Genomic DNA, 56,119 nt, shown 5'->3' with positions numbered 1-56,119 from the left:
AAGGGCCGCTATGCCGATACGACCCGCGGCAATTTCCTGCGTACCATGGACATTTCGTGCTTCTCGTTCACCGACGTATGCAAGCGCGCCAGCGCCATCATGCCGAACGGCGGCAGCCTGATCACGCTGACCTATCTGGGCGCCGAACGGGTCATGCCCAACTACAATGTCATGGGCGTGGCCAAGGCGGCACTCGAAGCGAGCGTGCGCTACCTGGCGGTCGACCTGGGCGGCCAGGGCATTCGGGTCAACGGCATTTCCTACGGCCCGGTGAAGACGCTGGCCGCCTCGGGCATCAGCGATTTCCGCTATATCCTGAAGTGGAACCAGTATAATTCGCCCCTGAAGCGCAACGTCTCGAGCGATGACGTCGGCGGCAGTGGGCTGTATTTCGTCAGCGACCTGTCGAGCGGCGTGTCGGGCGAGATCCATCACGTCGATTGCGGCTACCACGTCGTCGGCATGAAGGCGGTCGACGCCCCGGACATCGCCGTCGTCTGAGGCCGGTCGAACAGAGGTTAGGGAAACATGGCCGGCAATAGCTTCGGCGCGCTGTTCCGCTTCACCACCTGGGGCGAGAGCCACGGGCCCGCGATCGGCTGCGTCGTCGACGGCGTGCCGCCACGCTTGGCCCTCAGCGAGGCCGACATCCAGCACTGGCTCGACCGGCGCAAGCCCGGCCAGTCGCGCTTCACCACCCAGCGGCAGGAGCCGGACCAGGTCCGCATCCTGTCCGGCGTGTTCGAGGGCCTGACCACCGGCACGCCCGTGGCGCTGGAAATCCAGAACGAGGATCAGCGGTCCAAGGACTATGGCGAGATCAAGGACAAGTTCCGTCCCGGCCATGCCGACTATACCTATTGGTCGAAATACGGCATCCGCGACTATCGCGGCGGCGGCCGGTCGTCGGCGCGGGAGACCGCGTCCCGGGTCGCGGCCGGCGGTGTCGCCCGGGCCGTGCTGGGTTCCGGCATCCAGGTCCGCGGCGCGCTGGTCCAGGTCGGTCCGCACAAGATCGACCGCAGCCGGTGGGATTGGGCCGAGATCGAGCGCAACCCGTTCTGGTGCCCCGACCCGGTGGCGGCGGCCGAATGGGAGATCTATCTGGACGGCGTGCGCAAGGCCGGTTCGTCGATCGGCGCGGTGATCGAGATCGTGGCCTCGGGCGTGCCGGTCGGGCTCGGCAACCCGATCTATCGCAAGCTCGACGCCGACCTCTCGGCCGCCATGATGTCGATCAATGCGGTGAAGGCGGTCGAAATCGGCGACGGGTTCGCCGCGGCCGCCCTATCGGGCGAGGAGAATGCGGACGAGATGCGCATGGGCAACGACGGTGTGCGTTTCCTGTCGAACCATGCCGGCGGCATCCTGGGCGGCATCTCGACCGGTCAGGACGTGGTCGTGCGCTTTGCGGTCAAGCCGACCAGTTCGATCCTGCAGCCGCGCCGAACCGTGACGATTGCGGGCGAGGAGACGGAGATCGTGACCAAGGGCCGCCACGACCCCTGCGTCGGCATCCGTGCCGTGCCGGTCGGTGAGGCGATGGCGGCGCTGGTGCTGGCCGACCATCTGCTGCAGCATCGGGCGCAATGCGGCTAGCGGCGCTTCGATCGTCGGATCGTCAGGTGACTTGGTGCCCGACGTTCCCGCACCACTGAACCTGCTGGGACGGCGGATCGTTGAAGCCGGCCTGCAGGGTGCGGGCGTTGCGCCGACGAAGGATCGAGCCGTCCTGGTCGATCGGGGCCAGCCGGGCGACGGGCCGGCCGGCCTTGACCATGATGATCTCTTCGCCCGACGCGGCATGGTCGATCAGATCGGCCAGATGCAGCGTGGCGTCTGCCAGCCCGACGATGACGGTCATGACGCAAATCCCCCGATATGTAGTGAGTCGCATGGTAAACGCCGGATGCGACGTTCCGATCCTCTTGCGGCGCCCTATCGTGCGAATCGGACCGATGCCGCCCCGGCCGGCGTTCGTGCTAGGCTCGCCGCCCCTTCAATGGCGACCTCGAGGAGCATGATGCCGCAACCCGACCATATCTCGGCCCTGGGCACCAGCGATCCCGCCGGCCTGGACGAGGATCTGCGCGCGATCTACGCGAAATGCGTCGAGAAGCTCGGCTTCGTGCCGAATGTCTTTCATGCCTACAGCCTGCGCCCGGCCAAGCTGCGCAATTTCATCACCATGTACAACGAGCTGATGCTGGCGCCGTCGGGCCTGAGCAAGCTCGAGCGCGAGATGGTCGCCGTCACGGTCTCGTCGGCCAACCGCTGCTATTATTGCCTGGTCGCCCATGGCCAGGCGGTGCGCCGGCTGTCGGGCGACCCTCAGCTGGGCGAGATGATCGCGCTCAACTACCGGGTCGCCAAGCTCGACGGCCGCCAGCGCGCCATGCTCGATTTCGCTTGGAAATTGACCATGACACCCAATCTCGTCGACGACGGCGACCGCGATGCGTTGCGCCGCGAGGGTTTCGGCGAAGAGGACATCTTCGATCTGGCCGAGACGGCCGCCTTCTTCAACCTGTCCAACCGCATGGCGTCCGCGACCGACATGATGCCCAACCCCGAGTATCACCGGCTCGATCGCTGAGCCCGTTCCGCTCAGCCGGCCTTCCGATCAGGATCTCTCATCCATGCGTTTCTTCCTGTGGTTCTTCGCCGTGATCGGCCTACTCGCCGTCGCGATCGTCTCGCTGGGCTTCTATGCGGCATTCCATTACGCCGGCAAGAAGCCGCAGATCGCCGACACGACGATCCTGCGCTTCGATTTCCAGCGACCGCAGACCGAGAAAGCTTCCATCGGCCTTGCCGATCAGTTCCTGGGCGACCATGCGATCAGCTTCGCCGACACGGTCGACGCGATCCGACGGGCAGCAGACGACAACCGGGTGCGCGGACTGGTCGCGCGGACGGGCGAGGTGCCGCTGGGGCTGGCCCAGGTGCAGGAACTGCGCGACGCCATCGCCGCATTCCGCGCCAAGGGCAAGTTCGCCTATGCCTTCGCCGAAAGTTTCGGTGACCTGAGCGGCGGTACGCGCGCTTATTATCTATCGACCGCGTTCGACGAGATCTGGCTACAGCCGGTCGGCGCCATAGGATTGACCGGCGTCGCGGCCGAACTGCCGTTCTTCAAGGGCACGCTCGACAAGCTGGGCGTGACCGCGTCGTTCGACCGGCGCGCCGAATATAAGTCGGCCATGACCCAGCTGACCGAGACCAAACTGCCCGATACGGATCGCGAGGCCTTCACCGGGCTGATCAAATCCGTGTTCGACCAGACCGCCGACGGCATCGCGCAGGATCGCAAGTTGAAGCCCGACGAGGTTCGCACCCTGATCGACAATGGCCCCTACCTGACCGATGACGCGCTGGCGAAACATCTGGTCGACCATATCGGCTATGCCGACGAGGCGCTGGATGCCGCGATGAAGAAGTCGGGCGCCGGCACCCGGGTCATGACCGGCCCGCAATATCTGGCCGCCGCCAAGGTCGGCGCGCCGACCGGCCAGGTCATCGCCGTGCTGCGCGCGGTCGGCGAGATCCATAGCGGCCGCAGCGCCAGCGGCCCGACCGGCGATGCCGACGGCGTGGCCTCCGACGATCTGGTGCGGGCGATCAACCAGGCGAGCCGGGATTCCTCGGTCAAGGCCATCGTGCTTCGCATCGACAGCCCCGGTGGCTCGGCGCTCGCGTCGGAGACGATCTGGCGCGCTTTGAAAAAGGCCCATGACGGCGGCAAGCCGCTGATGGTCAGCATGGGCGATACCGCCGCGTCCGGCGGCTATTTCATCGCCGCTCCGGCAGACAAGATCGTGGCGGAGCCCGGCACCTTGACCGGTTCGATCGGCGTGTTCGGCGGCAAGATCGTCACCAGCGGGCTGTGGGACAAGATCGGCGTGAGCTGGGACGAAGTGCAGCAAGGTCAGAACGCCGGGATCGAAAGCACGCTTCACGACTACACGCAGGCGCAGCACGAAAGGTTCGAGCGCTCGCTGGACCAGGTCTATCACGCGTTCATCGCCCATGTCGCCGACGGCCGGAAGCTGGACCCTGCCAAGGTCGAGGCCATCGCCAAGGGCAGGGTGTGGACCGGCGCCCAGGCCAAGGAGAATGGCTTGGTCGACGAATTGGGCGGCCTCGACGTCGCGGTCAGGCTGGCCAAGGATGCGGCCGGCATCGGTCCCGGCCAGCCGATCGTGCTGCGGCCCTACCCCCAGCCGCGCTCGCCGCTGCAGCGGCTCATGACCGGCCTGTCGGGCGATGACGAGGATGGCGGCGGCGGTAGCCAGATCGGCACGACGCTCGGCCGGCTCGCGGCGCTCGGCCCCCTGCTCGAACGGCTCGACCTGCTGACCCATGCCGCCGGCGAAACCAACGGCACGCGGGCCACCATGCAGCCGGTCGAATTGAGCCACTGAGCCCGCCGCCGCGGGATGACGGTAAATGGCCTATTCGCCCAGCAGGAACGCGCGGGTTTCGGCGTGAAGCGCGGTGCGGCCCGTCTCCAGGTGCATGAGATGGGTCGCCCGGCCGATCTTGACGTCCCGCTTCACAGGTGACGCGACGAGCCGGTCGAACAGCCAGCGCGCATCCGCGTCGGTGCTCGAGCTGTCCCATTCGCCGCGGATGATCGCGACCGGCAGTGCCAGGGCGGCCGGGTCGTAGGCGAGCCGCCCGGACCAGGCGTCGATCACGTCGGCGCTGGGCCCGCCTGGCACATGCACCGCCGCCGGCCGCCGGTCGGCACTGCCGGGGTCGCTGGCCAGATAGCGCGGCCCCCAGTCGGCGAAATGGTGACCCGACAGCACGGCGGGTTCGCCGGCCGGCACGTCCTTGGTGAAGCGGGTCCATTGATCATCGAGCGTGACCGGAAACCAGGCGGGCTCCGGCGCGTCCGACGCTTCGCCCTCGCGCCGGACGATCGGCCCGAACAGCACCAGTCGATCGACCAGTTCGGGGCATTCCTGCGCGCAGCGTCCGGCCGCGATCGTGCCCCAGGAATGGGCGACGATCGACAGCCGGGCGATGGCATGATGCGCCGCGACGAACCGCGCGGCGGCCTCGATCTGGCGTGCGGCGGGACCGGCACGGCCGAGCGGCGCATGGGCCTCGGCCGGAGCGGCCATCTCCGGATAGCGGTCGGAATGGCCAAACCCCAGGAAATCGAACCCCCAGACGTCGAACCCGGCGTCCGCGAGGTCGTCACGCCACGATCGCCCGTCGAAGCGGTGGGCGATCGACAGCGCCGAGGGAAAGCTCGCGCCATGGACATAGAGCACCGCCCGGCCGTTCGGGCGACCGGTCGGTGGCAGGTGGCGCAGGAACAACGACAGGCCGGATACCGGCGAGGCGATCCGGTGGTGGCGCTCGCGCGGGTCGAGCAAGGGAAAGGGCAGGGTCATCGACGGCTCCGGCAGGTGCTTGGCCGCTCAGAATGATGCCCCCCACTCCCCTCGTCCCGGTCGAACGCTTCGTCTAAGATCGAAGCATCTTCCCGTTCGAGGCCGTTTCCCGATGATCCCGTTCGAACCGATCCTGGCCCGCGCGATCGAGCGGCGCGGCGAAAGTGCCCTGCGCGACGCCCTGCCGATGGTCAGGACGTCCGCGGAACTCGCCGCCCTGCCCGACGGCCGGTACCTGTCGCTGCTGTGCCTCAGGATCTTCCGGGCCGGCATCAAGCATTCGGTCGTCGATCAGAAATGGCCGGCATTCGAGGCGGTGTTTCACGGTTTCGTGCCGGACGCCGTGGCCGCCATGACCGAAGAGGATCTGGAGCCGCTGATGGGCGATACGCGGCTGATCCGCCATTGGGGCAAGCTCAAATCCGTACCGCCCAATGCTTCGGCCCTGCGCATGATTTCGGCGGAGGCCGGCGGCTTCGGCCGCTGGCTGGCCTCCTGGCCGGCCGGCCGGACCCTGGAACTGTGGGAGGCGCTCGCCCAGCGCTTCAGCCAATTCGGCGGCGATTCGGCGCCGCGCTTCCTGCGCATGGTCGGCCGCGACACGTTCATCTTCAGCCCGTCGGTCGAGGCCGCCCTGCAGACCTGGGGCGTGACCGAGGGTGGCAAGGGCAAGGCGGTGCGCGCCCGCGCCGCGGCGCAGTTCGACGACTGGGCCATCGAGACCGGCCGCCCGTTCGCCCACCTGTCGATGATCCTCGCCTATTCGGTGCCTGAGTAGCCCACCACCCCAGGATGAACCTGTTCATCCTGGGGTGAGCAATGTCACAGGTATGGCCGATCCTTCCTGCCATCATCGCGATCGATGCGCGGGCATCGGGCAGGAAGGGGTGATCCGGATGGTGAACACGACAGTCGATCTGTTCCGCAGCGTCCGCCAGGAGGATTTCTCGGGCGGCGTGATCGTCGACAATCATGCCGTCACCGGGGTGCTCTACCCGTCGCTCGAGGCAAAGACCTTCGAGAGCAAGGTCAGGGGAGCGACCGTGACGAAGACCCGTCCGGCCGACGTCTTGCCCTACATGCACGACGGAAAGCCGGTCGTCGATCCGGGCGGCGGCACCTCGCTGTTCGACAAGAACGGCGTGTTCGGCCACAAGTACTGGTTCTATTTCACGATTCCAAAGGGCACGATCGTTCCGGATTCGCTGACGGTGCGCCACACCGGCCATAACAGCACCTATGGCGCCGAGCACTACCAGATCGAGGCGGCGGGCGCGAAACTGTCGGTCGAGGCCTACAAGGGCGCGCTCGACAATTTCGCCCGCAATGCCGTGGTAAAGCTGTGTGAGGCCGCTCGTTGAGCGACATGTCCCGGGGAGAATGACGATGGCCGAACTGAGCGCGCGAACCCTGGTCATGGCCGTCCAAGGCGTGGACGCCGAAATCTGCCGGATCAAGGACCAGGTCGACGGCGACGTGACCGACTTGGAGCCGGACGACCAGGAGATGCTGCTGGCCTACAGCCAGGCAGCGACCGAGCTGAAGGCCGCCTATCTGGCGCGCCGCGACGCCGAGCCCGGATTGCTGCCCTACGAGCAGCTGGTCGCGGCGGACTGACCCCCCGCCGATCACCGCGCGAACGCGTGGATGACGAAGGCATATTCCTCGGCGATTTCGGTCAGACGGTCGAAGCGCCCGGATTTGCCGCCATGGCCGGCGCCCATGTTGGTCTTGGACACCAGCACGTTACCGTCGGTCTTCAGCGTCCGCAGCTTCGCCGCCCATTTCGCCGGTTCCCAATAGGTCACGCGCGGGTCGTTCAGGCCCGCCGTGATCATCATCGGCGGATAGGCCTGGGCCACCGCCTGGTCGTAGGGCGAATAGGACCGGATATAGTCGAACGCCGCCTTGTCCTCGATCGGGTTGCCCCATTCCGGCCACTCCGGCGGGGTCAACGGCAGGGTCGCGTCCTGCATGGTGTTGAGCGCATCGACGAACGGTACATGGGCCACGACCGCGCGCCACAGTTCCGGGGCCTCGTTGACGATGACGCCCATCAGCTGGCCGCCGGCCGAACCGCCGGAGGTCGAGATGCCGCCCTCGGTCGCATAACCTTCACGCACGAGGAAGCGCGCGGCGTCGATGAAGTCGTTGAAGGTGTTGCGGCGCCGGTCGAGCTTGCCGGCCTCGTACCAGCCGTAGCCCAGCTCGTCGCCGCCGCGGATATGGGCGATGGCATAGGCGAAGCCGCGATCCAGCAGCGAGATGCGCGCCAAACTGAAGCTGGGCGACATGCCGAGCCCATAGGCGCCGTAGCCATAGAGATGCAGCGGCTTGGCCGCGCCCGGGGCCCAGCCCTTGCGATAGACCACCGAGATCGGCACCAGCACCCCGTCGCGCGCCGGCGCCATCAACCGCTCGGTCGCATAATCCGCCGGATCATAGCCCGACGGGATCTCCTGCACCTTCAGCACCGTCAGGCGCCGATCGGCGACCGCATAGTCATAGGTCGTGGCCGGCGTCGCCATCGAGGAATAGCCGAGCCGGATGGAGCGCGGATCGATCGCCGGCGTGGCGCCTAATCCGGCCTCGTAAGCCGCCTCGGGAAAGGCGACGGCCTGTTCCGTGCCGTCCGAATGACGCAGGATGACCTGGTCCAGGCCGGCATGGCGTTCCTCCAGCACCAGGAACCGGGCGAACGCGGTCAGTCCGCGGATATAGCGCCGGTCGCCGCCGGCGACCAGTTCAACCCAATGGTCCGGCCCCGGCGCGTCCAACGTCGCGCGCACCACCCGGAAATTCTTGTGGGTGTCGTTGACCCGCAGGTAGAGCGCGCCGCCGCCATGGTCCGCATGATACTCGCGGCCGGTCTGACGCGCGGCGATCAGCGTCTGCGCCGCGAACGGGTCGGCCGCCGGCACGAAGCGCACCTCGCTCGTCACATGGTCGCCGGTGATCAGAAAGATCACTTCGCGGCTCTGGGACTTTCCGACGCCGACGCGGAAGCCCTCGTCCGGCTCCTCGTAGAGCACGCGGTCGTCCGCGACCGCACTGCCCAACACGTGGGCGCGGATCTGGTACGGACGCCAGGCCTGGTTGACCACGCTATAGAGCAGCACGCGGCCGTCGGCGGACCAGATCGGCTGGCCGATCGTTTCCGGAATCTCGACCGGCAGCAGCGCGCCGGTCGAGAGGTCCTTGATCCGCAGGGTGAAGCGCTCGGCTCCGCTGTCGTCAGCGCTGTACGCCAGCAGCCCGCCATCCGGGCTGACCGAGAATCCCGCCAGCCGGAAAAACCCTTTGCCCTCGGCCAGCGCCGGCTCGTCGAGCAGCAGCTGTTCCGCGCCGCCCGCGACCGGCCGGCGGTACCATTTGCGATATTGCCCCCCGGTCTCGAAGCGCCATTGATAGAGGAAGCCGCCCTCTTCGACCGGCACCGAGGATTCGTCCTCCTTGATGCGGCCCTTCATCTCGGCGAACAGGGTCTCGACCAGCGGCTCCAAGGGCCGCATGACCGCCCGGAAATAATCGTTCTCCGCTTCGAGATGGGCCAGGATCTCCAGGTCGTCGACGGTCGGGTACTTCGGATCGCGCAGCCAGTGATACGGATCCTCGATCGTCACGCCGTGCCGCTCGTAGCGATGGGGTTTGCGGGCCGCGACGGGCGCGGCGGGACGATCGGTCATGGCAGGCGCGACTCTCAGACTGTGGGAGGCGGCACTCTAGCGAGGATCGAACGGAAACGGAAAGCCCGCGGCTTGAACGGCAGGGTCATCGCCGCGACACCGACCAGGACCAGCGCCAGGCCGCCGGCCGTGCGCCAGCTGGGCACCTCGCCCAGGAACAGGACGCCGATGCCGACCGAGACCGCCGCGCGCAGATAGGCGACGCTGGCGGTACCGACCGAGCCCAGCGAACCCAGCAGCCGGAAATAAACCACGAAAGCGCCCGCAGTCGAGCAGGTGCCGAGTGCCAGCAAGGCCAGGATCGAGGCCGCCGACGGCATCGGTAGTTCCCACGGCCGCTCGATCACCAGGGCGAGCGGCACCATGACGAGTGCCGAGACCGCGGTCGAGCCGGCCGCCGGCACGATCGCGGGCAGGCCTGCGAAATTCCGCCCGAACAGCACGGCCACGGCATAGCAGATCGTGGCCGCGACCACTGCGGCCTGGGCCAGCACATCGCCCGAGAGGCCGGCCCTGAGCGCCGTCGGCCCGACGATCGCGATGATGCCGGCCAGGCCCAGCAAGGTGCCGCCAAGCTGGCGCAGCGTCGCCGGCTCCTGGCGGGTCCACAGGCGGGCGAACAGGAACACAAAGATCGGCGTCGTCGAGTTCAGTACCCCGGCCAGCCCGCTGTCGATACGCTGCTCGCCCCAGGCGATCAGGCTGAACGGCAGGATGCCGTTCATCGCCGCCTGGATGGCAAACCGCCGCCACAGGACCGGATCGCGCGGCAAGGCCGACCCCTGCCGCGCCAACAGCAGCTGCAACAGCACCGTCGCGATCGTGACGCGCACCGCAACGAGGGTCAGCGGCGGAATAGTCTCGACTGCGACACGGATGAGCGCGTAGGAAGCGCCCCACAGCAGCGACAGAAGCAGCAGCAGGGCAAGATCGGTGCGGCGGGCGGCAGACATGGCAGCGACTCCGTCAGATGAATTCGGACGGACCTTGCCATCGCTCTCGTCCGAATGCTCGTCTCGACGCTTCGTTCAGCAACGAACTAATCTCGATCATTGCCGGCAACGAGACGCAGATGGATGCGCCCGCAGAATAGTAAAAACCATATCATCAGACATTATCTTTTTATATTTTAATCAGGAGACGCCAACGTAAAGTAGACCGTATGATCTTTCCTTGAGATGAAGATATGAAGTTTTTCCAAATTATTTCGACCTATCATTAAATCAGCCAGGCCATATTGTCTCGCATCTGCTCTGGAAATATTTCCGTTACCTTCCAATTCTTGAATTTCAAGCGAACGAACATTCAAATGGCGTAGAGTGACGCCATCCAGTGCCAGTCGATCCAAAATATAATTTCTCTTTGAAGTCTTTTCTGCACCTACGGCCCAGGCCTTGGCCGCCGTAATGTTCGTATAGGGATATGCAAGCATAAGACCTGCAGTTACGGTGGAGCCATTTACTTCAACTTCGACTGCAGGAGCACCGTCTGCAAGAACGTGGTATGGCATTTCGAACCACTGCTTGGCCCAATAGACGACTTGGCCCGGACAATGATCGGACTGGAACAACGCGAGACGATGTCTGCTGAGATCAATTTCCAGATCGAGATTTCCGAAAACCTCCGGTCCTACACGAAGCTGAACGCCCTGCGGCAGCGGTGGAGGATCATCCGTCAGAACTTCCGCATCGAAATCGCGGATCGACTGGTTGTCGACCTGCAGAGTGTTCAAGCTCACAGCTCCTCTGGAAAACGGGGGTGAACTAGACCCTGGCGCAACGCCAAGCAGCGCTGCCAAATCGGGTGTGATCTCGGCAACCCGCTGGCCGTTGCCAAAAGCCGCTTTGATCGGATGATGATCGACCATCGCATCGAAAATGAGGAATCGCCCCCACTCCCTGATCGGGATCTCCGCCGTCTTTTTCAGGACGCACTCGGCCGCGAAACCTGTCATCGGCGCGAGCAACGTTGAAATGACCAGCGCCGCCCGAAGAGCGTTCCCAACAGCAGAAAAATTCATTCAAGCAATCTTTCAATCAGAAGCTTTAGAACTCTTGGCATAAAGGGCGCCTCAAATCCACGCCCCCTTCGCAGCTTCGTTCATGACCTCGACGAGTACGCGATCCTGCGATCGCGCGCCTTGACGCTTCGTTCGGCAACGAAGCGTCGCCGCTTGTATCGGTTAGCCGCATTGCCCATTCTCTCATCATGATCGCCGCATCCAATCTCGCCGAAATCGCCGCCCTGGTCGGCGACCCCGCCCGGGCCAACATGCTGGCCGCCCTGATGGACGGCCGCGCGCTGACCGCCTCGGAGCTGGCCTTTATGGCCCGCGTCACGCCGCAGACGGCGAGCGCGCATCTGGCCAAGCTTTCCGAATCCCACCTGCTGGCCGTCGCCAAGCAGGGCCGTCACCGCTATTTCAAACTGGCCTCGCCGCTGGTCGGCCGGATGCTCGAGGGTATCATGGCCGTCGCCGCGATCGATGCGCCGCTGCGCCATCGGCCGCCGTCGGTCAAGGATGCGGCGCTGCGCCAGGCCCGCACCTGCTACGACCACCTGGCCGGCCGGCTAGGCGTGGCCGTCGCCGACGCGCTGACCGCCCGCGGCCATGTCGTGCTGAGCGAGGATGGCGGCACGGTGACCGAAAGCGGCACCGGCTTTTTCCAGACCATCGGCATCGACCTGCAGACCGGGTTCAAGCGGCAGCGCTGCTTCTGCCGGCCCTGCCTGGACTGGAGCGAACGGCGACCGCATCTGGCCGGCGCGCTCGGTGCCGCGATCGCGACCACGGCGTTCGAACAGGGCTGGATCGAACGCCTGCGCGACACGCGCGCGGTCGGCATCACGGCGGTCGGACGCGAGCGCATGGGCAGCCTGTTCGGCCCCGAGCTCGACGTCGCATTTTCTTCGGGTGAAAATTAGACAGGCCCTATCAGGCGGGGCACACTCGCCGCTCGTGAACCTCCGATTCCCCGGGAGAACGAGATGGTCGATCAGGCGCTCTACCCCGCCATTCGCGCGGCGATCAAGCAGAACGAACTGGGCAATGCCTCGCCCTACTGCCTGTCCTATGCCCGCCGCGGCCAGAGCGGCGCCAGCTTCGGCGCCTTCCAGGGCGACACCAACGTCAACGACCTGGCACGCTCCACCTTGACCGACGTGCTGAATGCGGCGGGCACCGCCGACGATGCCGTTGCCGCCCTCCTTGCCGCCGTCAGTCGGCCGCTGCCGAACGGCAACCCGCTGTCGCCCTCGAACACGGCACTGGTCAACGACGCGCTCGCCTCGGCCTTCGGACAGCCGATCGTCGACCGGATGGACGATCGGCTGATGCAGACCGTGCTGGCCGGCATCGACAGCTGTATCGCGGCCAGCGGCCAGCGTCCGATCGATCCGGCGGCGCAACTGTACCTGGCGCTGTGGATCAACATGACGGGTGCCCCCACGACCGTGTGCAAATGGCTGGGTGGCAGCGAGATCGCCGGCCTGGCCCCACCCGCCGGCACGACGGTCGCGCCCCAGGATGTGGAAAACTACCTGCAGGCAAGTGCCTATTTCCGCGAAAATCCGCGGAACTTCACTCACCTGCAGGCCTCGGTCCAGGCCGGCGTCGCGTTGCTGCCGGCCGCCGCTGCGGCTTAGCTGCGCGGCAGGCGGCCTTCGATCGGGTAGGCCGGATCGCTGTAGCCGGGGGTCGAGGGGTGGCCGGTCACGACCAGCCGATCGATCAGCGCCTCGTCCTCGGCGGTGAAGCGATAGGTGAGCGCGCCGACGTAATCGTCCCATTGCTCCATGGTACGCGGGCCGGCGATCGCAGCGGTGATCAGCCGGTTGTTCAGCACCCAGTTGATCGCGAATTGGCCGGCGGTGATGCCCTGCTTTTCGGCATGGGCACGGATTTCCTGAGCCAGCACCAGGGATTCGCGGCGCCATTCGGTCTGCAGGATACGCTTGTCCTGGCGCGCCACCCGGCTGTCGTTGGGCGGCGGGGCGTCGGGTGAATATTTGCCGGTCAGCACGCCGCGCGCGAGCGGGCTGTAGGGCACCACGCCCAGACCGTAGAAGCCGCAGGCCGGCAGATGCTCGACCTCGGGCACCCGGTTCATCGCGTTGTAATAGGGTTGGCTGACCACCGGCCGATCGATGCCGGCCTGGTCGGCGAGCCGACAGATCTCCGCGACCCGCCAGGACCGGTAGTTCGAGACGCCGAAATAGCGGATCTTGCCGTCGCGGACGAGATCGGCGATGGCCCGCACGGTCTCTTCGAGCGGCGTCGAGTGATCTTCCTTATGGAGGTAATAGACGTCGATATAGTCGGTGCCGAGCCGCTTCAGGCTGGCCTCGGCCGCCTGCATCACCCATTTGCGGCCGAGGCCCCGCTCGTTCGGCCCCGTGCCCATGGCGTTCGACAGCTTCGTCGCCAGCACCCAGCGGTCGCGCTGGTCGTGGATCGCCCGGCCGACGATCTGTTCCGAGGCGCCCTCGACATAGACGTCGGCGGTATCGATGAAGTTGAAGCCGGCATCCGCGGCCTTGGCGATGATCGCGGCCGCCTCGGCTTCCGGCGTCGGCCCGCCGAACATCATGGTGCCGAGGCAGAGCGGCGAGACTTTGAGCCCGCTGCGCCCGAGATTGCGATAGTCCATGGAAGGCTCCTTTTCAAATTGCGAGCTCGCACCCTTTCGTCATGCACGGGCTTGACCCGGGCATCCACGGAGTGCCGCCTCGCGTAAGCTGGGCACTTGGGATCACGGCTCGAACACGTGGATGGCCGGGTCGAGCCCGGCCATGACGAAAGGAGAAGCTGCTTCTAGTGGTTATCCCTCGGCACCCCGAAGGTCTCCGCGATGCGCTGGTATTTGACCGCCGTTTCCAGCACGCCGCCGGTGTCGAGCTGGCCGACATGGGCGCGGTAGATTTCCTGCCAGGGTGTCTGGTTGACCAGTTCCGGCAGCTTCAGGTCCCGGCGCCGCTGGGCGAGTTCGCCATCGGTGATCATGATGTTGGCGCTACGCTTCTTCAGGTCGATGCGGACGCGGTCGCCGGTCTGCAGCAGCGCCAGGCCGCCGCCGACACCGGCCTCGGGCGAGGCGTTCAGGATCGACGGACTGCCGGACGTGCCGCTCTGGCGGCCGTCGCCGATGCAGGGCAGCTCGTTGACGCCCTGCTTCACCAGCGCGTCGGGCGGCAGCATGTTCACCACCTCGGCCGAGCCCGGATAGCCCACGGGACCGCAATAGCGGATCACCAGGATGCAATGGGCGTCGATGGCGAGCGCGGGGTCGTTGATCCGATGGTGATAGTCCTCCGGCCCGTCGAACACGATCGCCCTGCCCTCGAACGCGTCCTCGTCGCCCGGCGTCACCAGATAGCGCTGGCGGAATTCCTCGGAAATGACCGAGGTCTTCATGATCGCGCTGTTGAACAGGTTGCCCTTGAGCTGGACGAAGCCGGCCTTTTCCTTGAGCGGATTGTCCCAGGCGCGGATGACTTCCGGATCGGTCGATTTGGCGTCGCCCGTGATCTCGCCGATGGTCTTGCCGGTCACGGTCACCGCCTGCTCGCGCAGATGGCCATGGCGCTTCAACTCGCCCAGCACCGCCGGCAGGCCGCCGGCACGATAATAGCTCTCGCCCAGGTACTTGCCGGCCGGCTGCATGTTGACCAGCAACGGGATCTCGTAGCCGATGCGGTCCCAGTCGTCATTGTCGAGCGCCACGCCCATGTGGCGGGCGATGGCGTTGACATGGGGCGGGCAGTTGGTCGAGGCACCGATCGCGGACGCCACGACGATCGCGTTCTCGAACGCCGCGCGGGTCATGATGTCGGACGGCTTCAGGTTCTCGCGCACCAGGGCCACCGCGCGCTTGCCGGTCTCGTAGGCGATCTGCTGGCGCTCGCGGTAGGGCCCGGGGATTGCGGCGCAGCCGGGCAGCGACATGCCCAGCGCCTCGGCCATGGCGTTCATCGAGCTGGCCGTGCCCATGGTGTTGCAATGGCCGACGCTCGGGGCCGAGGCCGCGACCATGTCGATGAATTTCGCATAATCGAGCAGGCCCAGGGCATGGCGCCGGCGCGCTTCCCAGACCACCGTGCCGGAACCGGCGAGTTCGCCCTCGAAATGGCCGTCGAGCATCGGCCCTCCGGACAGCACGATCGCCGGCAGGTCGACGGTCGCCGCCCCCATCAGCATGGCCGGCGTCGTCTTGTCGCAGCCCGTCGTCAGCACGACGCCGTCGAGCGGATAGCCGTACAGCACCTCGACCAGGCCCAGATAGGCCAGGTTGCGGTCGAGCGCCGCGGTCGGCCGCTTGCCGGTCTCCTGGATCGGATGGACCGGGAATTCCATCGGCAGGCCGCCGGCGTCGCGGATACCGTCGCGAACCCGTTGCGCGAGCTCGATGTGGTGGCGGTTGCAGGGCGACAGGTCGCTGCCGGTCTGGGCGATGCCGATCACCGGCTTGCCCGACTGCAGCTCCTGCCGCGTCAGGCCGAAATTCAGGTAGCGCTCCAGATAGAGCGCGGTCATCCCCGGATTGTCCGGATTGTCCCACCAAAGCTGGCTGCGCAGCTTGCGGCCTTGATTGTCAGCCATTCTCTAGAACTCCCTCGTCACGTCGCCGGCCCGGTCCAAACGGGACTCGTCCGGTGATTTCGAACCCATCACGCCCGGCAGCCATGACGGCCGCCAGTCTTGCACGCGGCGCCGATCGCACCAAGTTTGGGAGATGCCAGCCCCCCGATCACCGTCATTCGCTTGACCGCGACCGGCGTATGGCCGCAGAACCACGATTCCTTTATCTCACCGCAGAGCGGCGTAGCCCCCACCCCATGGCAATTCCGTATTCGTCCGAGGATCTCGGCCGCGCTTTCGACGCCCGCACGCTCGCCCGAGGCCGCACGCTGTTGCTGGCCGGCGGCGTGGCGCTCCACATCGACGGCGACACGATCCAGGGTGTCGTCAAGGAAGGCGACCGGCAGTATCGCGGCAGCATCAGCCCTGCCGTGGTCAGCAGCCGCGTCATCTTCCCCGGCCAATGCACCTGCGGCCAGCAGCATTGCCTGCATCTGGCGGCCTCGGCCCTGGGCGTGCTCGACAAATACCCGGAATGGCGCCGCCAGCAGCAGCAGAGCTTCCTCGCCAACCTGCTGTCGGCCCCGCCCAAGGAACGCACCCGCCTGGTGTTCCTGCTGGAGCCCGGCAGCGGCGACAGCTGCTGCTTCGTCTCGCCGGTGCTGGAGCACGACCGGACCGGCCAGGTCGAGCCGGTCAGCCCGCGCCGCATCGGCGAGGAGATCGAGCGGTCGCCGGCCGAGCGTGCCCTGGCACGATTGATCGGCGGCGACGAGACGCGCGTGTCCCTCGCCATGTCGGAGCCCCAGGTGGCGGCCCGGCTGCTCGACCAGCTGGTCAGTTCCGGCCTCGCGCGCTGGAAGCCGTCCAACAAGCGGCTGATCAAGGGTCCGCAGCGCGTGTTCGACGCGGCCCAGCTGCCCGAGCTGCCGCCGAAATCCGCCGTGCTGCGGGCGGGCACCAGCCTGTGGTACGTCGACGCCCACAGCGGCCATCTGGGCATGGCCGTGCCGCGCGCGCCCAGCGCGAGCGCCACGAAGCGCCCCGCGGCCGGCCGGCGCGGCACGATCGGCCTTCGCGTCACGGCCCCGGCCCGCGTCGTCCCCCCGCGCGCGACGCCCGCCGACCTGGTCATCCTCGACCGGCCGATGGTGCCGGTGCTGCGCCTGGCCCGCATCGAAGGGCCGGACGAAATGGGCCGGATTCAGCAGGTCGACGCCCTGACCCTGGTCTTCGGCTATGACAGCGGTATTGCCGAGCCCGACGACGAGCGCCAGTTCGTCCGCATCGAGGACGGCACCGGCGAGCCCACCTTCCTGCGCCGCGACCGGGCGGCCGAGACCAAGGCCGAGGCCCAGCTGCGCGAGGAAGGCTTCATGCAGATCCGGGTCCAGACCAAGGGCCAGGCCAAGGGTAAGCGCATCTACCTGTTCCGCGGCAAAGACGCCGGCGAGCGCTGGCAGCGCTTCGTTTCCGACCGCGTGCCGGCGTTGGAAGCATTGGGCTGGCGCGCCGAAATCCAGGACGGCTTCGGCCCGCAGGTCGTGGATGTCATCGGCGAGATCGACATGCGCCTGTCCGACGACGAGGGCGGCTGGTTCTCGCTGGAACTGGGCATCGAGGTCGAGGGCGTGCGCCTGCCGCTGCTGCCGATCCTCTCCCGCATCCTGGACCAGGGCGGCCTCGACGCCATTCCGCAGGTCGACGGCAAGATCCATACGGTGCTGGACGACGGCCGCGTGCTGGCCCTGCCGGTCGAGCGGATCGCCCGCATGCTGGCGACCATGAGCGACCTGATCGAGGCGTCGCGCCGCACCCCGTCGGGCAACCTGCTGCTGCCGGCAAGCGAAGCGCCGGCCGTGCTCGACCTGGAAGAGGTGCTGATCGCGCGCTGGCAGAACGCCGCCCATATCCGCAGCTATGTCGAGCGCTTCCGCGACGACCTGTCGGTCGAACCGGTGGCCGTGCCCGCCCTGTTCAAGGGCGTCCTGCGTCCCTATCAGGCCCAGGGTCTCGATTGGCTGCAGCATCTGTCGAACCACGGCATCGCCGGCATCCTGGCCGACGACATGGGCCTGGGCAAGACCGCCCAGACCATCGCCCATATCGTCGAGGAGGAGCGGACCGGCCGGCTCGACCGCCCGGTGCTGATCGTGCTGCCGACCAGCCTGGTCGCCAACTGGTCGGCCGAGCTGCACAAGTTCGCGCCGCACCTGCGCATCGCCGTGCTGCATGGGCTCGACCGCCACGAACGGCGCGACGCGCTGGGCGACACCGAGATCGTGATCACGACCTATACCGTGCTGGCCCGCGACATCGAGATCATGGCCGAGATGGAATGGCACCTGGTCGTGCTCGACGAGGCGCAGGCGATCAAGAGCCCGGAATCCAAGACCTTCCGCGCGGTCTGCCAATTGAAGACCCGGCACAAGCTGTGTCTGTCCGGCACGCCGATCGAGAACAACCTCGAAGAGCTGTGGGCACAGTTCGCGTTCCTGATGCCGGGCCTGCTGGGCGATCGGCGCGGCTTCGCCAAGCGCTTCCGCACGCCGATCGAGAAGAAGGGCGACGAGGTCCGGCGCGACCAGCTGATCCGCCGCATCCGTCCGTTCATCCTGCGCCGGACCAAGGCCGAGGTGGCGAGCGACCTGCCGCCCAAGCACACGATCATCCGCCGCGTCTCGCTCGCCCCCGAACAGCGCGAGCTGTACGAGACGATCCGCGTCACGCTCTACGACAAGCTCAGGCACGAGCTGGCCGAGCGCAATCCGGGCCAGGGCAAGATCGTGTTGCTGGATGCGCTGTTGAAGCTGCGCCAGGTCTGCTGCGACCCGCGCCTGGTCAAGCTGCCGGCCGCGCGCGAAGTGCTGATGTCGAGCAAGCTCGACGAGCTGATGGAGATGATGGTCGAGATGATCGCCGAAGGCCGGCGCATCCTGCTGTTCTCGCAATTCACCTCGATGCTCGATCTGATCAAGGAGGCGGTCCGCAAGGTCGACATCGGTTTCGTCGAGCTGCGCGGCGACACGGTCGACCGCGCGACCCCGGTCAGGCGGTTCGAGGCGCTCGAGGTGCCGTTGTTCCTGATCAGTCTGAAGGCGGGCGGCCGCGGGCTGAACCTGACCTCCGCCGATACGGTCATCCACTATGATCCGTGGTGGAATCCCGCCGCCGAGGACCAGGCGTCCGACCGCGCCCACCGCATCGGTCAGACCAAATCGGTGTTCGTCTACAAGCTGATTGCGGCCGGCACGGTCGAGGAACGCATCGTCGAACTGCAGGACCGCAAGGCGGCGCTGGCCAACATCGCGCTGGGCGCCGAGGGCGAGTTCAAGGGCATCGAGCTTGACGACATCGACTATCTGTTCGGCGAGGCGAAGGACCAGGAAGCGGCGTAGCTCCGCTCTCTCCGTCATTCCCGCGCAGGCGGGAATCCAGCAATTTCGCACGGTAGCGCGGACAAAGAGTCTCGTCGCCGCGGACGCGGCTCTTGCTGGATGCCCGCCTGCGCGGGCATGACGAGATTGAGGCACCTCACTTCACCGAGAAGCGGAGGATCGTAGTCGACCGGAAGGTCTCGCCCGGGCGCAGCACGGTCGAGGGGAATTCCGGGTGGTTCGGCGAATCCGGGAAATGCTGGGTTTCCAGGCAGAAGGCATCCCCCTGGCGATAGAGCCGGCCGGACTTGCCGACCCGCGTGCCCAGCAGGAAATTGGCGGTATAGAACTGTACGCCCGGCTGGTCGGTCAGCACCTCGAGCGCCCGGCCCGATACCGGATCGACCACGCGGGCCGCCGGGGTCGGCGTTCCCGGCTGCCGCTCGCGCAGCACGAAATTATGATCGTAGCCACGGGCGTAGAAGATCTGCAGGTCGCGCCCGTCCCGCACATCGTCGCCGATTCGCTTGGGCGTGCGGAAATCGAATGGCGTACCGGCGACCGGCCGGATCTCGCCGGTCGGGATCAGCTTCTCGTCGATCGGCGTGAAGCCGTCGGCATCGAGCAGGGCGACATGCTCCAGCACGTCGCCCGAGCCCTCGCCACCTAAGTTGAAATAGCTGTGGTTGGTCAGGTTGAGCACGGTGGGCCGGTCGGTCGTCGCCTGGTATTCGATCGTGAGCGCATTGTCGGCACCCACACGGTAAGTCACCTGCACCGCGAGGCGACCGGGATAGCCCTCCTCGCCATCGGCGCTGACGTAGGACAGGCGCAGCGAGGCTTCCGCGCCCTCGAGCACTTCCTCGACGGTCCAGGCCGCCTTGTCGAAACCCTTCACGCCGCCATGCAGCGCGTTCGGCGGGCTATTCTGCGCCAGCCGATATTCCTGGCCATCGAGCGTGAAGCGACCGCCGGCGATCCGGTTGCCGTAACGGCCGACGATCGTGCCGAAGAACTGCGGCTTGTCGACATAGTCCTGGAGGCTGGCATAGCCCATCACCAGATCGGCGAACATCCCGTGCCGGTCGGGGGCCTCGACGGCCTGGATCGTGGCCCCATAGGTCAGCAGGGTCACCGCGAACCCCGCCGCGTTGGTCACGCGAAAGGCCTCGATTTCCGTTCCGTCGGCCAGTCGCCCGAACGGGGCCCGGACGATCCGGGTCAGCACTCCCTCTGCCGTCATCGGCCAGTCTCCTGCGAACGGGCGCGTCACGCCCGCGGCCTCGATCATCCCAGGAACGCGCCGCCCGGCGAGCAGGTCAAGTCATTTTGTATGAGGATAGGCCGGTTTGTCCGGTCAGCCTCGACGCAGCGAGGCGCTGAGCGCGGCTTCGATCGGGTCGGGCGCACCGGGCTGATTGCGCGCCCAGTCGAGCGCCCGATGGACGTCGATCATGGTGTTGTCGAGCAGTTCGACCATGCGTCGATGGGCGCCCTCGCCATCGCCGGCCACGACCGCATCCAGAATCGCCTTGTGCATCTCCAGCGCATGGCGCGGGCCGCCGGGTGAGGCGTTGGACAGGCGGAAGCCCATGGCGAGCGCGGTTTCGATCAGCGCGCCCAACGGCTCCATCAACTCGTTGTGGGTGGCCGACAGCAGCGATTGGTGGAAGCGCATGTCCGGCTCCTCCCAGCGATCGGCATCGTTGCCGGCCGCCGCCATGCCCGCATAGGCGTCCTTGAGCCGGGCCAGATCCTCATCGGTCCGGCGCAGGGCCGCGAGCCGGGCGCCCTGCGGTTCGATCATCAGCCGCAGCTCGAACAGGTCCTTGACGAAACGCTCCGCCGGCGCCGCGGCCAATTGCCAGGCCAGCATGTCGGGATCGAGCATGTTCCATTCGGACCGGGGCCGCACGCGCGTGCCGGCCTTGCGGCGCGACTGCACCAGCCCCTTGGCCGCCATCAGCTTGATCGCCTCGCGCAGCGCCGTGCGGCTGACGCCCAGCCGGGCGCTCAGTTCCTCCTCGGTCGGAAGGAAGCTGCCGGGGGCCAATTCGCCCCGCACGATCTTCAGACCGATCTCGTGGGCGACCTGGCCGTGCACGCTGCTGCGGGAAAAGGTTCGGTCGGGGCGGGTCGGTGGCTTTGCTCTCGGCATCACTTCTTCACAGGTGGTGGCTCGATCAGCGAGATTGTCACACTCGGAGATTTTCCGCTTGCCGGAAATGACTCAACCGGCAAAGCGCCGTGACGGCCGGCCCCGGATGCCGAGGCCGGTGACGGCGAACAGCCCGCCGGCATCGGGACAGGCCGCGAGAGCCGCCGCATCGAGGCCGATCGCGGCCGTCGTGACGTAGAGCACATCGAGGTCCGCGCCGCCGAAACACGCGCTCGTCACCTGGGGCGCCGGCATGGCCACGACTCGCTCGATCGACCCGTCCGGCCGATAGCGGGTCAGGCGCGCGCCACCCCAATGGGCGCCCCAGACGTGATCCTCTTCATCGACCACCAGCCCGTCCGGATGGCCCGCAGCGTCCGGCACCCGTGCAAACAGGCGCCGCGCCCCGGGCCGACCGGTCGCCATGTCGAAGTCATAGGCGAGGATCATGCCGCCGGGCGTGTCGGCGACGTAGAAGGTCCGCCCGTCCAGGGACCAGTCGAGCCCGTTGGTGATCGCGATGGCGGCCTCGAACCCGGTCACGCTGCCATCCGGATCGAGCCGGTAAAGATGGCCGGTCGGATCCTTTTCTCCATCGTCCATGGTGCCGGCCCAGAACCGGCCGGCCGCATCCACGCCGCCGTCGTTGAACCGGTTGCCGGGCAGATGCGCCTCCGGGTCGGCCAGCGGCGTGATAGCCCCGCTGTCGGGATCGATCAGCGCGAAGCCGTCCTTGAAGGCACCGACCAGCCCGCCCCGCTCGCGCAGCGCCACCGTGCCGAGCCGGCTCGGCATGGGCCAGGATTTGGTGGCACCCGTCGCCGGTTCGTAGCGGTGCAGCGCCGGCGCCTTGATGTCGACCCACCAGACGACCCGGCCCCGATCGTCCCAGATCGGCCCTTCGCCGACCAGCGCCCGGGCCGGCACGACGCATTCGATGCGCATGTCAGGTCCAGCCGCCATCGACGACGAAATTCTGCGCCGTCACCAGGCGGCTGTCGTCGGCCGCGAGCCACAATGCCATGCGCGCGATATCCGGCGGGAACAGCTTGTCCGGAATGCATTGCCCTTTCAACATCTCGGCCTCGGACTCCGGCGTCAGCCACAGCTTGATCTGCCTCTCGGTCATGATCCAGCCGGGAAAGAGCGCGTTCACCCGGATCTTGTGCGGGCCCAGATCGCGCGCCAGCGCCCGGGTCAGGCCGACGATCGCCGATTTCGCCGTCAGGTAGACCGGCATGCCGCCCTGGCCCAAGAGGAAGCTGATGGAGCTCATATTGACGATCGCGCCGCCGCCGGCCGCGATCATGTCGTCCTTCACCGCCTGGGCGGCGAAGAACTGATGCTTGAGGTTGGTCGCCATCCGCTCGTCCCAGAATGCGGGTGTGACCTCGTCGATCGTATGGCGGTCGTCACGGGCGGCATTGTTGACCAGCACCGCGATCGGGCCGAACGCGGCGCGGACGGCGGCGATCGCCCGGTGCAGCGCCGCGATGTCGCGCAGGTCGGCCGCCTCGAACCGGACCGCGTCGCCCAGCCGCTGCTGCAGTTCGGCGCCGGCATCGGCATCGAGATCGATGAAGCCGACCCGGGCGCCTTGTGCCGCGAAATGTTCGACGACCGAGGCGCCGATGCCGGAGGCACCCCCGGTGACGAGGACCGTACGCCCCGCAAGGCTCGGATATGTCGCGAATTCAGTCATTCCGTCCCTTTCTAAATCGCCATTTCGATGCGGGCATTGCGGCTCCACGGCAGCCGGTACAGCCCCTGCAGCACGAGCGAGGCCGCACCGCGCGCCCAGACCTCGTCGGTCCAGTCATGGAAGATGATTTCGCAGCGGCCGTTCAGCACCCGCAGCGAATTGGCCGCGACCGCGGCGCGGACCGCGGGCTCCAGCAGATCGGCCGCCCGCATGCCGGCGCCCGAGATGATGACCTTGCCGGGGTCGATGACGTTGACCAGATTGGCGATGCCCAGTCCCAGTATCTCGCCTGCCGTCGCAAACACGGCCAGCAGGCCTTGGTGACCCTCGCGGGCAAGCCGGGTGATCTCGCGCACCGCCGCCTCGATCGACGGCTCGTCGTCCGTCGGCGGCAGATCGATGATCTTGCGCGCCTCGCGCAGGATGGCGTAGTCGGCGGCAAAGGCCTCGACGCAGCCATACTGGCCGCAGCGGCACAACGGTCCGTTCCGGTCGATCTTGGAATGGCCGAATTCCGTGCCCATGCCGTGGTGGCCCCGATAGAGGTCGCCATTGATGAACAGGCCCATGCCAATGCCGGCCTCGACCGTTACGACAACGAAATTATCGACCCCTTGCCCGTGGCCGAACCAGCGCTCGGCCAGGGTGACGAGGTTGGCGTCGTTTTCGATCACGGCGGAGACGCCCAGCCGGTCGCTCAGCATGCGGGCGAGCGGCACCGGCGCCAGTTCGGCCGCGAGGATCGGGCTCCAATGGGCGATGCCGGCGACCGAATCGATGAAGCCCGGCAGGCCGACGCCGACGCCGGCGATCTGCGCCATGGTGATGCCGGCCTTGGCGACGGTAGCGCGGATGCCGTCTTCGAGCAGGTCGGCGATCAGCGCCGCGCCCAACCGCCAGGTCCGGACCGGCAGCACCAGGCACGACAATGGATCGGCCCGGAGGTTGGTGACGGTGATCGACACCTGATGCATCGACAGCTTGGCGCCTACGACGTAGGCGGCGTTGGGATTCATGCGGAGCAGGACGCGGGGACGGCCGCGCCCGACGATCGATTTCGGGCTGCCCGGCGCCTCGCCCTCGTCGTAATAGATGACGCCCTCGTCCAGCAGGGCCGTGATGATCGCGGAAACGGTTGTGCGGCTGAGTTGCGTGCGCTCACCGATCTCGGCACGGGAAATCGGTTCGAACTGGCGGATCGTATCCAGCACGTGGAAGCGGTTGATCGCCCGAATGAGTTCCGTATCTCCGGTCTGCATCGCATCCATGCCGTAGTCCCGCCTTGGATGAGCCATCGCGGACCGTTCCGTCCCCGTGCACGACCGATGCCGCGCGGCCCGTTCCGTACTAGGTACTCTCCCCTGATTTTTTCCGCGATATCTACAAAAATCGCAATTCAAAAGATTTGGAACCACCGGGCACCATCACCGTTTACTCCATATTTTTGTGAAATCGCCCTTCCTTGCGAGATTATCCCGCAATTGACACGCAGGAGCGTTGCATCAAACGCTTGACAGCATCAGATTCATGATCGAATTATGATCGTGTAGTTGACAAAAATAGACCCAACATCGGGTCAAGAATCAGGGGAGGATGCCATGGTCTCGGACCAACGCCGCAGGATGTCGCGCCATCCGGCCGTCCCGTTGCCGATGCACCGCCGTCCCTCCCCGTTTCGATAGGCCAGGCTCGTTCGAACGCCCGGCATTTAGCCGACGAAGCGGCCCTCGACGGCCGCTCGACCAAATCCAAGAACAATAGCGGTCAGGGAGACGCGACAAGATGAGGGAACTTCGCAACCAAATTCTGGGCGGCACAGGCCTGGCGCTGGTCCTGGTCGGCGGCCTGCTGGCCGCATCCGGTCCGGCCGCGGCCGCCGACAAGAAGATCGTCGTCGGCGTAAGCTGGTCGAACTTCCAGGAAGAACGCTGGAAGACCGACGAGGCGGCGATCAAGGCGGCCTTGACCAAGGCCGGCGCCAGTTATATCGGCGCCGATGCGCAAAGCTCGCCGACCAAGCAGCTGTCGGACGTCGAAAGCCTGATCGCCCGCGGCGCCACGGCGCTGATCATCCTGGCCCAGGATACGAGCGCCATCCAGCCCGCGATCGATAAGGCCAAGGCCGAGGGCATCCCGGTCGTGGGCTATGACCGGCTGATCGAGAGCCCCGGCGTGTTCTATCTGACCTTCGACAATCGCGAGGTCGGCCGCATTCAGGCGCGGGCGATCGAGAAGGCGGCACCCAAGGGCAATTACGTCCTGATCAAGGGTTCGTCGAGCGACCCCAATGCCGACTTCCTGCATGCCGGCAACATCGACGTCCTGAAGCCCGCCATCGATTCGGGTGCGATCAAGGTGGTCGGCGAGGAATATACCCCCGGCTGGCTGCCGGAGAACGCCCAACGCGAGATGGAACAGATCCTGACCAAGGCCAACAACAAAGTCGATGCGGTCATCGCGGCCAACGACGGCACCGCCGGCGGTGCCGTCGCGGCGCTGCAGGCCCAGGGTCTGGCCGGCATCCCGGTCTCGGGCCAGGACGGCGACAAGGCGGCCCTGAACCGCATCGCCCGCGGCCTGCAGACGGTCAGCGTCTGGAAGGACGCGCGGTTGCTGGGCACGACCGCGGCCGAGGCGGCCGTGGCGATGGCCAAGGGCACGACACCCGACAAGCTGCCTAACGTCAAAAAATTCAACGAAGGACCGAAGAAGGTCGCGATGGACGCAGTGTTCCTGACGCCGGTCGGCATCACCAAAGACAATCTGGACGTGGTGATCAAGGCCGGCTGGGTCACCAAGGAAGTCGTCTGCCAGGGCGTCGACCCGGCCAAGGCGCCGGCCGCCTGCAAATAGACTTCGTCGCCGGTCGATCGGTCCCGCCAGGGCCGCCGATCGACCGGACCATCTTTTTCGAGGACGGACCAGGCCCCATGATGTCGTTGGCCCAATCGCCCGTCGCCCATAAGGGCGGGGCTCAGGATCTGAAAAGCGCGCTCGAGGTCGACCTGCGCCTGCTGGCGATGATCGCCGCGGTCGCGGTGATCTGGGTCGGGTTCGATCTCTTGACCGACGGCATCTTCCTGACCGCGCGCAACCTGTGGAACCTCGCGGTGCAGACGAGCGTCGTCGGCATCATGACGACCGGCATGGTGCTGGTCATCGTGACGCGGCACATCGACTTGTCGGTCGGATCCGTCCTGGGCTTCGTCGGCATGATCATGGCGGTGCTCCAGGCCCAGGTCTTTCCGGTCGGTGCCGGCTGGAACTGGGTCGCCTCGCTGGGCCTGGGCCTGGCGCTTGGCGCCGCGATCGGCGCCGCCCAGGGCTGGTGGATCGCGCACCGCGGGGTGCCGTCCTTCATCGTCACCCTGGGTGGCCTGCTGATCTTCCGCGGCCTCGCCTGGACCGTGACCGAAGGGCAGACCGTGGCGCCCCTCGACGAGACGTTCCAGTTGATGGGCGGCGGTCTGCTGGGTTCGATCGGCGCGTTCTGGAGCTGGATGGTCGGCCTTGCCGGCATCGCGCTCGTCCTCGCCCGGGCGGCCATGGCGCGTCGGCGGCGGCAACGCTATGGCTTCGCGGTCCGCCCGGTCTGGGCCGAGCTGCTGGTGACCGGCATCATCGTCGCCGGCATCGTCGGGTTCATCCTGGTGATGAACGCCTATGATCGGCCGCGCACGGACGTCGCCCAGGGGATTCCGGTCCCGGTGCTGATCTTGATCGGTGCGGTCTGCGTCATGTCGGCGGTGACCAAGGTCACGAAGTTCGGCCGCTACGTCTTCGCCATCGGCGGCAATCCCGAGGCCGCCCAGCTAGCCGGCATCAACACGCGTCTGGTCATCATGGCCGTGTTCGCGCTGATGGGTCTGTTGGCCGGAATCGCCGGCGCGGTGCAGACGGCGCGCCTCAATGCCGGGGCCAATTCGACCGGCGAGCTCTTGGAACTGAGCGTGATCGCGGCAGCGGTGATCGGCGGCACCTCGCTCGCCGGCGGTACCGGCACGATCTCGGGCGCCATCGTCGGCGCCGTGTTCATGCAGAGCCTGCAGAGCGGCATGATCCTGCTGGGCCTGCCCACCCCCATGCAGAACGTGGTGATCGGCCTGGTGCTGATCCTCGCCGTCTGGATCGACACCAGCTATCAGCGGCGGCGCCTGTGAGCGCCGCGGCCGGAGAGAGCCCGATGACCTCATCCCCCATGGGCGTCAACCCGCTGGTCGAGATGCGCAACATCTCGATCCATTTCGGTGGCATCAAGGCGGTCGACGACGTGAGCGTCGATCTCTATCCGGGCGAGGTCGTGGCCCTGCTTGGCCATAACGGCGCCGGCAAGTCGACCCTGATCAAGATCCTGTCCGGCGCCTATCGGGCAAGCGCCGGCCAGATCCTGATCGACGGCAGGCCCGCCCAGATCGATGCCCCCCGCGACGCCAAGGCGCTGGGGATCGAGACGATCTACCAGTCCCTGGCGCTGGCCGAGAACATCGACGCGCCCGGCAACCTGTTCCTCGGGCGCGAACTCATGACCCGATGGGGCACGCTCGACGATGCCGCGATGGAGCACGCGGCCCGGCAGGCGATCCTCGAGCTCAACCCGAACTTCACCCGTATCAAGGAGCCGGTGAAGAACCTGTCGGGCGGCCAGCGCCAATCCGTCGCGATCGCCCGCGCGCTGCATTTCAACGCCCGCATTCTGATCATGGACGAGCCGACCGCCGCCTTGGGTCCGCACGAGACGCGCCAGGTCGCCGACCTCATCACCCGGCTCAAGGCCAAGGGCATCGGCATCTTCCTGATCAGCCACGATATCCACGACGTGTTCGACCTCGCCGACCGCATCAGCGTGATGAAGAACGGCAAGCTGGTCGGCACGGTCAGGACCCAGGACGTCACCCAGGATGACGTGCTGGCCATGATCATCCTGGGCAAACGGCCGAAGATCGCCGCATGACCGCGCCAGATCGGGAGGAGACGAGCGATCGGTGAACCGACAAGCACCCTAGCGGGATATCCGAGCGGCCCGGACTGACGCCGGCCGACCCGATCCCGCATCCGCCAACGAACCGGGAAGACCCCGCCGCACCGACACGCTTCGGCCGCGACAGGGTGAGGCTTTGCCTCGAGCAACGACAAATCGGACAGACGATCGAGACAGGGAGGGAAAAATGGCAGGGACAAGAATGAGAGCCGCACTCGGCGGACTGACCATGGCGGCCGTGATGGGGTTGGCATCGCCGGCTTCGGCGCAGGTGGTGCAGAACCCGACGGCTTTGAGCCAGTTCGGCAATGATCTTTTGAACGACGGGATCTTCCTGCGTGGCCATTATGTCGGTGAATTCGCCGCCAACCCATCGGGCGGCAACTCGCAAAGCGCACGCTATGCCGGTCAGGTCGACATCGGCGCCGATTTCGACATGGGCAAGATCGCCGGGCTCGGCAACTCGGCGATCCATCTGACGTTCAGCGACCGCCATGGCCAGAACCTGGCGGCGACCAACATCGGCAATAGCGTGTCGGTGCAGGAAGTCTACGGCGGCGGCCAGACCTACCGGCTGACCGAGTTGACCTGGGATCAGGCGATCCTCGACGACCACGTTGAATTCCTGGTCGGCCGAACCGACGCTCCCGGCGATTTCGCCGCTTCGTCGTTCTATTGTAACTTCCAGACCAATTCGACCTGCGGCAACTCGAGCCTGTTCGGCCAGGACAATTCGCTCAACTATTTCCCGGTCGGTGTCTGGGGCGGCCGTGTCACCGTCAAGCCGACCCCCAACCTCTACGGCCAGATCGGCGCCTATGAGCAGGACCCGTCGCAAGGGGCCGAAAGCACGCATGGCTTCGATTTCGGCGTCGACCGGGCGACCGGCTATGTCATCCCGGTCGAATTCGGCTACCAGACGACCTTCGCGTCGGACGCCTATCCCCGCCATTACAAGGTGGGTGCCTTCTACGACTCGGGCGACTACAACGACCCGTTCTTCGACGTGACCCACAATTCCGCGGCCCTGACTGGCCTCGCACACGCGCAGCACAGCGGCCGGACGTCGGTCTATGGCCTGTTCGACCAGATGATCTGGAAGCCCGATGCCGCGGCCCAGCGCGGCCTCTATGTGTTCGGCGGTGTCACCGCCGGCACCGACTCGGCGCAGACCGCGGACTTCTTCCTGCAAGGCGGCCTGCTCGACAAAGGCCCGTGGGCCGGCCGCGAGAATGACACGATCGGTTTCGTCGTGACCGATCTGCATTTCGGCAATCGCAGCCAGGCTTTCCTGCGCGACTCCCGGGTCGCTGCCGGCGGCAGCGCCACGACGCAGAATCCGAACGAAGTCATGATGGAAGTGAACTACGGCGCCCAGATCACCCCCTGGCTGCGCGTCGTGCCGAACCTGCAATACATCGTCAACCCGGACAATCTGCCGGAACCCAGCCAGCGGTCGAACATCCCCGACACGTTCGTCGTCGGCCTCAAATTCGCGATCGGCCTGCCGGAACTGTTCGGCCTGCCGACCAAGAACTACAACCACTGAGGCAATCTTCGGCCGGGTCCGCCCGGCCGAACCCTTCGGAAGGCTTCCCCGCCTGCCCCGGATCCGCTCCCCACGGATCCGGGGTCTTTTTTCATTCGGCGATGACAACACCCTCGGCGGTATCGGCGTGATATTCGCCCATGAACGGATATTTGCCGGCGCCCAGCGGCCGCAGCCGCACCGTCCCGGTGCTGCCGCCGGCCACGACCTTTTCGACCTTGAGCGCAGTCGAATCGAACTCCTCGGCCGTCGCGTCCTGGTTATGGATGGTGATGATCGTCGGCTTGCCGGCCGGGACATGGATCTCCGACGGGGTGAAGCGATGGTCCTTGATCGTCAGTTCGACGGCGGTCGGGTCGGCGGCCCGGGCCGACGGGCCGGGCACGGTCAGCCCCAGGACGCCGACGGCCAGAGCGTTCGTGAAAATTCGGATCATGATGTCGATCTCCCTCAGGCCTCGAACAGCGTCTGGCCGATGTAGCCGCCTTGCTGCACGCCCGGCGGGCAGGCGAACAGCCCGCTGCCGACGTGGGTGGCGAATTGGTTGAGCATGTCGAACTTCGACGAATTGCCGAAGATCTTGATGAAGCCGGTGCGCGGATCGCGCTGATAGGCCACGAACAGCAGGCCGGCATCATACAGCATGCCCTGCTTCCAGGGTGGCCAGCGCTCCGCCGTGAAGGCGACGCCGTCATTGTAGGAATAGCCCCGCCGATAGATCTGCGCGCCGTCGTTGCTGGATGAGTGGGACAGGCGGACATGGGCGTTCTCCGGCATCACCGGCATCCCTTCCGCATCGGTCTTGTCCAGGTCGACCGCGTCGAACTCGTGCTTCTTGCCGAGCGGGGCGCCCGAATATTTGTGGCGGCCGATGGTCTGTTCCTGGAAATCGACGTTCATCCGATCCCAATGCTCGAGCGAGATGCGGATGCGGCGCACGACCAGATAGCTGCCGCCGCGCAGCCATGCCGGGCCTTCCGGCCCGACCCAGACCATGTCGTCGATCTTGTCGGGCTGGCGCGTCCCGTCCTTGAAGCCCAGCAGGTTGCGCGGCGTCTTTTCGCCTGCCGGCTGCGCGCTGAAACCCGCCTGAACCCAGCGCATCTCAGCGATGTCGTAAGCCATGGCCGATAGTTGGCGTACCGCATGGAACGCCACCTGCGGATCGTCGGCGCAAGCCTGGATCGACAGGTCACCGCCGGTCCGCGCCGGCACCAGCTGGTCGCCGTTGAAACGCGGCAGGTCGACCAGCGCCTCGGGGCGCTGGTCCGCGAGGCCGTAGCGGTCCTTGCCATCCTTGACGAACAGGCCCGGGCCGAAGCCGAAGGTGATGGTCAGCCGGGCCGGCGACAGGCCGATGTCCTCGCCGGAATCGCCGGCCGGGACGCTCTGGTCGACCCCGAACGCCGCCGCCGGCTGGCCCCGGGTCAGCCGGGCCGCCGCCTCGGTCCACAGCCGCAGCAGCTTCACCACGTCATCGCGCTTCGTCGTCGTCAGGTCGAACGCGGCGAAATAGGTGTTGTTCTGGGTCGGCGTCAGGATGCCGCCCTGGCGCACACCCCAGAATGGCTCGATCGCAGGCTTGGACGGCGGCTTCGCCACCGGCGCCGACGCGGCCTGCGCCCCAAAGCCGACACCGCCGGCGGCCACGAGGCTGCCCGCGGTGACGAAAAAGCCGCGCCGCGACGGGCGCGGGGGTTTGCGGTCCTGGTCGGTCACCGCGCCTCCACGACAGTGTTCATGTCGTCCTCGACGTAATAGAAGCCCTTGCCGTCAGGCGTCAGCGCGATGCCGAACAGGTCGCCGCTGCCCGGTGGCGATTGCGCCTGGTCCGTGTCGATCCATTGCGCCGCGATCTGCTTCGCCGCGACCGGGTCGACCTCGACCACCTTGCCGTTCTTGGAATTGCACACCAGCAGATGGCCGTTCGGCGCCATGACCATGGCGAGCGGCCGGGCGATCAGCCCGTCGCGGGTGATCTCCTTGCCGGTGCCGGCACTGGTCGTGCGGGTCGTCGCTTCCGGGATCGCGACGATGCGGTTTTCCAGCGCATCGGAGACGTAGAGCGTGCCGTCCGTGCCGATTGCGAGGCCCGTCGGTCCGACCAGGAACACGTCCTTGTCGGCGCGCTGGCCGAAGCCGTTGGCGACCACGGTACGCTTGGCGATGACCGGCGGCTTGCCGTCGGCGATGGTGAGGTCGAGCCGCAGCACCGTTGCCTTCGGGATCGTCACCGACAGGCCGGTCGCCGGGTCATGGACGTCGGGCGCGGGCACGTCGAAGCCGGACATGCTGATGAACAGGCTGGCGGTCGAACCATTGTCGACCATGGCGATGTTGCCCCAGGGCGAATTGATCTCGGGTCCGGCCCAGGTCGCGACCAGTTCGCCGGCCGGGCTGATCACCAGCAGGCAGCCGTCGCCCTTGGTCCGGGTCGTGCCGTCGTTGCTGGGCGTGCTGCCGACGATGACCCAGCCGGTCTTGAGCATGGTCATGGCCGTGGTCAGGCCGACGCCGCCGGGACATGCCGGCAGATGGCGCGGCACCTGGGCGAACAGCGTGGTCTGCTTGGTAGTCGGATTATAGTCGACGATGGTCGTGCCCAGACCCTGCAGGTTCGACAGGTCGTTGAAATTGTCGATCAGCACGTCGTCTTGTCGGATCTTGCCGATCGATACCGGCGCCACCACGATGGCGTAGGGATTCTGGTCGCCGTTCTCGGGAACGGTCGTCGTCAGCGTGGTGTGCTTGCGCACGCCTTCGAGGAAGGCCCGGCTTTCCTGTGCCTGGGCCGGGGCGAGGATCGCCGCCAGCCCGGCGATGGCGAGAGCCGACAGGGCTCGGGTCGCGGTGCATTTCAGGAAATGCGCCATGGACGTGGTCCTTTTCGTCTAGGCCGCAGCGCAGGGCGCCGCCGGCATGAGATAATGCGAATGAGTTGCGCTGTCACGCGCGTTCGTCGAATGGCGCCTAGAACAGGATGTTCGTGCGCAGACCCACGACCAGTTCGTTCTTGATGCGCTGGCCGTCGGCCGTCGGATTCGCGACGCCGCCGCCGGGGTTCATCACGTACTGGACGTCGGGCTGCAGCTGGAGCCACGGCGCGAACGAATATTGGTAGGTCGCCTCGACATAGGTCTCGTTGCTCCGGGTCGGCGTATAGCCGCCGCCGAACGCCTGGGTATCGCGGTCGAGGCCCGCAGCACCGCTGCTGACCTTGGCGTAGCCCATGCCGATGCCGAACGTGTCGTCGTCGCGGCCGAGGAACGGTTCCTTGAAGTTCAGGCCCAGGTTGGCGCTGAACGCGATCAGGTTGCGGTTGACCTCGGGCGTGCCCATCACGCGGGCGAAAATACTGACGCTGCGATCCGGCTCCGCCTCGTCGACCCACAGCATCTGGTCGACGACGCCATAGATGCCATAATCGCCGCGATGGGTAGCGGGCAGGCCGCTGGTGCCGGGACTGGCCTGGGACCGGCCGATGCTATCGTAACGCTGGTCGCCGAACCGCTCCGTATCGTACCAGACGCCCAGGCGATAGGTGCGCGCCAGCGGCTCCACCTGGTCGGCATAGAGCATGGTGCCGAGCGACGGATAGGCATATTGCACCTCGGCGATGGCGAGGCCGCCGCCATTGGTCGCGAACGTCGTGCCCGACGCGTTCACCATCTGGGGATCGCCGCTGGGATTGTTGACAGGGCTGCCGTTGAACAGGCCGGCCAGCACGGTGATCGAGTCGGTCGGCTTGGCCCGGACCCGGATCCCGAGCGCCGACAGCGGATAGGCCGGTCCGCCGCCGGGCAGGTCGGCCGACGGCACCATCGGCCAACCGAACATGGTGTTGACGAACAGCAGCGCGTTCTGGCTGACCATGAATTCCTGGTCGAGGCTCTGCTGGCCGATCTTCACGTCGAGCCGGTCTTCGTCCAGGAATTTCTGCTGGTACCAGAGTTCCCACAGCCGGGTCGCGCGATCCGACTCGATGCCGCTCGAGGTCTGCAGACTGTCCAGATTGTCGGCGCTGAGGTTGCGGCCGTGGATCTGCAGCGCGCTGGCATTGAACGTGCCGCCGTACCAGCCGAACGCGCGCTTGGTATCGAGCTGGACCGCCATCTGGGTCAGGCCGTCATAGTCGAAGCCGTGATGGGCGCCGCCGGTGACGTTGCCCAGGATCTCGCTGGTTTCCGAGAGCGCGAAAGTGATGCCGGATTTGGCCAGCTGCGAGCGCAGGCCCCACATATCGCCCAGCAGATAGCCGCTGCGCGTGAGATTGTTCGTGAAGCCGAACAGGCCACCGCCTTGGTCGTTCTGCAGATCCTCCTCGGTCGGCGCCTGCAGCTGCGGCGGGGCGGCGATCGCCGATGTCGCCATGAGCCCGAGTGCCAGGCCGGCAGCGACCGTTCGGATGCCTGGCTTGAGCACGACGCTGCGGAAGGAAAAAGACAGGCGCGACATGAATAGGGGGCTCCGAGCGTGGCGATGAACCGTCGGCGGGCCCGGGTAACCGGACGCGAACGGACGCCCCCTCTTAGCGATAATCATTCGCATCTTCAATGAGAATGATTATCGATTGCGAAACTCCTCACGCTTTGGGGCGTTACGGTCGCGCGAATCGACCAACCAGTTCCACATGCGGAGACCAGACGAACTGATCGACCGGCAACACGCTCTCGAGCCGGTAGCCGCCGTCGACCAGTATCCGGGCATCCCGCGCGAAGGTCGCGGGATTGCACGAGACTCCGACCACGACGGGCACCGTCGACTGGGCCAGATGCAATGCCTGCGCCTTGGCCCCGGCGCGCGGCGGGTCGAACAGCACGGCATCGAACCGTTTCAGTTCGGTTACCAGCAATGGGCGGGACTCGAGGTCGCGCCGCTCGGTCGTGACGAAGCCGAGGCCGGCGCGCCGGGCCGCGGCGGCCAGTGCTCCCAGCGCCGCAGCATCGCCCTCGACCGCGTGGAGCTCGGCCCGGGCGCCGAGCGCCAGGCCGAAGGTGCCGCAGCCGGCGAACAGGTCGGCCACCCGCTCCGCACCGGTCATCGCCTCGACCACTGCCGCCGTCAGCGCCGCCTCGCCCGCAGCGGTCGCCTGGAGAAAGCCGCCCGAGGGCGGGTCGACCGGCACGGTGCCGAAGCGCAGGCCAAGGGACCGGCGCTGCGCCGCCGGCACCGGCGCGGTGTCGCCGACCCGCCACCATAGCCGCGCCAGGTCCTGGGCCTCGGCGAACAGCGCCAGCCGTTCGAGCTGGCCGAGATCCGGGATGGCGGACAGCACCAGGCCGACCTCGGCACCGCCCGGCCCGGCGGCCAGCTGCACCGTGGCACCGCCGGCGCCCGGCAGCAGGATCTTGAGCAAGTCGCGGAGTGCCGGCAGCAGGTCGGCCAGCACAGGCAGCAGCACCGGGCATTCGCCGAGATCGACGATCTGATGGCTGGCCCGGCCGTGAAAACCCAGCACGACGGTCCCGCCGGCCCGTTTCGCCTCGAACACAGCGCGTCGGCGGGTGCCTGGCGGACTCGAAGCGATGGCGGCAACCGGCGCCTCGCCCAACCCCTGACGGCGCAAGGCCTCGACCACCAGGTCGCGCTTGAAGTCGAGATAGGTCCGCCAGCCCAGATGCTGCAATGCGCAGCCACCGCAGGTGCCGAAATGGCGACAGGGGGGCGCCACCCGGTCAGGGCTGGGCTCGAGCACTTCGGTGATCTCGGCCGAACCGCCAGCGAGACGCGCCCGGATACGCTCGCCGGGCAAGGCGCCGGGCACCAGGACCGGCTTGCCGTCGACCCGGGCGACGCCGACGCCCTCGCTGCCGAGCTTGTCGATCGTGAGCTCGATCTCGCGCACCTCGATCCTGGCCGGGCGCCGCGCTGGCGGACGCGAGCGGCCCCTCACGGTGCCGCCTCCTCGGTCCGGTGGGCATGGATCAGGAATTCGACATTGCCCTCCGGTCCGCGGATCGGGCTTTCGAGCAGGCCCATGACCCGCCAACCCGGCTGGGCATCGAGCCAGTCGGAAATGCGTTGGCAGGTCGCCTGATGCAACGCCGGGTCCTTGACCACGCCGCCCTTGCCGACCCGCTTGGGACCGACCTCGAACTGCGGCTTGATCAGGGCGATCAGGTCCGCTTCGGGGGCGGCCCGGTCGAGCGAGGCCGGCAGCAGAACCTCCAGCCCGATGAAGCTCGCATCCGAGACCAGCAGGGAAACCGGTTCGGGAACCTCCGCCGCCGTAAGATAGCGGGCATTGACCCGCTCCAGCACCAGGACGCGCGGATCGGCCCGCAGTTTCGGGGCGAGTTGGTCGTGACCGACGTCGACCGCATAGACCTTTGCCACACCGCGCGCGAGCAGCACGTCGGTGAAGCCGCCCGTCGAGGCGCCGATGTCGAGTGCCACCCGGCCCGCGACCTCGATGGCGAATTGATCGAGCGCATGGACCAGCTTGACCCCGCCACGCGAGACCCAGGGATGGTCGAGCCCCGTCACCCGGATCTCCGTCGCCTCCGTCACCGGCCGCGACGGCTTGTCGGCGACGGCACCGTCAAGAGTGACGAGGCCGGCCTCGATCAAGGCCCGTGCCCGGCTGCGGCTGTCGGCCAGCTCACGCTCGACCATCGCCTGGTCGAGCCGGCGACGCTCCCCGGTCTCCATGACTTACCCGCCCTCGGCCAGGGCGCCGGTCAGCCCGTGCCGGATCTGGACCGCGAGATACCGTCCCATCAACGCCCGGAACCGCAGGCAGAGCAGGACCGACACGGTGGCGAGGCCGCAGACGAAGCCCCACCAGAGGCCGATCGGACCGAACCCGATCCCGAAGGCCAGGCCCGCGCCGATCGTCATGCCGAGCCCCCAATATCCCAGCGCGCCCAACAGCATCGGCACGCGCGTGTCCTTGAGCCCACGCAGCGCGCCGGCAGCCACGACCTGGGCGCCGTCGAACATCTGGAACACGCAGGCCACGGCCAGCAGGTCGACGCCCAGGGTCACGACCTCGTCGTAGTTCGGATCGTCGCCATCGAGATAGAAGGCGAAGACGAGGCGCCGGCCGAACGCGATCGCCACGGCGGTACAGGACATGAAGCCGATGCCGAGCCCGATCGCCGAGAAGCCGGCGAGCCGCGCGCGCGCCACGGCACCCGCCCCCATGTGGAATCCGACCCGTACGGTCGCCGCCTGGCCGATCGCGAGCGGCACCATGAAGGTGAGCGAGGCGACACCGAGGCAGATCTGATGGGCCGCGACCGCGACCGGGCCGAACCAGCCCATCAGCAGCGACGAGACGGAAAACAACCCGACCTCGACCGCATAGATACCGGCGATCGGCCAACCGAGCCGGAACACCGCGAAGAAGCCACGCCGCCGCTCCACCCACGCAAGCCGCCAGAAATCATGGGGCAGCAGCTTCGCGTGCGCGATGTAGATCGTGAGGGCCAGCGCCATCAGTCCCCAGGTGACCGAGGTCGCATAGCCGGAGCCTGCGAGGCCGAACGCCGGCGCGCCCAGATTGCCGAAGATCAGGATCCAGTTGAGCAGCAGATTGACCCCGACGCCGCCCATGGCGACCAGCATGGCAACGCGCGGCCGCTCCATGGCGGACAGGAAATAGCGCAGCACGCCCATCAGGGCCGCCGCCGGGATGCTCCACAGGAACGCCCGTTCATAGACCATCACCGGGCCGGCGATCGCCTGCGGCTCGCCGATCAGGCGCAGGAATAGATCCGCTTGGCCGAGCAGGAGCATGATCGGCACGACGGCGAGCCCGCCGATGAGCAGGCCCCCCCAGACCGCGCGCCCGATCGGACCGGCGTCGCCGGCACCGCGCGCCTGGGCGATCAGCGGCTGGATTCCGGCCTGCAGGCCTTGCATCAGGATGATCAGCATGAAGGCGAGGTTGGCGCCCAGGCCGCCGGCGGCCAAGGCCTCGCTCGACAGATGACCCAGCATCACGGAATCCGTGATGGACATCAGCATGGTCGCGACCTGGCCGGCGGCGAGCGGAATGGCGAGGCCGAGGATTTCGGCCAGTTCCCGACGCCGGCTCGGTCGCCCGGACGACATCGGGATGCTGGTCATGATCTATCCGTTTCGGGTGCTCACGAGCGGCGCTGGATCACGAAATGGGCGACCTGGCGCAGCAGTTCCGCCTTGGCGCCGAACGGCTGCAGGTGGTTGAGCGCCTGTTCGACCAGTGCCCGGGCCTGGGTCTTGGCGCCGTCGAGACCGAGGATCGACACGAAGGTCGCCTTGCCGGCCTCGGCATCGCGGCCGACCGACTTGCCGGTCTCCGCCGCCGTGCCTTCGGCGTCGAGCAGGTCGTCGGCGATCTGGAACGCGAGGCCGATGTCATGGGCATAGGCGTGGAGCAGCTTGCGCAGCTCCGGCGAGGCCTTGCCCAGGATCGCGCCGGCCTCGCAGGAGAAGGCGATGAGCGCGCCGGTCTTCAGGCGCTGCAGCCGGGTGATGGCACCGATGTCGAGCGTCGCATCATGTTCGGCCTGCAGGTCGATCATCTGGCCGCCGACCATGCCGGCCGAACCGGCGCATTTCGCCAGGTACGAGATGAGTTCGCAGCGCACCGCCGGGTCGCCGTGAGTGTCGGCATCGGCCAGCACCTCGAACGCAAGCGTCAGCAGCCCGTCGCCGGCCAGGATCGCGGTCGCGTCGTCATAGACCTTGTGGCAGGTCGGCCGGCCGCGCCGCAGGTCGCTGTCGTCCATCGCCGGCAGGTCGTCGTGGATCAGCGAATAGGTGTGGACCATCTCGATCGATGCTGCGACCTGCAGCGCGCTGGTCAGCGACACGCCGAACAGCGACGCGCTGGCCAGCACCAGGAACGGCCGCAACCGCTTGCCGGGCGCCTGCGCCGAATAGCGCATGGCCTCATAGACACGCGCCTCCGGCCCGTCGGGCACGGTCAGCAACCGGTCGATGAGCTGGTCGACCGCGCTTGCCGCTTCGGACAGGGCCGTCGGCAGGTGGCTCGGATTGGACCAGAGCGAGCTATTCAAGATTTTGTGCCTCCGTCTTGAGCGACCCGTCGGCCGCGAACGCGATCTTCTCGACCTTCGCCTTGGCTTCGTTGAGCTTGGCCTCGCAATGGCGCTTCAGTGCCGCCCCGCGCTCGTACGAGCCGATGGCATCGTCGAGCCGGCCGCGTCCAGCCTCGAGCTGGCGCACGATCCCTTCCAGCTCTTCCAGCGCATCCTCGAAGCTCAAGCCCGCGATCTCGGGCAATTGGGTCTCGGCCATCGGTTCCCCGTTCCTTCAAGCCACGCCGACCGGCGCGCGGGCGGGAGTGTATGCGGGCCGACGGGGCGGGAGCAATGGTCGGCGACGAAACCCAGGGGCGCGAAGATCAGGCCGCCATCAACGCCGTTACATGCGCTGCAGTCGAGGCGGCCAACGCCTTCAGGTCGTAGCCGCCCTCGAGCGTCGAGACGAGCCGGCCGTGGCAATAGCGCTCGGCAAAGCCCAGCAACTGCTCCGTCACCCAGACGAAATCCGCCTCGGTCAGGGTGAGCCCGGCCAGCGGATCGTCCGCATGCGCGTCGAACCCGGCCGAGACGATGACCAGGTCGGGCGCGAACTGGCCGAGCGCCGGCATGATCCATTCGCCGAACGCCGTGCGGAACTCCTCGGTGCCGGCCCCGGCGCGTAGCGGCCGGTTCACGATGTTGCCGAGGCCGGTCTCCCGGGCCGCACCCGTGCCCGGATAGAGCGGCGACTGGTGGGTCGAGGCATAGAACAGGTCGGCATCCCGTTCGGCCACGACCTGGCTGCCGTTGCCGTGATGGACGTCGAAATCCACGATCGCGACCCGGCGCAACCCATGGACGGCACGCGCATGCAACGCGCCGACCACCGCGTTGCTGAACAGACAGAAACCCATGGCAGTGGTGGGTTCGGCGTGATGGCCCGGCGGCCGGACCGCGCAGAACGCATTCTTGGCCTCGCCCGCGACGACGGCGTCGATCGCCGCGGTGATCGCGCCGGCGGACCTGAATGCCGCCTCGCCCGAGCCCGGCGACAGGAACGTGTCGGCGTCGAGTGCGGCGAAGCCGGTCGCCGGCACCGCCGCCAGCAGGCGATCGATATGGGCCGCGGGATGGACGCGTTCCAGCGCCTCGCGGGTCGCGAGCGGCGCTTCGCGCCGGATCAGCCCGGCGAAGGCGGGCGCCTCGAGCGCTGTCCATATCGCCTGGAGCCGGGCCGGGCTTTCCGGATGCCCTGGACCCGGGTCATGGCCGATGCAGGTGCTGTGGGTGTAGAGCAGCGTCGTCATGGCGGCGTCGTTTCCTTCCCTGGGTCCCGAACCCTAGCTCGTTCCGGCCGCCGCCTCAGCCATTTTCGGCAAGCACCCAGCCGGCCAGGTAGAGCGTGCCGCAAATCATCACCCGCACCGGACCAGGTCCGGCCGCCGCCCGGATCGACGCCAGTGCCGCCTCGACCGACGGCGCCGCCATGGCGTCGATCCCGACCGCCTCGGCGCCGGCGACGATCGCGTCGGCGGTGTGGCTGTTTTCCGCGCCCGGGATCGCCACGCCGCGGACCGAGGCGACATGGGGAGCCACCGGCCGCAGGAAATCCGCCGGGTTACGGGTGTTGAGCGCGCCGACGATCAGATGGGTCGGGCGGGCGGTCCAGCCGGCGAGATGGTCGCCCAGCACCGCGCCGCCGCCCTCGTTGTGAGCACCGTCGAGCCACAATTCCCAGTCGGGCGGCAACAGGTCGACCAGCGGCCCGCGGGTCAGGCGTTGCAGGCGAGCCGGCCATTCGACCGCCCCCAGGCCCCGGGCGATCGCGTCCCGATCGATGTCGAACCCTTGAAGCTGTTCCAGGCAGGCGACGGCTCCGCCGGCATTCAGGGTCTGGTGCCGGCCGGGCAGACGCGAGGGCGGCAGGTCGAACGACCAGCGCCGACCCTCGAAGCGCCAGCCCGACGCCGTCGGGATCGCCTGCCATTCGGCCCCGGCACGATAGGCCGGCGCACCGACCTCGCGAACCTCTGCCTCCAGCACAGCCATCGCTTCGGCCCGTTGCGGCGTGATGACGACCGGCACGCCGGCCTTGATGATGCCGGCCTTGTCCTCGGCGATCGCGGCCAGCGTGTCGCCCAGGAAATTCATGTGGTCCATCGAGATCGGCGTGATCGCGGTCACCGCCGGTCGCGCCACCACGTTGGTCGCGTCCCGCCGCCCGCCGAGGCCGGTTTCCAGCAGCACGATATCCGCCGGCGTGCGCGCGAAGGCCAGGAACGCCGCCGCGGTGGTGATCTCGAAGAAGGTGATCGGCGTGCCGTCGTTGGTTCGCTCGATCTCGTCGAGCAGGCCCACCAGCGCGTCATCCTCGATCAGTTGGCCGGCGAGCCGGATCCGCTCGTTGAAGCGCACGAGATGGGGCGAGGTATAGGCATGAGCGCGATAGCCGGCCGCCTCGACGATCGCGCGCAGGGTGGCGATGGTCGAGCCCTTGCCGTTGGTGCCGGCGACATGCACGACCGGCGGCAACCGGTCCTGCGGATTTCCCAGCCGGTCCAGAAGGTGCCTGACCCGGCCAAGCGACAGGTCGATCGCCTTGGGATAGAGCCCGGTCAGCCGGGCCAGCACCGCATCGGGAGAGCGCGTCATGGGATCAAAACCCTAACCAAAACCCCGTCAAGCCCGGCCATGACGAACTTATATAAACGGTCGGCTACGCCCGCTGGGCGACCGGCGCTTCGATCATCGGGCGGCGCAGCAGGCCGATCAGGCGGCCGACCGTGGCGCCCAGGTCGTGGCGGCGGACGACCAGGTCGACCATGCCGTGGTCCAGCAGATATTCGGCGCGCTGGAAACCCTCGGGCAGCTTTTCGCGGATGGTTTCCTCGATGACGCGGGCGCCGGCGAAACCGATCACCGCGCCCGGCTCGGAGATCTGGATGTCGCCCAGCATGGCGAACGAGGCGGTGACGCCGCCGGTCGTCGGATCGGTCAGGATCACGAAATAGGGCAGGCCGGCTTCCTTCACCTCTTCGACCGCGATCGTCGTGCGCGGCATCTGCATCAGGCTGAGGATGCCTTCCTGCATGCGCGCACCGCCGGACGAGGGCACGACGATCAGCGCCGCCGACTGCAGCACGGCGAGGCGTGCCGCGGCCACGATCGCCTCGCCGACCGCGATGCCCATGGACCCGGCCATGAAGCCGAACTCGAACACGGCAACTACGGCATCATTGCCGCCGATCTTGCCATGGGCGACCAGGATCGCGTCGCGGTTCGGCCCGTGCTGCGCCTGGGCCTCCTTCAGCCGGTCGACATAGCGCTTGCTGTCGCGGAACTTCAGCGGATCCGTCACCGGCTTCGGCAGTTCGATGCGGGTATAATCGCCATTGTCGAACAGCACGCCCAGGCGTCGCTTGGCATCGATGCGCATGTGATGGCCGCAGGCGTGGCAGACGTTCAGGTTCGCTTCCAACTCGCGATGGAACAGCATCTGGCCGCAGGCCGGGCACTTGGTCCAGAGATTGTCCGGCACTTCGCGCTTGGCCGAAACCACGGCGCGGATCTTGGGCAGGACGACATTTGTAAGCCAGCTCATCGGCGGGGTCTCTCTATGCTCTTCAGGCCGTGCGCGCGGCGCGGACGCCGGCGGCGAGTGCGCTCACCTGCACCACGACCGCATCGACCAGGCCAGGCTTGGCCTTGCCATCGGCGTCGAGATGACGGGCGATGGTATCGACGATCGCGGAACCGACCACCGCGGCATCGGCGACCCGCGCGATCGCCGCCGCCTGGTCGGGCGTCTTGATGCCGAAACCGACCGCGACCGGCAAGCCGGTATGGCGCTTCAGCCGCTCGATCGCACGGCCCACGTCCACCGGATCGGCCGAGCGCGTGCCCGTGATGCCGGCGATGGCGACGTGATAGACGAAGCCGCTGGCCGAGGCCAGCACGCGCGGCAAGCGGTCGTCGAGCGTGGTCGGCGCGGTCAGGCCGATGAAGTCGAGCCCGGCGGCGCGGGCCTGCGGCGTCAACTCGTCGGATTCCTCCGGCGGCAGGTCGACGATGATGATGCCATCGACGCCGGCCGCGACCGCGTCGGTGCAGAACCGATCGACGCCATAGCGGAACAGCGGATTGTAATAGCCCATCAGCACGATCGGCGTGTCGTCGTCGGTCTTCCGGAAGCGGGCGACCGCCGCCAGGATCGCGGCCAGCTTGGTGCCGGCCTGCAGGGCGCGCAGGCCGGCCGCCTGGATCGCCGGGCCGTCGGCCATGGGATCGGAAAACGGCATGCCCCATTCGATGATGTCGGCTCCGGCCGCCGGCAGGCGGGCCAGCAGTGCCTCGGCCGTAGCCAGGTCCGGATCGCCGGCCGTGACGAAGGTGACGAGGCCGGCGCGGCCTTCGGCCTTGAGGGCCGCGAAGCGACGGTCGATCCGGCTCACAGCTTGACCCCTAGATGCTGGGCGACGGCGAAGATGTCCTTGTCGCCGCGGCCGCACATGTTCATGACCAACAGGTGATCCTTGGGCAGGGCCGGCGCGATCTTGGCAACATGGGCCAGCGCATGGGACGGTTCCAGCGCCGGGATGATGCCTTCGAGCCTGGCGCAGAGCTGGAACGCCTCGAGCGCCTCCTTGTCGGTGATCGAGACGTAGTCGACCCGCTTCAAGTCGTGCAGCCAGGCATGCTCCGGCCCGATGCCGGGATAGTCGAGCCCGGCCGAGATCGAATGGGCGTCGATGATCTGGCCGTCGTCGTCCTGCAGCAGGTAGGTCCGGTTGCCATGCAGCACGCCCGGCACGCCGCCGGTCAGCGAGGCGGCATGCTTGCCGCTGTCGACGCCATGGCCGGCCGCTTCGACGCCGACGATCCTGACCGTGGGGTCGTCGAGGAATGGGAAGAACAGCCCCATGGCGTTCGACCCGCCACCGATCGCGGCCACCAGCGTGTCGGGCAGGCGGCCTTCGGCCTTCTGCATCTGCTCGCGCGTCTCGTTGCCGATCACCATCTGGAAATCGCGCACCATGGCCGGGTAGGGATGCGGGCCGGCGACAGTGCCGATGATGTAGAACGTGTCGTCGACGTTGGCGACCCAATCGCGCATGGCGTCGTTCATCGCGTCCTTGAGCGTGCCGGTGCCCGAGGTCACGCTGCGCACTTCGGCGCCCAGCAGCTTCATGCGGAACACGTTCGGCGCCTGGCGCTCGATGTCGGTCTGGCCCATGTAGACGACGCAGGGCAGGCCGAACAGCGCACAGACCGTGGCGGTCGCGACGCCATGCTGGCCGGCGCCGGTTTCGGCGATGATCCGGGTCTTGCCCATGCGGCGGGCCAGCAGGATCTGGCCCATGCAATTGTTGATCTTGTGCGCGCCGGTGTGGTTGAGCTCGTCACGCTTGAAATAGATCTTGGCGCCGCCGAAATGCTCGGTCAGGCGCGCCGCGTGGTAGAGCGGGCTCGGCCGGCCGACGTAATGCTCCAGGTAATAGTCGAGCTCCGGCTGGAAGGCCGGATCCGCCTTGGCCGCCTCGTAGGCCTTCTCGACCTCGAGGATCAGCGGCATCAGGGTCTCGGCCACGAACCGGCCGCCATAGGGGCCGAAATGGCCGTCCTGGTCGGGACCGGTGCGATAGCTGTTCGGGATCGGATGCGTCATGCCGGAAAACTCGGGTACGGGCTCGGGGACCCGGACCCTATAACCGCACGACCATCGCATCAAGCCGGTCGCACGTCAGAGCCGCCTTGGGCTCCGCTCATGGCAGCTCGATCGTCGTGCGGATCGGGGACCCTGCCAAAAGCTGGTCTCCACCCATCGACGTTCGGAGCGCCGCCAGAAGTTCCGGGATTTCCTCGCTCGCCGTCTTCCACCAGCAGGTCTACATCGCTATCCGGTCTATCGGTGCCGCGCAGGCTCGATCCGAACAGCGCAAGCCGGCGGATGTGATGGCGCCGACAGACGATGGTCAGCGCTGCGATGTCGGAGAACAAAGGGGTGGGCATTGCCCATCCTCCCAAGCGCTGATGATGGACCTTGCCATGCCGCTGCGCCCTGCAGCGAGACCGCCATCAGCCCAGCGTCCGCGCCATCGCGATGAAGTCCTTGATCAACCCCACGTCCTTGATGCCGGGGCTGGTCTCGACACCGGAGGAGACGTCGATCGCCGGGGCGCCGGTCGTGCGCACCGCCGTGGCGATGTTGCCGATGGTCAGCCCGCCCGACAGCATCCAGGGCAGCGGCCAGGATCGGCCGGCGAGCAGGGACCAGTCGAACGGCTCGCCATTGCCGCCCGGCAGGGCATCGGGTCGCTTCGGTGGTTGTGCATCGAACAGCAGGCGATCGACCGCGCCCAGGTAGCGGCCGGCGACCGCGACGTCGGCGGCCGCCCCGACGCGGATCGCCTTCATGACCGGCCGGCGGAAGCGCTCGCGGATCTGGGCCGCGCGCTCCGGCGGCTCCATGCCGTGGAGCTGGATCATGTCGAGCCCGGTCAGTGTCAGCACGCGATCGAGCAGCGCATCGTCCGGATCGACGAACAGTCCGACCTTGCCCACCGCCGGTGGCACGCCCCTGACCAGGCGCGCGACCTGGTCCGGCGTCACCGCGCGCGGGCTGGGCGGATAGAACACGAAGCCCACGAGGCCGGCGCCGGCCGTGATCGCAGCCTCGATCGTCTCCTCGGTCGAAAGGCCGCAGATCTTGACGATCAGGCTCATGCCGCGAGCTCGGCCGCGATGGCACGGGCGGCGGCGGCGGGATCGGGTGCATCGGTGATCGGCCGGCCGATGACCAGCCGGCTTGCCCCGGCATCGATGGCGTCGCGCGGGCCCATCACGCGCTTCTGGTCGCCCAGCGCGGCGCCGGCTGGCCGGATACCTGGCACGACGAGCTGGAAATCGGGTCCGAGCTCGGCCCGCAGGCCCGCAACCTCGAAGGGCGAGCAGATGACGCCGTCGAGCCCGCTCGCCCGCGCCAGCAGCGCCAGGCGGCGGACCTGGTCGGCGGCAGGACCGCGTTGGCCGACCGCATCGAGATCGCCGTCGTCGAGGCTGGTCAGCACCGTGACGCCCAGCAATCGGACCCGATGGCCCGTCTGGTCCGCGGCCTCGGCGGCGGCGGCAACGGCGGCGCGCAGCATCGCCGGCCCACCCGCCGCATGGACGGTCAGGAATTCGGGCTTCAAGGCCGCGATCGCGCGCACCCCGCCGGCAACCGTGTTCGGGATGTCGTGCAGCTTCAAGTCGAGGAACAGCGGTGTCGTGCCGGCGACGGCCGCCGTATTTGCCAGGCCCTGGGCCAGGAAGAATTCGAGGCCGAGCTTCAGACCGCCGACATGGGGCGCCACCAGGCCGGCCAGATGCCTGGCACGGGCGAGGTCGGTCGTGTCGAGCGCCACGAAGACAGGGTTCATGATGCGGCTCCTGCCGCCCAGGCGGCAATGTCGCCGGGCTCGCCGGCGTCGATCGCCCCGGCTACGGCGCTGCCGAGCAGGGGGCCGAACTTGAAGCCGTGGCCCGAACAGGGGCTCATGACATAGGTCGAGAGGCCGACCGGCTCAATGATGAATTTCTCGTCCGGCTCGACCGTGTAGAAACAGACCTTCAGCCGGTCGATGCGATAGTCGTCGAAGCGCTTCAGGCGCCGGGCACAGCCGGCGAGCCCGACCGCGATCTCCGCCTCGGTTCCGGCCCGGTCGCCATCGGGATCGCCCGCGAGGCTGAAGCGATGGTCGCCGAGCTTGAGTCCGGCGCCGTCGCGCGGCGGCACGACGTAGAAGCCCACATCGGGGTCGATATCCAGCAGCATCGGGCCGGTCTGCCACAGCGGTGCCAGATCGTCGGGTGGCACCAGATACGCCAGGACTTGGCGGGACGGCTTGACGCGCCGGCGCAGGCTGGGCACCAGGCGCGGTGCCCAGGGCCCGGCGGCCACGACCAGCGCATCGGCGCCGATGACGGAGCCGTCGCCCAGAATGACGAAGCCGCGGTCGGGGTCGATCTCGACCACCGGGGTATGCGCCCGGATCTCGACGCCACGCGCAGCCAGGCGCTTGGCCAATGCCGCCACGATCCGCTCGGCGAACAGCACCCCGCCGCTGTCCAGGTAATAGGCCTCGTCGACGTTGGCGGCCTCGATCAGCGGGAAACGTCGCGCGAGCTCGGCCTCGCCCAGCCGCTCGACCGCGTGGCCGGCCCGTTCCAGCGTCGCGAGCGTGTCGCGGTGCCATCGGGCGCCGGCCTGGCCGAGGCACAGCGTGCCGGTCTGGCGATACAGCGTCTCGCCCAGGTCGGCCCAGACCTGGTCCCAGATCGCGTAGGCATCCGCGACCATCTTGGTATAGCCCTCGGCCGGGCCGTAGGGGTAGCGGATGAGCCGGTGCTGGTCGACCGAGGATCCCAGAGGATTGGGCACCGGGCCCTGCTCGAAGATCGTCACCTGATGGCCGAGCCGTTCGAGCGCCCAGGCGGTGCCGAGCCCCATGATGCCGGCCCCGACGATCGATACCTTCATGCTGCTTCCTTTGGCGCGTGGCGCAAAAAACTTCGCCTCAACTACCCTCAGTTCCGCAGGCTGTCGACCACCAGCTTGGCGGCGGCCAGATCTTCGAGCGCGGTGCCGACCGATTTGAACAGGGTGATCTGATCGTAGAAGCGCCGGCCGGCGCGGCTGCCGCGGGCCAGGTCGAACAGGTCGCCGGCGATGTCGTCCAGGGTCAGGCGGCCGTTGGCGAGCGGCTGGGTGATGTCGCCCGCCTCCTTGCAGGCGCCCTCGCGCGTGTCGACGAACACGCGGGCGCGGCTGATGCAATCGTCGTCGGCCTCGCGCATGTCGGGCGTAAAGCCGCCGATCAGGTCGAGATGCACGCCCTGCGGCAGCCATTCGCCCTTGATCAGGGGCTCCTTCGACAAGGTGGCGCAGGACACGATATGAGCGCCGCGCACCGCGCCGGCCAGATCGTCCGTCGCTGCGACCTTGAGATTGCGCCGGTCCAGTCGATGGGCCAGCTTCGCCGCCTTTTCCTTGTCGCGCCCCCAGATCAGCACGTTGCGGATCGGCCGGACCCGGGCATGGGCTTCGACCAGCTGGGGTGCCAGTGCGCCGGTGCCGACGACCAGCAGCCGTTCCGCGTCCGCGCGTGCCAGATAGGAGGCGGCGAGCGCCGAGGCGGCCGCCGTGCGCCGGATGGTGAGCGCCGGTCCGTCCATCATCGCGATCGGCGACCCGGTCGTCCCGTCCATCAGCAGATAGGCGCCCATCACCGCCGGCAGGGATTTCTCGCCATTGCTCGGGAACACGGTGACGATCTTGATGCCGACGTGCCGGCCGGCCTGCCAGGCCGGCATCAGCAGCAGGGTCGCATCCTCGCGTCCACCACCGGCCGGGACCGTATGATGGTGACGCAGCGGCACGGTGCAGTCGCTGCGGAACATCTGGCGCAGAGCTTCGACCAGTTGCTCGTAGTCGAGCGCGCCATGGACTTCGGACGGGCTGATGAGGCGCATGCCGGCCGCGCTGGGCATGCGGCCGCGCAGGGGGTCGACCATGACGCTATCTCACCGAAGCGAGTGACGTGCCAGCCGCGGGAGTGGCCGGAGCGGTCGAGTGCCGGGCCAGGTCGCGTTCGAGTTCGGCAATCCGCCTGGCGTGACGCCGGCGTTCGCGCCGGACACCGGCGCCGCCGGCCCAGCCGAGGAACCAGCCGATCAGCAGCCCGGCCGCGAGGACGGCGAACACAACCAGGTAGAGCGGCAGCGAGAGCGCCAGGGGAAGCGGCCAGAATTCCAGATCGACGGCGCCGCGGTTCGACACCGCGAAGCAGGCGATCACGATCGCGACGATAATCGCCAGACCCCAGTAGAGATACCGCATCATCCGCCCTTCTTCGACCGCGCCAGTCCCGCCAGAATGGGCGAGACACGCGGATCGTTCAACAGCGGAAGCCAGCGCCCGGCCGCAGGCGGCGCCGGCCGGGGATCATTCGTCGTCGGCGTTGAGCCGATCGCGCAACTGCTTGCCGGTCTTGAAATAGGGAACGAATTTCTCGTCGACGCGGACGCTGTCGCCGGTGCGCGGGTTGCGGCCGACGCGCGCGTCGCGGCGTTTCACCGAAAAGGCACCGAAACCGCGCAGCTCGACCCGGTCGCCGCGGGCCAGGGCGTCTGCGATCTCGCCGAAGATCGTCGTCACGATGCGTTCGACATCGCGCTGGTAGAGATGCGGGTTGGTCTCGGCAAGGCGCAGGATGAGCTCAGACTTGGTCATAGGTCCGACCTTTCCCGGGAAACTCGGTTTTACCCTCGTAATATGTTGGCTCAAGCCTGCCAAATCGCTCGCCCGAGGTCAATAACCCTTTTAGCTTAAAGGGTTTTTTCCGGCCGATCGGCGCCGAAGGACTGAGCGCGAAAAGAAAACGGGCGGCCGAAGCCACCCGTTCCCTTTTTTCCTGCGAAATCCGCAGGTCGGAAGATCGAAGCTCTTACGAGCTCTCCTTCTCCGACTTGGCGCGGTTGAACGCGGCGCCGAGGATGTCGCCCAGGCTGGCGCCCGAGTCGGACGAACCGAACTCGGCCATCGCCTTCTTGTCTTCCTCGACTTCGCGGGACTTGATCGAGAGCGTGACCTTGCGGGTCGCGCGGTCGATCGCCGTCACCTTCGCATCGACCTTTTCGCCGACGGCGAAACGGTCCGGACGCTGCTCGCTGCGCTCACGCGACAGCTCGGCCTTGCGGATGAAGCCCGGCATGCCGTCGGCGGTGGTCACTTCGAGACCGTTCTCGGTGACGATGGTCACCGTGCAGGTCACGACGTCGCCCTTCTTCAGCTTCGACATGCTCTCTTCGTACGGATCGTCCGAGAGCTGCTTGACGCCGAGCGAGATGCGCTCCTTCTCGACGTCGACATCGAGAACCTTGACCTTGACCAGGTCACCCTTCTTGAAGTCGGCGACGACTTCCTCGCCCGGGCGCGCCCAGTCGAGATCGGAAAGATGGACCATGCCGTCGATGTCGCCCGGCAGACCGACGAACAGACCGAACTCGGTGATGTTCTTGACCTCGCCCTCGAGCTCCGTGCCGACCGGGAACTGCTCGATGAAGCTGTCCCACGGATTGGCGAGCGTCTGCTTGAGGCCCAGGCTGATCCGGCGCTTCTGCGGATCGACGTCCAGCACCATGACCTCGACTTCCTGGGAAGTCGAAACGATCTTGCCGGGGTGCACGTTCTTCTTGGTCCAGGACATTTCCGAGACGTGAACGAGACCCTCGACGCCCGGCTCCAGCTCGACGAACGCGCCGTAGTCGGTGATGTTGGTGACGCGACCCTTGTAGCGGGCGCCCGACGGGTACTTGAGCTCGACGCCCTCCCACGGATCCGCCTCGAGCTGCTTCATGCCGAGCGAGATGCGCTGCGTCTCGGGGTTGAAGCGGATGACCTGCACCTTGACCGACTGGCCGATGTGCAAGGCTTCCGACGGGTGGTTGATGCGGCGCCAGGCGATGTCGGTGACATGCAGCAGGCCGTCCACGCCGCCGAGGTCGACGAACGCACCATAGTCGGTGATGTTCTTGACCACACCGTTGAGGATCTGGCCTTCCTTGAGGTTGGCCACCAGCTCCGAACGCGCTTCGGCCCGGCTCTCTTCGAGCACGGCGCGACGCGAGACGACGATGTTGCCGCGCGAACGGTCCATCTTCAGGATCTGGAACGGCTGCGGCGTGCCGATCAGCGGGGTGATGTCGCGCACGGGGCGGATATCGACCTGGCTGCCCGGAAGGAATGCCACGGCGCCGTTCAAGTCGACCGTGAAGCCGCCCTTGACGCGACCGAAGATGACGCCGGTCACGCGCTCGTTGGCGGTGAAGCTCTTTTCCAGGAGCGTCCAGGCCTCTTCGCGACGGGCCTTCTCACGGCTGAGCTGCGCTTCGCCGTGCTTGTCTTCCATGCGCTCGAGATAGACCTCGACGAGATCGCCGACGGCGAGCTCGGCCGGCTTGCCGGCGGTCGCGAATTCCTTGAGCGGCACCCGACCTTCGGACTTCAGCCCGACGTCGATGAGAACCATGTCGTTCTCGATCCCGATGACATGGCCCTTGATGACCGTGCCTTCGAGGCTGGACGAAGTACCGAGCGAGGCATCGAGGAGCGCCGCAAAGCTCTCCTTCTCGTAAGTCTCGGCGTGAGTGGTTGCAGAAGCCATCGGCTCTCCTGATCCCGAGCGATTTTAAGACCGATTGCGCCGGGGATCGAGGCGAACCGGTCTACCGCCGACTGGATCGGGCGCGGCGGTGAAGACCCGTCTTAAAACGAGGCCGAGGGGATCGGTCCCGGCCGAGGACGAGCCCCGGACCCAAGACGAAAGGGAGCCTTCGCCCTGCCCCGCGTAACGCCGGGCCGGACCAAGCTCCCTCGAACCACACTCAAAGCGGCGGACTCTATACTCTCGCCCGGGCGCCGAAGCAACCGACTCCGCGTGCGGGCGCGGCGCAGTTCAGGCTTGCGAGCTGCCGAAGGACCGGGTGCGCGCCCGCACGATCGACATGGCGGCGCCGAACGCCTCGTCGGCATCGAGGCCGCTCGTGTCCAAGAGGACCGCATCGGTCGCCACCTTCAGGGGCGCCGCCGAGCGTTTGCTGTCCCGTTCGTCGCGCGCTTGGAGGTCCGCCAGCACGGCCGCGGCATCGGCCGGCGCGCCCGACGTCTCGAGTTCGCGCAGGCGCCGTCCGGCGCGTGCCTCGAGCGACGCGGTGACGAACAGCTTCACCGTCGCCTCGGGGCAGATCACGGTGCCGATGTCGCGCCCGTCGAGCACGGCGCCCTTGGCCTCGTTCGGCGGGTGGTAGGCGAAATTGCGCTGGTAATCGAGCAGCGCCGTGCGCACCGCCGGATGGACCGAGACGATCGACGCGACCCGGCCGATCTCTTCGCCGCGCAGGCCCGGATCGGCGAGGCTCGCCGGGTCGAGCTTGCCCGCAAGCTCGGCGGCACCCGCCGCATCGGCGGGATCGAGCCCGGCCGCCAGCACGTCGCGCGCGGTCGCCCGGTAGAGCGCACCGGTATCGAGATGCGCCAGATGCAGCTCCGTCGCCAGGCGCCGGGCCAGCGTGCCCTTGCCGGCCGCGGCGGGTCCATCGACCGCAATGATGAACGCACCCATCAAACCACTCCCATCGTCAAATCGGCACCCAGCTCGCGCATCCGTCCGGCGAACCCGGGAAAACAGGTTTCGATCGCGGCACCGTCCGCGATCTCGATCGGCGCCCGGGCCCCGAGGCCGAGCACAAGCAGCGCCAGGGCCGCATCGGGGTCGAGGTCGGTCGGAAGGCGGGCGCCGCCCGTCGCCGGGCCACCGGCGCCTTGAAGAATGAGCGCGCCGCCCTCGACCGAAGCATCGACGCCGCATATCGCGAGCGCCCGGGCGAAGCGGGCGAGCCGATCACCGTCGCCCCATCCGGGCAGCACCGTCGGACCCGTGGCATGGGCGGCGGCGATCGCCAGGATCGGGTAGTAATCGAGCAAATCGGCAGCCCGTTCGCCGGGAACGGTCACGCCGGTGAGGCGGCTGCCCCGGACCCGAAGCGTACCGGCCGGACCGTCGCTGTCGTCGCGCGTCTCCAGCACGTCGATCCCGGCGCCCATTTCCCGCAAGATCGTCAGGAGGCCGGACCGGGCCGGGTCGAGCCCGACATGGGACAGCGTTACGTCCGAGCCTCCGGTCGTGAGGGCGGCGACGATCGGGAATGCGGCCGCGAGGGGATCGCCCGGCAGGTCGAGCGTCGCCGGCACGAGTTCCGGCTGCCCCTCGATGCGGGTCCGGCACGCGCCGTCGGCCAGCGGTTCGACCTCGATCCGGGCACCGAAGCGGCGCAGCAGGCGATCCAATCCGTCGTCCGCCGGCCGGGGCTCGACCACGCTGGTCAGACCTGGCGTGTTCAGCCCGGCCAGCAGGATCGCCGGCTTGATCGGGTCGCCGGTGCCGGGCAGCACGTGCTCGATCGGCATCGGCACCGCGGCGCCGACGACGGCGAGCGGCAGGTGACCGCCGTAGCGGCCGACGAATTGCGCACCCATCCGCTCCAGCGGATGGAGGAGCCGCGCCAACGGCCGCCGGTTGAGGGCTGCGGTGCCGGTGAAGATGGTGGTCAGCGGGTGGCTCGCGATCAGTCCCATCAGCAGATGGAGGGCCGTGCCAGAATCCCCCAGGTCGAGTATTTCCGACGGTTCCAGCAATCCGCCGACACCGACGCCATCGACCGTCCACAGCCCGTCATCATGGCGCGTGACGGCGGCGCCGAGCGCGCGGAGGGCCGCCGCCAGCTGCCGGAAATCGGTATCATCGGGCAATCCCCTGATGCTGGTCCGGCCGACTGCCAGCGCGCCCAGGATCAGCGCGCACTGCGACAGGACGCGATCACCCGGAACCGGGATGGTCCCTGCGAGCATTCTCCCGGGGCGGGCGATGAGCGGGGTCGACGGCGACATGAAACGGCGGGGCTCCCGGAGAGGACATCGGGCGGTGAACGGGGGCGACCCTACGGCGGAAATCGAGTCCCGCGCACGCGAATTGCGTCCCGCGCAAGGATTTTGCTTTTGACAGGTGGCGACGATCATGGCAATTGCCGCCGACCATATTCGAAACGGGAACGTTCGGTTCCGGTCATTGCGACCGGCGCCCATCGATCCCGCTGCATGTAGAGACGGAGTTTCCCGGTGGCAAATCCCGAATGGGGCACCAAGCGCATCTGCCAGTCCTGCAGTGCAAAGTTCTACGATCTGAACCGCGAGCCGATCGTCTGCCCGAAGTGCCATACGGAGTTCGATCCGGAGGCGTTCCTGAAGACGCGCCGGTCGCGCCCGTCGAGCATCGTCGAGAAGGACGCCGAAGTGGCGCCGGGCGTCGCGGTCGATCCAGAGGTCGAGGATGTCGAAGTCGCCGAAGGCGATGAGGCCGTCGTCGCCGACGCCGACGAAGAGGAAGACGAGGATCTGATCGAGGACGCGTCCGAACTGGGCGAGGACGAAGACGATCTGGCTGAAGTGATCGAGAACGTCGATGAAGAGGAAGAGCGCTAAGCTCCTCCACCTCGCGTAGACGAAACGAAGGCCCGGCCGGGTGATCGGCCGGGCCTTCGTCTCGTCCTGGCTCCGCGTCAGGCCAGTTGGGAACGGCCGACCGGGGTGGTGGTGCCGAGGACCAGCCACGTTGCCGCGGCGAGGGCCCAGAGCGATTGCACTGCCAGGATCGCGACCAGCAGCGGCGGCGCCAGGTCGGCCTTGGCCAGGACCAGGAACGCGACCGGCAGCACGCCCGACACGAACCCGGTGCCGGCGACGAGCCGGGCGAAGCCCCGCGCCCGCAGCAGCGGCAGCGAGGCGCCGAGCATGCCGATCGACATGCCGACGAAGCCCAGCTTTGCCAGATACTGGATCGCGACCCAGCCGTAGGTCAGTACGGCCATGCCGAGTTCGGCCTTTTCCGGGGAGCCGACGAAGGCGGCCGCGAGCGCCGGCGTGATGAAGCCGTCGTTGAGCGCGGCGCCGATCATGCCGAGGACGCCGATGCCATAGGCGATCAGCCCGAGCAGCACCGACGGCCGATGCAGGCCGACACGTGCGGCAAAGCCGAGGAAGCCGAACAGATGGCCCGCCATCAGCAGGATGACGGCGCCATGGACATGCTCGTCGGCGCCCCGGGCCCGCACCATGTCGATCAGGATCTGCGACGCGCTACCGTCGGCGACGGTCGGATGCACGGCGACGGCCGCCACCGACAGGATCGTACAGGCCAGGAGCGCGATCGCGGCCGGCCGCGCGAGGAAAGGAAGGGCCATGGTTTCCGGGTACATGCGAAACTCCTCGTTGCCTCACTGGAGCCGCGCTTCTATCAAAGGATCCCGAAAGATTGGCGGAGCCGGCGGCCCGGACGTCCGGTTCCGGACGAATTCCGCCCGATGTCCGGGAAAGGCAGCCCGCCCATGACGCCCGAGAAACCCGACCGGCGGACCGAGCGGACCCGCCAGGCGCTGCTGACCGCCTTCCGCGAACTCGTGCTCGAACAGGCCTATGACAGCCTGGGCGTCGGCGACATCGTCGCCCGTGCCAACGTCGGCCGCTCGACCTTCTACGATCACTACGACGGCAAGGACGATCTGCTGGCCGAGAGCATCGCCGGTCCGTTCCGGACGCTGGCCGCCCTGGTCGGCGCGCCGGAAATGCCGGCGGCGCTGGTCGGCACCATCGCGCATTTCCGCGAGAATCAACGGGTCAGCCGAACCTTGCTGACCGGGCCGACCAGACCGATCCTGACCCGCAGCCTGGCCGAGTTGATCGAAGCCCGCTTGCGGGACGTCGGCCGGAAATCATCCGCCTCCGCCCTGATCCCCGATGCGCTGGCCGCGCTGTATCTGGCGGCAGGCCAGCTGACCCTGGTCGAACATTGGCTGACGGCTCAGCATTCCTGCCGGCCGGAGATCATCGCCGAAGCGCTGTTCGTCAGTGCGAATGCGGCCGCGGCAGCGCTGTATCGGCAGTGGAATGTCATGCCATCCAGTGCGGCACCGGCAGGTGCTTTTCACGCAGGAACCCCGGATTGAACAGCTTCGACTGGTAGCGGGCGCCGCCGTCGCACAGGATGGTGACGATGGTGTGGCCCGGCCCTAGCTCGCGTGCCAGTTTGATGGCGCCGGCGACGTTGATGCCGCTCGATCCGCCCAGCACCAGCCCCTCGTGCTCGACCAGTTCGAACACGACCGGCAGCGCCTCGTCGTCGGTCACGCGGAGCGCCCCGTCGATCGGCGCGCCGGCCAGATTGGCGGTGATCCGGCTGTTGCCGATGCCCTCGGTGATAGAGCTGCCTTCGGCGACCAGCTCGCCCCTGGTATAGTGGTTGTAGAAGGCCGAACCCATGGGATCGGCCAGCATCACGCGGATGGCGGGGTTGCGCTCCTTCAGCGCCATTGCCACGCCGGCGATGGTGCCGCCGGTGCCGGCCGAGCAGACGAAGCCGTCGATCCGGCCGGCGGTCTGCTGCCAGATCTCGACACCGGTCGTGCGCCGGTGGCCCTCGCGGTTCGCCACATTGTCGAACTGGTTGGCCCAGATGGTCCCCCTTTCGGATGTTTCCGCCAGTTCGGCCGCGAGCCGTTCCGAGACCCGGACATAGTTGCCGGGATCCTTGTAGGGCGCCGCCGGCACCAGGCGCAGGTCGGCGCCGACCAGGCGCAGGAAATCCTTCTTCTCCTGGCTCTGGGTCTCGGGCATCACGATCACGGTGCGATATCCCAGCGCATTGCCGACGAGCGCCAGGCCGATACCGGTGTTGCCGGCCGTGCCCTCGACGATCGTGCCGCCCGGCTGGAGGCGGCCCGAGGCGACCGCGTCCTCGATGATCGCCAACGCCGCGCGATCCTTGACCGAGCCGCCGGGGTTGAGGAATTCCGCCTTGCCCAGGATCTCGCAGCCGGTCGCGGCCGACGCGCGGGCGAGGCGGATGAGCGGCGTGTTGCCGATCGAATCGATGAAGCCGTTCCGGATGGTCATGAAGGCGCGTACCTGCGTTATCGGTCGAACTTGGTCGAAAGGATGATCGAGGAGACCGTTCGCTCGATGCCGTCGAGCGCACCGATCTCGTCGATCAGAAAATCCATCTGCTCGACCGAACTCGCCTCGACCACCGCGATCATATCGTAGGGGCCGCTGACGGAATA

Annotated in this window: 55 protein-coding genes (1 of these 55 cut by a window edge); 16 read left to right on the top strand and 39 right to left on the bottom strand. The window is 67.4% G+C overall.

Annotated elements, in window-relative coordinates:
* Positions 1-501 carry the 3' portion of an enoyl-ACP reductase FabI gene (fabI, locus tag VGV37_RS22385; protein WP_326881988.1) on the top strand. It extends 312 nt beyond the left edge of the window, so 501 of the gene's 813 nt are visible here — the last part of the coding sequence; its start codon lies off the left edge, out of view; it ends in the stop codon at positions 499-501.
* A 27-nt stretch (positions 502-528) separates the two neighbouring features.
* Positions 529-1,599 carry a chorismate synthase gene (gene aroC, locus VGV37_RS22380; protein ID WP_326881987.1) on the top strand — a complete coding sequence of 357 codons (1,071 nt, stop codon included), beginning with the start codon at positions 529-531 and terminating at the stop codon, positions 1,597-1,599.
* 22 nt (positions 1,600-1,621) lie between these two features.
* Here aroC and VGV37_RS22375 read toward each other — a convergent pair whose 3' ends face one another.
* Positions 1,622-1,864 carry a type II toxin-antitoxin system prevent-host-death family antitoxin gene (locus VGV37_RS22375; protein ID WP_326881986.1) on the bottom strand — a complete coding sequence of 81 codons (243 nt, stop codon included), beginning with the start codon at positions 1,862-1,864 and terminating at the stop codon, positions 1,622-1,624.
* A 159-nt stretch (positions 1,865-2,023) separates the two neighbouring features.
* Here VGV37_RS22375 and VGV37_RS22370 point away from each other — a divergent pair, with 159 nt between their 5' ends.
* Entirely contained in the window at positions 2,024-2,596 is a 573-nt protein-coding gene (locus VGV37_RS22370; protein WP_326881985.1) for a peroxidase-related enzyme, read from the top strand.
* Positions 2,597-2,639: 43 nt separating this feature from the next.
* On the top strand, positions 2,640-4,424 hold the full coding sequence (sppA, locus tag VGV37_RS22365; protein ID WP_326881984.1) for a signal peptide peptidase SppA: 1,785 nt from the start codon (positions 2,640-2,642) through the stop codon (positions 4,422-4,424).
* A gap of 30 nt (positions 4,425-4,454) precedes the next feature.
* On the opposite strand, the gene VGV37_RS22360 is transcribed toward sppA, so the two are convergent.
* The gene (locus tag VGV37_RS22360) at positions 4,455-5,408 is read right to left on the bottom strand and encodes an alpha/beta hydrolase (protein ID WP_326881983.1); all 954 of its coding nucleotides are present in this window, start codon (positions 5,406-5,408) and stop codon (positions 4,455-4,457) included.
* A 112-nt stretch (positions 5,409-5,520) separates the two neighbouring features.
* Here VGV37_RS22360 and VGV37_RS22355 point away from each other — a divergent pair, with 112 nt between their 5' ends.
* From VGV37_RS22355 to VGV37_RS22345, 3 genes are all read left to right on the top strand, one after another.
* Positions 5,521-6,186, top strand: a complete 666-nt coding sequence (locus VGV37_RS22355) for a DNA-3-methyladenine glycosylase I (protein ID WP_326881982.1) — start codon at positions 5,521-5,523, stop codon at positions 6,184-6,186.
* A gap of 118 nt (positions 6,187-6,304) precedes the next feature.
* Positions 6,305-6,769, top strand: coding sequence for a hypothetical protein (locus VGV37_RS22350; RefSeq protein WP_326881981.1), 465 nt, complete (start codon positions 6,305-6,307; stop codon positions 6,767-6,769).
* A 25-nt stretch (positions 6,770-6,794) separates the two neighbouring features.
* Positions 6,795-7,025 carry a hypothetical protein gene (locus tag VGV37_RS22345; protein ID WP_326881980.1) on the top strand — a complete coding sequence of 77 codons (231 nt, stop codon included), beginning with the start codon at positions 6,795-6,797 and terminating at the stop codon, positions 7,023-7,025.
* 11 nt (positions 7,026-7,036) lie between these two features.
* Here VGV37_RS22345 and VGV37_RS22340 read toward each other — a convergent pair whose 3' ends face one another.
* The 3 genes from VGV37_RS22340 to VGV37_RS22330 all read right to left on the bottom strand — a co-directional run bounded on the left by VGV37_RS22340 (position 7,037) and on the right by VGV37_RS22330 (position 11,114).
* Entirely contained in the window at positions 7,037-9,094 is a 2,058-nt protein-coding gene (locus tag VGV37_RS22340) for a S9 family peptidase (RefSeq protein ID WP_326881979.1), read from the bottom strand.
* Positions 9,095-9,108: 14 nt separating this feature from the next.
* Positions 9,109-10,047 carry a DMT family transporter gene (locus VGV37_RS22335; RefSeq protein WP_326881978.1) on the bottom strand — a complete coding sequence of 313 codons (939 nt, stop codon included), beginning with the start codon at positions 10,045-10,047 and terminating at the stop codon, positions 9,109-9,111.
* Between the two features lie 176 nt (positions 10,048-10,223).
* Positions 10,224-11,114: a hypothetical protein gene (locus VGV37_RS22330; protein ID WP_326881977.1), complete on the bottom strand. Its 891-nt coding sequence runs from the start codon at positions 11,112-11,114 to the stop codon at positions 10,224-10,226.
* Between the two features lie 188 nt (positions 11,115-11,302).
* On the opposite strand from VGV37_RS22330, the gene VGV37_RS22325 reads away from it, so the two are divergent.
* Together VGV37_RS22325 and VGV37_RS22320 are read left to right on the top strand one after the other, a co-directional pair.
* Positions 11,303-12,019 carry a helix-turn-helix transcriptional regulator gene (locus VGV37_RS22325; protein ID WP_326881976.1) on the top strand — a complete coding sequence of 239 codons (717 nt, stop codon included), beginning with the start codon at positions 11,303-11,305 and terminating at the stop codon, positions 12,017-12,019.
* 63 nt (positions 12,020-12,082) lie between these two features.
* Positions 12,083-12,739 (top strand): hypothetical protein, encoded by a 657-nt coding sequence (locus VGV37_RS22320; protein WP_326881975.1) that lies wholly within the window; start codon positions 12,083-12,085, stop codon positions 12,737-12,739.
* Here VGV37_RS22320 and VGV37_RS22315 read toward each other — a convergent pair.
* Complete coding sequence (locus VGV37_RS22315; RefSeq protein WP_326881974.1) at positions 12,736-13,743, bottom strand: aldo/keto reductase; 1,008 nt, start codon at positions 13,741-13,743, stop codon at positions 12,736-12,738. The genes VGV37_RS22320 and VGV37_RS22315 overlap by 4 nt on opposite strands.
* Before the next feature lie 164 nt (positions 13,744-13,907).
* Positions 13,908-15,692: an IlvD/Edd family dehydratase gene (locus VGV37_RS22310; RefSeq protein ID WP_326881973.1), complete on the bottom strand. Its 1,785-nt coding sequence runs from the start codon at positions 15,690-15,692 to the stop codon at positions 13,908-13,910.
* A 236-nt stretch (positions 15,693-15,928) separates the two neighbouring features.
* On the opposite strand from VGV37_RS22310, the gene VGV37_RS22305 reads away from it, so the two are divergent.
* Positions 15,929-19,069, top strand: coding sequence for a DEAD/DEAH box helicase (locus VGV37_RS22305; protein WP_326881972.1), 3,141 nt, complete (start codon positions 15,929-15,931; stop codon positions 19,067-19,069).
* Positions 19,070-19,205: 136 nt separating this feature from the next.
* Here VGV37_RS22305 and VGV37_RS22300 read toward each other — a convergent pair whose 3' ends face one another.
* From VGV37_RS22300 to VGV37_RS22280, 5 genes are all read right to left on the bottom strand, one after another.
* Positions 19,206-20,291 carry an aldose epimerase family protein gene (locus tag VGV37_RS22300; RefSeq protein WP_326881971.1) on the bottom strand — a complete coding sequence of 362 codons (1,086 nt, stop codon included), beginning with the start codon at positions 20,289-20,291 and terminating at the stop codon, positions 19,206-19,208.
* 114 nt (positions 20,292-20,405) lie between these two features.
* The gene (locus VGV37_RS22295; RefSeq protein ID WP_326881970.1) at positions 20,406-21,206 is read right to left on the bottom strand and encodes a FadR/GntR family transcriptional regulator; all 801 of its coding nucleotides are present in this window, start codon (positions 21,204-21,206) and stop codon (positions 20,406-20,408) included.
* 72 nt (positions 21,207-21,278) lie between these two features.
* A complete protein-coding gene (locus VGV37_RS22290; RefSeq protein ID WP_326881969.1) occupies positions 21,279-22,151 on the bottom strand; it encodes an SMP-30/gluconolactonase/LRE family protein in 873 nt (290 codons plus the stop codon).
* Position 22,152: 1 nt separating this feature from the next.
* A complete protein-coding gene (locus VGV37_RS22285) occupies positions 22,153-22,908 on the bottom strand; it encodes an SDR family oxidoreductase (protein WP_326881968.1) in 756 nt (251 codons plus the stop codon).
* A gap of 11 nt (positions 22,909-22,919) precedes the next feature.
* Positions 22,920-24,203: an ROK family transcriptional regulator gene (locus tag VGV37_RS22280; protein WP_326881967.1), complete on the bottom strand. Its 1,284-nt coding sequence runs from the start codon at positions 24,201-24,203 to the stop codon at positions 22,920-22,922.
* A 487-nt stretch (positions 24,204-24,690) separates the two neighbouring features.
* On the opposite strand from VGV37_RS22280, the gene xylF reads away from it, so the two are divergent.
* From xylF to VGV37_RS22260, 4 genes are all read left to right on the top strand, one after another.
* Positions 24,691-25,761: a D-xylose ABC transporter substrate-binding protein gene (xylF, locus tag VGV37_RS22275; protein WP_326881966.1), complete on the top strand. Its 1,071-nt coding sequence runs from the start codon at positions 24,691-24,693 to the stop codon at positions 25,759-25,761.
* Positions 25,762-25,838: 77 nt separating this feature from the next.
* Entirely contained in the window at positions 25,839-27,068 is a 1,230-nt protein-coding gene (locus VGV37_RS22270) for a sugar ABC transporter permease (RefSeq protein WP_326881965.1), read from the top strand.
* A 23-nt stretch (positions 27,069-27,091) separates the two neighbouring features.
* Complete coding sequence (locus VGV37_RS22265; protein WP_326881964.1) at positions 27,092-27,859, top strand: ATP-binding cassette domain-containing protein; 768 nt, start codon at positions 27,092-27,094, stop codon at positions 27,857-27,859.
* Between the two features lie 229 nt (positions 27,860-28,088).
* Positions 28,089-29,435, top strand: a complete 1,347-nt coding sequence (locus VGV37_RS22260; RefSeq protein ID WP_326881963.1) for a carbohydrate porin — start codon at positions 28,089-28,091, stop codon at positions 29,433-29,435.
* Positions 29,436-29,526: 91 nt separating this feature from the next.
* On the opposite strand, the gene VGV37_RS22255 is transcribed toward VGV37_RS22260, so the two are convergent.
* The 24 genes from VGV37_RS22255 to VGV37_RS22140 form a co-directional block, all read right to left on the bottom strand.
* Entirely contained in the window at positions 29,527-29,871 is a 345-nt protein-coding gene (locus VGV37_RS22255) for a cupredoxin domain-containing protein (RefSeq protein ID WP_326881962.1), read from the bottom strand.
* Between the two features lie 14 nt (positions 29,872-29,885).
* Complete coding sequence (efeB, locus tag VGV37_RS22250; protein WP_326881961.1) at positions 29,886-31,154, bottom strand: iron uptake transporter deferrochelatase/peroxidase subunit; 1,269 nt, start codon at positions 31,152-31,154, stop codon at positions 29,886-29,888.
* The gene (locus VGV37_RS22245; protein WP_326881960.1) at positions 31,151-32,308 is read right to left on the bottom strand and encodes a hypothetical protein; all 1,158 of its coding nucleotides are present in this window, start codon (positions 32,306-32,308) and stop codon (positions 31,151-31,153) included. The genes efeB and VGV37_RS22245 overlap by 4 nt, the downstream gene beginning before the upstream one ends.
* Before the next feature lie 97 nt (positions 32,309-32,405).
* Positions 32,406-33,890, bottom strand: coding sequence for a carbohydrate porin (locus tag VGV37_RS22240; RefSeq protein WP_326881959.1), 1,485 nt, complete (start codon positions 33,888-33,890; stop codon positions 32,406-32,408).
* A 142-nt stretch (positions 33,891-34,032) separates the two neighbouring features.
* Positions 34,033-35,328 (bottom strand): class I SAM-dependent RNA methyltransferase, encoded by a 1,296-nt coding sequence (locus tag VGV37_RS22235; protein WP_326881958.1) that lies wholly within the window; start codon positions 35,326-35,328, stop codon positions 34,033-34,035.
* Positions 35,325-36,086 (bottom strand): TlyA family RNA methyltransferase, encoded by a 762-nt coding sequence (locus tag VGV37_RS22230; RefSeq protein ID WP_326881957.1) that lies wholly within the window; start codon positions 36,084-36,086, stop codon positions 35,325-35,327. Before VGV37_RS22230 ends, VGV37_RS22235 begins: the two co-directional genes overlap by 4 nt.
* A gap of 3 nt (positions 36,087-36,089) precedes the next feature.
* Positions 36,090-37,508 (bottom strand): MATE family efflux transporter, encoded by a 1,419-nt coding sequence (locus VGV37_RS22225; protein WP_326881956.1) that lies wholly within the window; start codon positions 37,506-37,508, stop codon positions 36,090-36,092.
* Between the two features lie 20 nt (positions 37,509-37,528).
* On the bottom strand, positions 37,529-38,443 hold the full coding sequence (locus VGV37_RS22220; protein WP_326881955.1) for a farnesyl diphosphate synthase: 915 nt from the start codon (positions 38,441-38,443) through the stop codon (positions 37,529-37,531).
* The gene (locus VGV37_RS22215) at positions 38,436-38,684 is read right to left on the bottom strand and encodes an exodeoxyribonuclease VII small subunit (RefSeq protein WP_326881954.1); all 249 of its coding nucleotides are present in this window, start codon (positions 38,682-38,684) and stop codon (positions 38,436-38,438) included. Before VGV37_RS22215 ends, VGV37_RS22220 begins: the two co-directional genes overlap by 8 nt.
* 106 nt (positions 38,685-38,790) lie before the next feature.
* Positions 38,791-39,717, bottom strand: a complete 927-nt coding sequence (locus VGV37_RS22210) for a histone deacetylase family protein (RefSeq protein ID WP_326881953.1) — start codon at positions 39,715-39,717, stop codon at positions 38,791-38,793.
* A 55-nt stretch (positions 39,718-39,772) separates the two neighbouring features.
* Positions 39,773-41,062: a folylpolyglutamate synthase/dihydrofolate synthase family protein gene (locus VGV37_RS22205; RefSeq protein ID WP_326881952.1), complete on the bottom strand. Its 1,290-nt coding sequence runs from the start codon at positions 41,060-41,062 to the stop codon at positions 39,773-39,775.
* A gap of 64 nt (positions 41,063-41,126) precedes the next feature.
* Positions 41,127-42,011 carry an acetyl-CoA carboxylase, carboxyltransferase subunit beta gene (gene accD, locus VGV37_RS22200; protein ID WP_326881951.1) on the bottom strand — a complete coding sequence of 295 codons (885 nt, stop codon included), beginning with the start codon at positions 42,009-42,011 and terminating at the stop codon, positions 41,127-41,129.
* A 22-nt stretch (positions 42,012-42,033) separates the two neighbouring features.
* A complete protein-coding gene (gene trpA, locus VGV37_RS22195; RefSeq protein ID WP_326881950.1) occupies positions 42,034-42,861 on the bottom strand; it encodes a tryptophan synthase subunit alpha in 828 nt (275 codons plus the stop codon).
* Positions 42,858-44,075 carry a tryptophan synthase subunit beta gene (gene trpB / locus VGV37_RS22190; protein WP_326881949.1) on the bottom strand — a complete coding sequence of 406 codons (1,218 nt, stop codon included), beginning with the start codon at positions 44,073-44,075 and terminating at the stop codon, positions 42,858-42,860. The genes trpA and trpB overlap by 4 nt, the downstream gene beginning before the upstream one ends.
* A 59-nt stretch (positions 44,076-44,134) precedes the next feature.
* Complete coding sequence (locus VGV37_RS22185; protein WP_326881948.1) at positions 44,135-44,419, bottom strand: nucleotidyltransferase family protein; 285 nt, start codon at positions 44,417-44,419, stop codon at positions 44,135-44,137.
* 66 nt (positions 44,420-44,485) lie between these two features.
* Entirely contained in the window at positions 44,486-45,133 is a 648-nt protein-coding gene (locus VGV37_RS22180; RefSeq protein ID WP_326881947.1) for a phosphoribosylanthranilate isomerase, read from the bottom strand.
* Complete coding sequence (pyrF, locus tag VGV37_RS22175) at positions 45,130-45,828, bottom strand: orotidine-5'-phosphate decarboxylase (RefSeq protein WP_326881946.1); 699 nt, start codon at positions 45,826-45,828, stop codon at positions 45,130-45,132. The genes VGV37_RS22180 and pyrF overlap by 4 nt, the downstream gene beginning before the upstream one ends.
* Positions 45,825-46,928 carry an FAD-dependent oxidoreductase gene (locus tag VGV37_RS22170; RefSeq protein WP_326881945.1) on the bottom strand — a complete coding sequence of 368 codons (1,104 nt, stop codon included), beginning with the start codon at positions 46,926-46,928 and terminating at the stop codon, positions 45,825-45,827. Before VGV37_RS22170 ends, pyrF begins: the two co-directional genes overlap by 4 nt.
* Positions 46,929-46,975: 47 nt before the next feature.
* Positions 46,976-47,962, bottom strand: a complete 987-nt coding sequence (locus VGV37_RS22165) for an ornithine cyclodeaminase family protein (protein WP_326881944.1) — start codon at positions 47,960-47,962, stop codon at positions 46,976-46,978.
* A 4-nt stretch (positions 47,963-47,966) separates the two neighbouring features.
* Positions 47,967-48,290 (bottom strand): lipopolysaccharide assembly protein LapA domain-containing protein, encoded by a 324-nt coding sequence (locus VGV37_RS22160; protein WP_326881943.1) that lies wholly within the window; start codon positions 48,288-48,290, stop codon positions 47,967-47,969.
* Between the two features lie 102 nt (positions 48,291-48,392).
* Positions 48,393-48,680, bottom strand: a complete 288-nt coding sequence (ihfB, locus tag VGV37_RS22155; protein ID WP_326881942.1) for an integration host factor subunit beta — start codon at positions 48,678-48,680, stop codon at positions 48,393-48,395.
* 214 nt (positions 48,681-48,894) lie between these two features.
* Positions 48,895-50,613, bottom strand: coding sequence for a 30S ribosomal protein S1 (gene rpsA, locus VGV37_RS22150; RefSeq protein ID WP_326881941.1), 1,719 nt, complete (start codon positions 50,611-50,613; stop codon positions 48,895-48,897).
* A gap of 291 nt (positions 50,614-50,904) precedes the next feature.
* Positions 50,905-51,570, bottom strand: a complete 666-nt coding sequence (gene cmk / locus VGV37_RS22145) for a (d)CMP kinase (protein WP_326881940.1) — start codon at positions 51,568-51,570, stop codon at positions 50,905-50,907.
* Positions 51,570-52,895 carry a 3-phosphoshikimate 1-carboxyvinyltransferase gene (locus tag VGV37_RS22140; protein ID WP_326881939.1) on the bottom strand — a complete coding sequence of 442 codons (1,326 nt, stop codon included), beginning with the start codon at positions 52,893-52,895 and terminating at the stop codon, positions 51,570-51,572. The genes cmk and VGV37_RS22140 overlap by 1 nt, the downstream gene beginning before the upstream one ends.
* Before the next feature lie 228 nt (positions 52,896-53,123).
* On the opposite strand from VGV37_RS22140, the gene VGV37_RS22135 reads away from it, so the two are divergent.
* Positions 53,124-53,486 (top strand): TIGR02300 family protein, encoded by a 363-nt coding sequence (locus VGV37_RS22135; protein WP_326881938.1) that lies wholly within the window; start codon positions 53,124-53,126, stop codon positions 53,484-53,486.
* Between the two features lie 77 nt (positions 53,487-53,563).
* Here VGV37_RS22135 and VGV37_RS22130 read toward each other — a convergent pair whose 3' ends face one another.
* Positions 53,564-54,259, bottom strand: a complete 696-nt coding sequence (locus VGV37_RS22130) for a hypothetical protein (RefSeq protein ID WP_326881937.1) — start codon at positions 54,257-54,259, stop codon at positions 53,564-53,566.
* 129 nt (positions 54,260-54,388) lie between these two features.
* Here VGV37_RS22130 and VGV37_RS22125 point away from each other — a divergent pair, with 129 nt between their 5' ends.
* Entirely contained in the window at positions 54,389-55,006 is a 618-nt protein-coding gene (locus tag VGV37_RS22125; RefSeq protein WP_326881936.1) for a TetR/AcrR family transcriptional regulator, read from the top strand.
* On the opposite strand, the gene VGV37_RS22120 is transcribed toward VGV37_RS22125, so the two are convergent.
* Together VGV37_RS22120 and VGV37_RS22115 are read right to left on the bottom strand one after the other, a co-directional pair.
* On the bottom strand, positions 54,951-55,952 hold the full coding sequence (locus VGV37_RS22120) for a cysteine synthase A (protein WP_326881935.1): 1,002 nt from the start codon (positions 55,950-55,952) through the stop codon (positions 54,951-54,953). The two genes, VGV37_RS22125 and VGV37_RS22120, sit on opposite strands and share 56 nt — an antisense overlap.
* A 17-nt stretch (positions 55,953-55,969) precedes the next feature.
* A partial coding sequence (locus VGV37_RS22115) for an Lrp/AsnC ligand binding domain-containing protein (RefSeq protein WP_326882004.1) occupies positions 55,970-56,119 on the bottom strand: 150 nt, incomplete at its 5' end.

It is taken from the genome of Aliidongia sp., assembly GCF_035943795.1.
Classification (GTDB): domain Bacteria; phylum Pseudomonadota; class Alphaproteobacteria; order ATCC43930; family CGMCC-115725; genus Aliidongia.
This window is presented reverse-complemented; position numbering and strand designations above follow the sequence as displayed.

Bases quoted from the DNA above. Each gene is read 5' to 3' on its own strand.
- aroC (WP_326881987.1), top strand. From the start codon at position 529: ATGGCCGGCAATAGCTTCGGCGCGCTGTTCCGCTTCACCACCTGGGGC.
- VGV37_RS22375 (WP_326881986.1), bottom strand. From the start codon at position 1,864: ATGACCGTCATCGTCGGGCTGGCAGACGCCACGCTGCATCTGGCCGAT.
- VGV37_RS22370 (WP_326881985.1), top strand. From the start codon at position 2,024: ATGCCGCAACCCGACCATATCTCGGCCCTGGGCACCAGCGATCCCGCC.
- sppA (WP_326881984.1), top strand. From the start codon at position 2,640: ATGCGTTTCTTCCTGTGGTTCTTCGCCGTGATCGGCCTACTCGCCGTC.
- VGV37_RS22360 (WP_326881983.1), bottom strand. From the start codon at position 5,408: ATGACCCTGCCCTTTCCCTTGCTCGACCCGCGCGAGCGCCACCACCGG.
- VGV37_RS22355 (WP_326881982.1), top strand. From the start codon at position 5,521: ATGATCCCGTTCGAACCGATCCTGGCCCGCGCGATCGAGCGGCGCGGC.
- VGV37_RS22350 (WP_326881981.1), top strand. From the start codon at position 6,305: ATGGTGAACACGACAGTCGATCTGTTCCGCAGCGTCCGCCAGGAGGAT.
- VGV37_RS22345 (WP_326881980.1), top strand. From the start codon at position 6,795: ATGGCCGAACTGAGCGCGCGAACCCTGGTCATGGCCGTCCAAGGCGTG.
- VGV37_RS22340 (WP_326881979.1), bottom strand. From the start codon at position 9,094: ATGACCGATCGTCCCGCCGCGCCCGTCGCGGCCCGCAAACCCCATCGC.
- VGV37_RS22335 (WP_326881978.1), bottom strand. From the start codon at position 10,047: ATGTCTGCCGCCCGCCGCACCGATCTTGCCCTGCTGCTGCTTCTGTCG.
- VGV37_RS22330 (WP_326881977.1), bottom strand. From the start codon at position 11,114: ATGAATTTTTCTGCTGTTGGGAACGCTCTTCGGGCGGCGCTGGTCATT.
- VGV37_RS22325 (WP_326881976.1), top strand. From the start codon at position 11,303: ATGATCGCCGCATCCAATCTCGCCGAAATCGCCGCCCTGGTCGGCGAC.
- VGV37_RS22320 (WP_326881975.1), top strand. From the start codon at position 12,083: ATGGTCGATCAGGCGCTCTACCCCGCCATTCGCGCGGCGATCAAGCAG.
- VGV37_RS22315 (WP_326881974.1), bottom strand. From the start codon at position 13,743: ATGGACTATCGCAATCTCGGGCGCAGCGGGCTCAAAGTCTCGCCGCTC.
- VGV37_RS22310 (WP_326881973.1), bottom strand. From the start codon at position 15,692: ATGGCTGACAATCAAGGCCGCAAGCTGCGCAGCCAGCTTTGGTGGGAC.
- VGV37_RS22305 (WP_326881972.1), top strand. From the start codon at position 15,929: ATGGCAATTCCGTATTCGTCCGAGGATCTCGGCCGCGCTTTCGACGCC.
- VGV37_RS22300 (WP_326881971.1), bottom strand. From the start codon at position 20,291: ATGACGGCAGAGGGAGTGCTGACCCGGATCGTCCGGGCCCCGTTCGGG.
- VGV37_RS22295 (WP_326881970.1), bottom strand. From the start codon at position 21,206: ATGCCGAGAGCAAAGCCACCGACCCGCCCCGACCGAACCTTTTCCCGC.
- VGV37_RS22290 (WP_326881969.1), bottom strand. From the start codon at position 22,151: ATGCGCATCGAATGCGTCGTGCCGGCCCGGGCGCTGGTCGGCGAAGGG.
- VGV37_RS22285 (WP_326881968.1), bottom strand. From the start codon at position 22,908: ATGACTGAATTCGCGACATATCCGAGCCTTGCGGGGCGTACGGTCCTC.
- VGV37_RS22280 (WP_326881967.1), bottom strand. From the start codon at position 24,203: ATGGCTCATCCAAGGCGGGACTACGGCATGGATGCGATGCAGACCGGA.
- xylF (WP_326881966.1), top strand. From the start codon at position 24,691: ATGAGGGAACTTCGCAACCAAATTCTGGGCGGCACAGGCCTGGCGCTG.
- VGV37_RS22270 (WP_326881965.1), top strand. From the start codon at position 25,839: ATGATGTCGTTGGCCCAATCGCCCGTCGCCCATAAGGGCGGGGCTCAG.
- VGV37_RS22265 (WP_326881964.1), top strand. From the start codon at position 27,092: ATGACCTCATCCCCCATGGGCGTCAACCCGCTGGTCGAGATGCGCAAC.
- VGV37_RS22260 (WP_326881963.1), top strand. From the start codon at position 28,089: ATGAGAGCCGCACTCGGCGGACTGACCATGGCGGCCGTGATGGGGTTG.
- VGV37_RS22255 (WP_326881962.1), bottom strand. From the start codon at position 29,871: ATGATCCGAATTTTCACGAACGCTCTGGCCGTCGGCGTCCTGGGGCTG.
- VGV37_RS22245 (WP_326881960.1), bottom strand. From the start codon at position 32,308: ATGGCGCATTTCCTGAAATGCACCGCGACCCGAGCCCTGTCGGCTCTC.
- VGV37_RS22240 (WP_326881959.1), bottom strand. From the start codon at position 33,890: ATGTCGCGCCTGTCTTTTTCCTTCCGCAGCGTCGTGCTCAAGCCAGGC.
- VGV37_RS22230 (WP_326881957.1), bottom strand. From the start codon at position 36,086: ATGGAGACCGGGGAGCGTCGCCGGCTCGACCAGGCGATGGTCGAGCGT.
- VGV37_RS22225 (WP_326881956.1), bottom strand. From the start codon at position 37,508: ATGACCAGCATCCCGATGTCGTCCGGGCGACCGAGCCGGCGTCGGGAA.
- VGV37_RS22215 (WP_326881954.1), bottom strand. From the start codon at position 38,684: ATGGCCGAGACCCAATTGCCCGAGATCGCGGGCTTGAGCTTCGAGGAT.
- VGV37_RS22210 (WP_326881953.1), bottom strand. From the start codon at position 39,717: ATGACGACGCTGCTCTACACCCACAGCACCTGCATCGGCCATGACCCG.
- VGV37_RS22205 (WP_326881952.1), bottom strand. From the start codon at position 41,062: ATGACGCGCTCTCCCGATGCGGTGCTGGCCCGGCTGACCGGGCTCTAT.
- accD (WP_326881951.1), bottom strand. From the start codon at position 42,011: ATGAGCTGGCTTACAAATGTCGTCCTGCCCAAGATCCGCGCCGTGGTT.
- trpB (WP_326881949.1), bottom strand. From the start codon at position 44,075: ATGACGCATCCGATCCCGAACAGCTATCGCACCGGTCCCGACCAGGAC.
- VGV37_RS22185 (WP_326881948.1), bottom strand. From the start codon at position 44,419: ATGCCCACCCCTTTGTTCTCCGACATCGCAGCGCTGACCATCGTCTGT.
- VGV37_RS22180 (WP_326881947.1), bottom strand. From the start codon at position 45,133: ATGAGCCTGATCGTCAAGATCTGCGGCCTTTCGACCGAGGAGACGATC.
- pyrF (WP_326881946.1), bottom strand. From the start codon at position 45,828: ATGAACCCTGTCTTCGTGGCGCTCGACACGACCGACCTCGCCCGTGCC.
- VGV37_RS22170 (WP_326881945.1), bottom strand. From the start codon at position 46,928: ATGAAGGTATCGATCGTCGGGGCCGGCATCATGGGGCTCGGCACCGCC.
- VGV37_RS22165 (WP_326881944.1), bottom strand. From the start codon at position 47,962: ATGGTCGACCCCCTGCGCGGCCGCATGCCCAGCGCGGCCGGCATGCGC.
- VGV37_RS22160 (WP_326881943.1), bottom strand. From the start codon at position 48,290: ATGATGCGGTATCTCTACTGGGGTCTGGCGATTATCGTCGCGATCGTG.
- ihfB (WP_326881942.1), bottom strand. From the start codon at position 48,680: ATGACCAAGTCTGAGCTCATCCTGCGCCTTGCCGAGACCAACCCGCAT.
- rpsA (WP_326881941.1), bottom strand. From the start codon at position 50,613: ATGGCTTCTGCAACCACTCACGCCGAGACTTACGAGAAGGAGAGCTTT.
- cmk (WP_326881940.1), bottom strand. From the start codon at position 51,570: ATGGGTGCGTTCATCATTGCGGTCGATGGACCCGCCGCGGCCGGCAAG.
- VGV37_RS22140 (WP_326881939.1), bottom strand. From the start codon at position 52,895: ATGTCGCCGTCGACCCCGCTCATCGCCCGCCCCGGGAGAATGCTCGCA.
- VGV37_RS22130 (WP_326881937.1), bottom strand. From the start codon at position 54,259: ATGTACCCGGAAACCATGGCCCTTCCTTTCCTCGCGCGGCCGGCCGCG.
- VGV37_RS22125 (WP_326881936.1), top strand. From the start codon at position 54,389: ATGACGCCCGAGAAACCCGACCGGCGGACCGAGCGGACCCGCCAGGCG.
- VGV37_RS22120 (WP_326881935.1), bottom strand. From the start codon at position 55,952: ATGACCATCCGGAACGGCTTCATCGATTCGATCGGCAACACGCCGCTC.